This window comes from Canicola haemoglobinophilus (genome assembly GCF_002015075.1).
In the GTDB taxonomy this organism is placed as follows: domain Bacteria; phylum Pseudomonadota; class Gammaproteobacteria; order Enterobacterales; family Pasteurellaceae; genus Canicola; species Canicola haemoglobinophilus.
This window is the reverse complement of record NZ_MUXZ01000010.1, coordinates 1-57,029: the sequence shown is the minus strand read 5'-3', so window position 1 is coordinate 57,029 and position 57,029 is coordinate 1. Positions and strand designations below refer to the sequence as shown.

The following is a 57,029-nucleotide window of genomic DNA, read 5'->3' as shown; positions in this document are numbered from 1 at the left end:
GATCGCTTACTTTTTAATTATGATGATTTTTGGCAAGAAAATGGGGCATCTTTAAATGCTCAAGGCTATTGGCAATTGCCTTTAGAAATTGAACGTAAGCCATTAGAAGATATTCAAAGTAAAAAGCGTTCTATGTATCGTAAACGTTATGAAATGCTTGATACAACAGCACAAAAAATAAGAACATTTTTTATAAAAGAAAATCTGAATAAATAGACCGCTCTATTTGGTATTCAAGTTTTAAATGGCATATAATTGCCGCTGATTTTAATTTATTTTTATTGAAAGGTATGACTGTGACAACTGAACTTATTGCAAGAGTTATTGAATCAAAAGAAATTATGACCCTTCTTCCTCATCGTTATCCATTTTTATTAGTGGATCGTGTAACTGACTATGAAGAAGGAAAATGGTTAACTGCAATTAAAAATGTTAGTGTAAATGAACCTTGTTTTACTGGGCATTTTCCTGAACAACCGATTTTACCTGGTGTGTTAATTTTAGAGGCCTTAGCTCAGGCAATGGGAATTTTAGCGTTCAAAACCCATGAGTTAAATAATGAAGAATTATTTTATTTTGCTGGAATTGATGAGGCTCGTTTTAAGCGCCCTATTTTACCGGGAGATCAAATGATGTTAAAAGTGGAAGTCATTAAAGAGCGTCGTGGTATTACTGCTTTTACTGGCGTGGCGAGTGTTAATGGCGAAGTAGCTTGTGAAGCTAAATTAATGTGTGCCCGTAGATAATTAAGGAGCAAAAATGATTCATCCGAGTGCAAAAATTCATCCTTCCTCTATTATCGAAGAAGGCGCTAAAATTGGCGAAAATGTTGTGATTGGACCTTTCTGTATCGTGGGTAGTGATGTAGAAATTGGCAAGGGCACTATTTTAAATTCTCATGTTGTGGTAAAAGGTGTGACCACCATTGGCGAAGATAACCAAATTTTCCAATTTGCTAGTATTGGCGAAGTGAACCAAGACCTTAAGTATCAAGGCGAGCCAACTAAAACTATTATTGGTCATCGTAATCGTATTCGTGAAAGTGTGACTATTCATCGTGGTACTGTGCAAGGTGGTGGCGTAACTCGTGTTGGCGATGATAACTTGTTTATGATCAATGCCCATATTGCCCATGATTGTCGAGTAGGAAATCGTTGTATTTTAGCGAATAATGCGACCTTAGCAGGACATGTGGAATTAGATGATTTTGTCATTGTTGGCGGAATGTCAGCTATCCATCAATTTGTAATTATCGGCGCTCATGTGATGTTGGGTGGCGGTTCTATGGTAAGCCAAGATGTACCTCCTTATGTTATAGCGCAAGGCAATCATGCTCGTCCTTTCGGAGTTAACATTGAAGGTTTAAAACGTCGTGGTTTTGATAAGCCGACATTGCATGCAATTCGTAATGTGTATAAATTAATTTATCGTAGTGGCAAAACCCTGGATGAAGTCCTTCCGGAAATTGAAAACTATGCACAAACCGAAGGTGCGATTAGTTTCTTCCTTGATTTCTTCAAACGCTCAACTCGTGGCATTATCCGTTAATGCATAGCTTACATACTGAAATAAAATAGGAATGAACCGCACTTTTCTATAAGTGCGGTTATTTTTTATGGTGTTTTTATGATAGAGAAAAAAAATCTAACGATTGGCATTGTAGCTGGCGAAGTTTCTGGTGATATTCTTGGCGCAGGACTTATTCGAGCGTTAAAAATGCAATATCCACAGGCTCGTTTTATTGGGATTGCGGGTAAAAATATGTTAGCTGAAGGTTGTGAAACCTTGGTTGATATGGAAGAAATTGCGGTAATGGGGCTTGCCGAAATCGTTAAACATTTACCCCGTTTGCTCAAAATTCGCAGCCAAACAGTGCAACATTTATTAGAGATTCAACCTGATATTTTTATTGGTATTGATGCCCCTGAATTTAATTTATATGTAGAAGAAAAACTGAAGGCACAAGGGATTAAAACCATTCATTATGTGAGCCCTTCGGTATGGGCTTGGCGACAAAATCGCATTCATAAAATTGCTCGAGCAACGGATTTAGTGTTAGCTTTTCTTCCTTTTGAAAAAGCCTTTTATGATCGCTTTAATGTGCCTTGTCGTTTTGTTGGGCATACCATGGCGGATGCCATTGATTTACAACCTGATCGCCTAACAGCTTGCCAACAGCTTAATTTAGATCCCCAAAATCGTTATGTTGCTATTTTAGCGGGCAGTCGAAGTTCTGAAGTGGAATTTCTAACTGAACCATTTTTGCAAACTGCAGAATTAATTAAACAGAATTTCCCTGACGTGCAATTTTTAGTACCCTTGGTAAATGAAAAACGGCGTAAACAATTTGAGCAAATTAAGGCAAAAATTGCACCGCACTTAGACCTTATTTTTTTACAAGGACAAGCTCGCCAAGCAATGATTGTAGCAGAGGCTACGTTACTTGCTTCAGGTACAGCTGCTTTAGAATGTATGTTATGTAAGTCGCCGATGGTGGTAGGTTATAAAATGAAACCTTTTACTTATTTTCTGGCGAAACGCTTGGTGAAAACCAAATATATTTCTCTCCCCAATCTATTAGCAGATGAGATGTTAGTGCCTGAAATGATCCAAGAGGATTGCAGTCCTGAAAAATTAGCAGAAAAATTGTCTGTTTATTTGCAACAAACGGAAAGTGCGGTGCAAAATCGACAAGATTTAATTCAGCGATTTACCCAATTACATCAATTAATTCGCTGTGATGCTGACAAACAAGCGGCACAAGCCGTGATTGATTTATTAAATAATGAGGCATAAATGATGAGTGAGTTTGTTTATCCAAATGTCGAGCTTATTGCGGGTGTTGATGAAGTAGGGCGTGGTCCTTTAGTGGGGGCCGTTGTCACCGCAGCGGTAATTTTAGATCCTAACAATCCCATTGAAGGTTTGGCGGACAGCAAAAAATTATCGGAAAAAAAACGTTTATTATTAGCCGAAGAAATTAAACAAAAGGCTCTGGCTTGGGCGTTAGGTCGTGCGGAACCTGAAGAAATTGATGAGTTAAATATTTTGCATGCTACTATGTTAGCCATGCAAAGAGCGGTCGAAAATCTGAAAATTCAACCGCACTTTGTGTTAGTTGATGGTAACCGAATTCCGCAGTTACCTATGCCAGCACAGGCGGTGGTTAAAGGCGATAGCTTAGTAGCGGAAATTAGTGCAGCTTCAATTTTAGCCAAAGTTGCCAGAGATCAAGAAATGGCGGAGTTGGATAAGCTTTATCCACAATATGCCTTCGCTCAACACAAAGGTTATCCAACGAAATTGCATTTAGAAAAGTTAGCCGAATTTGGTGTTTTGCCTCAGCACCGCCGTAGTTTTGCACCTGTACGTAAACTTTGTCATGAAATCTAAGGAGAAAAAATGAGCATTTATAGCTTAAAACCTAAATTTCAGAATTTATTAAGACCAACGGTCATCAAGCTTGAAGCCAAAGGTATTACGGCAAACCAAGTGACTTTAGCTGCTTGTGGTGTTTCAGTTTTATTAGGTATCTTTCTCACCGCACTTGCTCAGGTAAATTGGCTATTTATCCTTATTCCGATTTGGTTATTTTTACGCATGGCTCTTAATGCTATCGATGGTATGTTGGCAAGGGAGTTTAACCAGAAATCAGCTTTGGGCGGCTATTTGAATGAAGTGACTGATGTGGTATCTGATGCCGCTTTATATTTGCCTTTCGCTTTAGTTTTACCTTTTGATAGCTTACAAATTGGTTTGATTATTTGGTTAGCCGCATTAACGGAACTTTGTGGTGTATTAGGGCAAGTTCAGGCTACAACACGCCGTTATGATGGTCCTATGGGAAAAAGTGATAGAGCCTTTTTATTTGGTGTTTTAGGCTTGTATTATTGTTTTAATCCTGAGTTACCTTCTTGGCTATATTGGGCTGCTTGGTTATTGATTTTATTATTAGTTTTGACCTGTGTTCAGCGTGTTCGTAAAGGCTTACATGAAATCAAGGCTGAACAGGATAATCAAAAAACTGAGCCAAAACAGACCGCACTTGATACTGAATGTGATAAAACCGAATTTGAAAAAGAGGAAGCCTAATATGCTGGCTAAATTAATCGACTTTTTATTATGTCGTTTTACTTCTTTTATTACCGGAGTTCGCCCGCAAAAAAGAATTGAACAACAGCAAGCCAATCAACACCGTTTATATTATGCCAATCATAATAGCCATGGAGATTTTATTTTATTATGGGTTTCTTTGCCTTATGAAGTGCGTAAAAATACGCGTCCCGTTGCTGGTGCAGATTATTGGAATAAAGGTAAAATTCGCCGTTTCTTAGCTCATAAAGTGTTCAATATGCTGTTAATTGAGCGAGGAGGCGATAATCCACAAAAAGTCACTGAGCAACTTAGCGAAGCCTTAAAACAGAGTTCATTGATTATTTTTCCAGAAGGAACTCGCAAAACCAATGATGATTTGCCATTACAGCCGTTTAAGAGCGGTTTATTTTATTTGGCTCAGCAAAATCCTCAGCTAGAATTAGTGCCAATTTGGATTACCAATATGCACAATGTTCTGCCAAAAGGCTTTATCCTACCAATTCCTCTGTTATGTGAGCTTTATATTGGCGATACTTTGATCTATCAAGCTGATGAAGATAAAGCGGCATTTTTAGCGCGTGCAGAGCAAGCCTTATTAGCATTAAATCCAAAATCTCAGGAGGCGTAATATGGAAATTTGGCAACTCTTTTGGGGACTTATATTTACCTTAGTTATCGCTTCAAGTATTGGTTATGGGCTGAAATGGAAAGTAGGTTTTAGCACGCCACATAGTGTTATTGATAATCTGAATGCTCGTATTAATGCTTGGTGGGTGATGATTTTAATCATTTTCGCTGCGGCATTTATAGGCTTTTATGGCATATTAGCTTTATTTTTTGTGATCTCTTTTATGGCATTGCGTGAATTTTTATCGTTAATTTATATCCGCCGAGGAGATCATCTAGCATTAGCAGCCTGTTTTTATCTGATCCTACCAATTCAATATTATTTTATTGCTATAGATTGGTTTAGTATGTTCAGTATTTTCATTCCAGTATATGCTTTTTTATTTTTACCAATTCTATCCGCACTTTTAGGCGATACGGCAAAATTTTTAGATCGCTCCACTAAAGTGCAATGGGCAATTATGATTTCGGTGTTCTGTATTTCACATATTCCGGCTGTACTTACCTTAGATATTGCGGGCTTTGAAGGAAAAAATTTACTCTTAATGATTTTCCTTATCTTAATTGTACAGGCAAGCGATGTGTTGCAATATGTTTGGGGTAAACTGCTCGGCAAACATAAAATAGCCCCTAGTTTATCTCCATCAAAAACCGTAGAAGGATTTGTTGGTGGCGTATTTAGTGCAAGTGTCCTCGGTGGATTATTATTTTGGCTTACGCCATTTAGTCCTGTGCAAGCTATTTTAATTAGCTTGGTTATTTGTCTCATGGGCTTTTTAGGTGGATTAGTGATGTCGGCGATTAAACGCAGTATGGGGGTAAAAGATTGGGGAAATATGATCAGTGGTCATGGCGGAATGTTAGATCGTATGGATAGCCTTTGTTTTGCTGCGCCGATTTTCTTTCATCTAGTTCGCTATTATTGGGTTTAACTTTATTGAATAATGAGTATGAATGATCTAATCACTTTATCTTGGCAATCTCCATTGCTATGGACATTAGCACTGCTTGTGAGTGCAATTATTTTGTTTATCCAAAATAAATTGCGGATGGACATCATAGCCCTGCTCGTGATGTTGGCTTTTAGTTTGAGTGGTATTCTCACTACGCAAGAAATTTTTGCTGGATTTAGCGATCCCAATATTATTTTAATTGCCTTGCTTTTCATTGTTGGCGAGGGATTGGTTCGCACCGGCGTTGCCTATCAAGTAAGCGAATGGTTAATGAAAGTGGCTAACAATAGTGAAACCAAAGTGATGATTTTACTCATGTTAGCCGTGGCTGGCTTAGGCGCTTTTATGAGTTCTACCGGCGTAGTGGCTATTTTTATTCCTGTTGTGTTGGCGATTTGTCAGCAAATGCAAATATCGCCCAAAGCACTAATGATGCCCTTAAGTATTGCCGGCTTAATTAGTGGCATGATGACGTTGATCGCAACAGCACCAAACCTTGTGGTGAATGCTGAATTAGTACGTACTGGTGCGGGGCGATTTAGCTTCTTTTCCTTCACTCCCATAGGCTTGATGATTTTAGGCTTAGGCATTGTTTATATGTTGATCGCTCGCCGTTGGTTATCAAGTGCGGTCAAAAATGAGGACGAAATTGTTAACCGCCATTCTATTCAAGATTTGATAGACAGCTATCATTTACATGAACGCATTAAGCGTTTTGTGGTGCTAGCGGATTCGGATTTTATTGGCAAAAATGTTGAAGATTTACATTTACGTTCTGATGCTGGTTTAAACATTCTTGCGATTGAACGTTGGAAAAGATTTCGCCCTGTTTTTATGGCTGCATCTTTGGGTAAACTCGAAATTCGACAAAAAGATATTTTGATGATTGATATTTCCAATCCTGAATTGGATTTAGCAGAGTTTTGCCAACAACATAATCTAGGTCCTGCAGAAATTAGAAATGCCAACTTTAATGAGCAAACAAAATCTATTGGTATGGCAGAAATTACCCCTATTCCAGATGCTTCGGCAATCGGTAAAAGTGCGGTGGAATTGCGTTTTAGATCTCATTATGGCTTAAATATTATCGGCATCAAGCGAGGTGAAGAACTATTACAAGGAAATTTAGCCGAAGAAACTTTAAAGCTGGGGGATTTATTACTGGTTGTAGGCGATTGGAAATTGATTCAACAACTCAGAGATAAAACCAAGTCCTTTTTTATTTTAAATTATCCTACTGAAGTGGAAAAAGCCGTTCCTGCCCGCAGTCAGTCTTGGCATGCTATTTTTTCCATTGCTCTAATGGTGGGTTTGATGGTTTCGGGCATTGTGCCTAATGTGATAGCCGCCCTAATTGCCTGTTTATTATTAGGAAAATTCCGTTGTGTTGATGCCAAAAGTGCTTATGCTTCAATTCATTGGTCAAGTCTAATTTTGATTATTGGCATGATGCCTTTTTCTATTGCTTTACAAAAAACGGGCGGTGTCGATTTAATCGTAGATTTTATGATCCAAACAGTAGGCAAAATGGGTAAACATTGGATGCTAATTAGCTTATTTATGCTATGTGCGGTGGTAGGATTATTTATTTCTAATACGGCAACCGCTATTCTAATGGCACCTATTGCTATTAGTATGGCACAGCATCTCCAGCTCTCTCCAGTGCCTTTTGCTATGACAGTGGCTATAGCCTCCTCGGCTGCTTTTATGACCCCGATTTCTAGCCCTGTTAATACCATGGTGCTAGGCCCTGGCGGATACCGTTTTGCTGACTTTGTTAAAATTGGTGTTCCTTTCACTATTTTAGTGATGTTGGCAACAGTCTTTGCTGTGCCTTGGCTCTTTCCATTTTAGTGTTAAACAAAAATAAGGAATATTATGACCGCTCTTTTCGATAAAAAATTAAAAATTGGCTTAGTTTCTGTTTCAGATCGTGCATCACAAGGTATTTATCAGGATCAAGGCATTCCTGAGTTACAAAAATGGTTGGAAAATGCCTTGGTTGATGAATTTGAATTAGAAACTCGCTTAATTCCAGATGAACAATCACAAATTGAACGAACTTTGATTGAATTAGTGGATGATTGTCATTGCCATTTGGTGTTAACCACAGGTGGAACGGGGCCAGCTAAACGAGATGTAACCCCTGATGCAACCTTGGCGATTGCAGATCGTGAAATGCCCGGTTTTGGCGAGCAAATGCGTCAAGTGAGTTTACATTTTGTACCTACCGCCATTTTATCTCGTCAAGTAGGCGTTATTCGCAAAAATAGCCTTATTTTGAATTTACCAGGGCAGCCTAAGGCAATTAAAGAAACCTTAGAAGGCGTTAAAGATGAAAATGGTCAGGTTTTGGTAAAAGGGATTTTCAGTGCAGTTCCTTATTGCTTGCAATTGATTGATGGAATTTATATTGATACAAATCCGAGTGTCATTGAAAGTTTTAGACCGAAATCTGCTAGACGCACTTCATAGTTGAATTATTGAATAAACAAAAGTGCGGTGCTTTTTTACTTTGTTTTAAGGAAATCAAAATGAAAAAAATTGAAGCTATTATTAAACCTTTTAAATTAGATGATGTGCGTGAAAGTTTGTCTGATATTGGCATTATGGGGATGACTGTAACCGAAGTACGTGGTTTTGGACGCCAAAAAGGACACACCGAACTTTATCGAGGTGCGGAATATATGGTGGATTTTCTACCTAAAGTCAAAATGGAAATTATTGTGCCAGATGAAATTGTTGAGCAATGTATTGAAACTATTATTGAGACCGCACAGACTGGTAAAATCGGCGATGGTAAAATCTTTGTGTATGATGTAGAGCGAGTGATCCGTATTCGTACTGGCGAAGAAAATGAGGAAGCGCTTTAATGTCAGAAAAAAATTCATCGCTAATTCGCATGTTAGTTGCTTGTGCGGCTATTGTCGTTATTTTAGGCGGAATTAAGTTGGCGAGCGAAGTTGTAGTGCCATTTTTGTTATCTTTATTTATTGCGATTATTTGCTCACCTGTAGTCAATTTTATGACAAAACGTAAGGTACCTCATTGGTTAGCTATTACTTTGCTTTTTGTTTTGATTTTAGTGTTATTTTCTTTCTTAGCAGGATTAATTAACAGCACAGTTCGGGAATTTACCCAATCTATCCCTCAATATAAGATTTTATTATCACAAAGGTTAAATGATCTGTTGGCGTTTGCACACCGTTTTAACCTCCCTATATCCATTCCTACGGACAGTATAAATGATGATTTTGATCCTAGCGTTATAATGAATTTTGTGAGCCGTCTTTTATTGAGTTTTTCAGGGGTTGTGACGAATATTTTTGTGCTGATTTTAGTTGTGAGTTTTATGCTTGCCGAAGCACCAACGATGAAACAAAAACTTACGAGATTAATCGTGATTGAAAGTTCTGTAACGCAGAAAAATTATATTGAACGTATTTTGCAAGGTGTTATTGGCTATTTAGGTGTTAAAACGATTACTAGCTTGATCACTGGTATAAGCATTTACTTTGTTTTGTCTATTCTTAATATTCAGTATGCAATTTTATGGGCAACATTAGTCTTTTTACTGAACTACATTCCTAATATTGGCTCAATCATTGCGGCTATTCCTATTATTGTACAAAGTTTTTTATTAAATGGTTTTATCACTGGATTTGCGGTCAGTATCGCAGTAATTTTGATAAATACTGTTGTGGGCAATGTTTTAGAGCCTAAGATGATGGGAAGAAGATTAGGACTTTCAACATTAATTGTCTTCTTATCACTTTTGTTTTGGGGATGGCTATTAGGAACCGTGGGGATGTTACTTTCTGTTCCTTTAACAATGGTCTTGAAAATCGTCCTAGAGGCGAGCCCGAACACCATAAAATATGCTGAGTTATTAGGGGATGTAAGCGATATTCAACATTCTAAAGAGTAATTTCATGTTGTGGCAGTGCTAGCTTAAGAAATGGCAAGTTTGGCGTCTAATAATTGCAGAGTAAGTTAGTACTGCGCTCATAGCAAATCATACAAGTTAATAGCATAAGTTTTTATTTAAGTAATTGAAAATGTGGAAAAAAGCACTTTTAAAATTAATCTTTTTCTTGTGGCATAAAAATAGCAGATAATATTGCTGGAACAACGAAAGCCCACAGCAAAGAATAACCCCAAGATAGTTCTAATATAACATAACAACCTATCCCGATTGATAGCATTAAAAACACCATAAAATTTTCAACGATTTGTTTTATATCTGGATTTGCTTGTAAAAATTGTCTGAAAGTACGAATAGAATGTTGAGCAAATAACCCTCTTTGATATAACTCTAAAAGGCTTCTTATAACAGCAAGAAGTATTACAATGGCGCCAGCAAATAATCCAATAATGCAAGAGAGAGCTAAAATTCCTATACCGGCAATAAACATTATTCCCAAAACAATAAAAATTAAATCAATCATTATTCCCTCCTTTTGATGAAAAAATATATTCTTTTCTTATTCTCTATATCAATATGGGGTTGTTTTTACTATATGTAATTGAGAGTCATCTAACAATCTACGAACGTCAAGCAGGGCAATGCGACTAAAGGTGTTACAGAAACTGCAAATACAAGCATATTTACCCCCTTAGTTGATAATTAAAACATAACAAACCAACACCGCACTTTCAATGACTTTTGGAAAAGTGTGGTCCAAAAAAGGAAGAATTAAAGCACAGAGCATGTTCAAAAAAATTAGCCAAGCCAAACACATGAAACTCCGTTACCAAAAAGAAGGCATTGAACTCGGCTTTAGTGGCAATACCGCCTATATCGCCAATATTCATCAGTACGGCTTAAAAACAAGAGTAGAACGGAATAAAGAACATAAAGTGCAATACGCCCAGCATGAACTACTGGGCTTTATAGAACAAGATAGGGATTTGTGATTAAAGCGTTGATGATGGCTAGAAACAGAAATAGTAAATAAGTGCAATAAGAATAGCCGCACCCAAACCCCATTCAAGACTAAATTGATAATCAAGCTGTTCACTAGCGTGATAACGCCCAGATTTCTTTTGAATAACCATTAAAACAGTATCAAAAAGTAACATTAAAGGGTTTAATGCAAAAGTGAATAATACACAACATATCCCAACAAGAATTGAGAGCAAAATAAGAGAAACAAGCGAAGAACTTAGAAAATAACTTATAGATAAGTTTTCCCAGCTCATATTTAGTGAAATGATAAATAAAGTAATGACAGTAAATAGAGCGCTAATTTGTACAAAATGATTAATCCAGAAAGATGTAAAATTTTCAGACTTTAATTCATCGTGTCGCATAAAAAACTCCAATATTGATCTTTGTGTAGATGACAACCTAAATTACAAAATAAGCAATTATCATATTAGATCACAATGGGTTATATATAGTTATTTATCAGATAAGTTTTATGTTGGCACGCCCTATTGGATTCGAACCAATGACCTACGGCTTAGAAGGCCGTTGCTCTATCCAGCTGAGCTAAGGGCGCATTTCAAATGGATACAAAGATTTAAATAGAATGGTCGGCGAGATAGGATTTGAACCTACGACCCACTGGTCCCAAACCAGTTGCGCTACCAAGCTGCGCTACTCGCCGATGGGGTTGCATTATAGTTTTCTTTTATAAACAGTCAATTACTTTTTTATATTTTTTATTCGATTGATTAAATTTATCTCAAATCGACTTACATTTCTTGTATTTTTTTGACAAAATAGCAAACGTTTTCGTGTTCAATAACTCAGGTGATTATTACAGATCAGTTGAGCATCAATATAAGGAAAGAATTAATGTCTGCACAAATTATTTCAGGTACTGAATTATCTAAACAAATTAAATCTAATGTAGCTGAAAAAATTCAACATTATGTTCAACAAGGTAAAAGAGCACCTGGATTAGCGGTTATTTTAGTAGGCGCAGATCCTGCATCTCAAGTTTATGTCGGTAGTAAACATAGAAGTTGTGAGGAACTTGGGATTTATTCAAAATCTTATGATTTACCCACAGAAACTAGTGAGCAAGAATTATTAACCTTAATTGATCAACTTAATCAAGATCCGCAAATTGATGGCATTTTGGTTCAGCTGCCTTTACCGGAACAAATTAATACAACAAAAGTTATTGAACGTATTTCGCCAACAAAAGATGTAGATGGTTTTCACCCATATAATGTTGGACGCTTGTGTCAACGAATTCCAACGTTACGTGCTTGCACACCTTTTGGCGTGATGAAATTGCTCGAAGCTACAGGCGTTGATTTATATGGGCAACATGCAGTAATTGTGGGAGCTTCAAATATTGTTGGGCGTCCAATGGCATTGGAGTTGTTGTTGGCTGGTTGTACAGTAACTGTTACTCATCGCTTTACCAAAGATTTGGAAAGTCATGTTCGCCAAGCTGATATTCTGGTGGTTGCTGTAGGGAAACCACAAATGATCCCTGGTGAATGGATTAAAGAAGGCGCAATTGTGATTGATGTTGGCATTAACCGAGTAGATGGCAAATTAATCGGCGATGTGCAATATGATAAAGCAAGCGAAAAAGCTGGTTTTATTACGCCTGTTCCTGGCGGCGTTGGTCCAATGACGGTGGCTATGTTGATGTTTAATACCTTGGCAGCTTACGAAAGTCATTGTTAATACTAAGGATTTTTTCTTTTCAAGTGCGGTCAGTTTTAGGCTATTTTTTAGTAAATAACTTTTGATCCACATCATCATTCTTTTATATTTTATTTTATCTGTCGAGGTTATTTCACATAAAATGCCCGGCAGATTATTTATTTATCACAAATGGAGATTTGTATGAAAAACATGTTATTGCTCAGTGGATCAAAGTACAAAGATACTGATTATCTTGTTCATTGCCAAGGCTGGCTAAAAGCGTTCTTACAAGCATATGAAGGGAAGAAAATTGCCTTTTTACCTTATGCTGGTGTAAGACAAACCTATGATCAATATGAAGCAAAAGTACAAAAGGCATTATCCTGTCTTAATATGGAAATTATTTCCGTACATCGTGATAAACAACATTCTAAAATTATTGAACAAGCGGATGTTATTGCTATCGGTGGCGGTAATACATTTTGTTTGTTGAAAGCCATGTATGAAAACGATGTATTAGAAATTATTCGTGAAAAAGTGAATGCTGGTACAGCTTACTTTGGCTGGAGCGCTGGTGCAAACGTAGCTGGTGCTTCTATTATGACAACTAACGATATGCCTATTACTTATCCGCCTTCTTTCAATGCACTCAATTTATTTCCTCATCAAATTAACCCGCACTTTATCTCTGGTAAAATGCAAGGCCATAATGGCGAAAGCCGAGAAGAGCGTTTAGCTGAGTTTTTGATTGTAAATCCGCAAGCGCATGTTTATGCCTTGCCAGAAGGAACTGCATTGCATATTGAAGGCGAGCAAGCTACCACTTTAGGCGAAAGCAATATCTTACGTTTTAAAGAAAATATGCAACAGGACGTTATCCCAACAAATTCCACTTTTATTTATTAGGAGTATTACATGCTTGAATTAAAAGCTGTTATTGCCATTATCGGTATTATTGCAACGATTTATTTATTGATTAAAAAGTATGAAACTCGCACTGTGTTAATCGGTGTTGGTTTATTAATGTCCGTATTGACTTTAAATCCAATGGGGGCTTTAGATGCCTTTGCTAAGTCCATGACTTCTGGTGGATTGATTATGGCAATCTGTTCTAGTATGGGTTTTGCTTATGTAATGAAATATACCGAGTGTGATACGCACTTAGTCCATATTTTAACTAAGCCATTGAGCGGTTTAAAATTCCTTCTTATTCCAATTGCAACTATTATTACTTTCTTCATCAATATTGCTATTCCTTCTGCGGCTGGTTGCGCTGCAGCAGTAGGGGCAACATTGATCCCAGTATTACGTTCAGCAGGTGTTCGTCCAGCAATGGCAGGTGCGGCAATTTTAGCGGGAACATTCGGCTCAATGATGAGCCCTGGTTCATCACATACCGCAATGATTAGCGAAATGACTGGTTTAAGTATTGCAGAAGTTAACCTTTCTCATGCGCCTTATACTATTGCGGCAGGTGCTATTGGTGCCGCTGTTTTAACTATTCTTGCTATCCTGTTTAAAGATTATGGTGCTGTGCACAGAGAAAGTTATTTAGCAGAAAAACAAGACGCTGAAAATCATTTTAAAAGCGTGAACCCACTTTATGCGTTAGCGCCACTGGTTCCTTTAGTGATCTTAGTGATTGGAGGTACTTCTTTACAACAAACACCAGGTTTAGAATGGACAAAAATGGGCGTACCACAAGCGATGTTAATTGGTGCTATTTATGGCTTGCTAGTTACACGCACTTCTCCAGCAAAAATTACCAACGAATTCTTTAATGGAATGGGTAATTCTTATGCTAATGTTCTAGGAATTATCATTGCAGCTGGTGTTTTTGTGGCTGGATTAAAATCAACAGGTGCAATTGATGCCGCTATTGCCTTTTTGAAATCTTCCAATGAATTTGTACGTTGGGGCGCAACAGTAGGTCCATTCTTAATGGGAATGATCACAGGATCTGGCGACGCCGCAGCAATTGCCTTTAATACAGCAGTAACGCCACATGCCGTAGAACTTGGTTATACTCAACTTAATCTTGGGATGGGAGCGGCTATTGCTGGTGCAATTGGGAGAACAGCTTCGCCTATTGCAGGCGTAACCATTGTATGTGCTGGTATTGCCATGGTTAGCCCGGTTGAAATGATTAAGAGAACTGCACCGGGAATGATCTTAGCAACATTATACCTAGCTTTATTTATGCTTTAATAATTGAACCGCACTTTTAAGTGCGGTTGTTTTTGCGATAATTTTGGAGAAAATTTGTATGACAGTATCACTAGAAAAATTAGTTCAATGGCGCAGAGAATTTCATCGCTTTCCAGAAATTGGCTGGGCAGAATTTTGGACAACAAGTCGAATTGCGGATTATCTTGATGAAATGGGATTTGAGCTCTATTTTGGCAACGATATTATTAATCAAGCATTTGTGCGTGGACGACAAAAAGCCGTTGTAGAACAAGGCTACCAAAATGCTTTAGCGAATAATGCCAATCCTAAATGGCTGGATAAAATGGACGGGTATACTGGCTGTGTTGCAGTACTCGATACAGGAAAACCGGGCAAAACTGTGGCGTTACGTTTCGATATTGACTGTGTCAATGTAACCGAAACAAATGAGCATAAACATATTCCACAAGCAGAAGGTTTTCGCTCTCAAAATGATGGTTTTATGCACGCTTGTGGGCATGATGGGCATATTGCTATTGGTTTAGGCACCGCACTTTGGCTGAGTGAAAACAAGGATAAACTAACAGGTAAGATCAAATTGGTTTTCCAGCCAGCAGAAGAGGGAGTTCGTGGTGCGATTGCCATTGCAAGTAGTGGTATTATTGATGATGCAGATTATTTTGCTTCCTCACATTTAAGTTTCTGTGCAACTTCTGGTTCTATTATTAGTGATTTAAAAAATTTCCTTTCAACCACCAAAATTGATATTCGTTATTATGGTAAGCCAGCTCATGCAGGGGCACATCCGCATTTAGGGCGTAATGCACTTTTAGCAGGTGCTCATGCAGTGACACAGTTGCAATCAATTGCACGCCATGGCGATGGTATGACAAGAATTAATGTAGGCGTATTAAAAGCGGGCGAAGGCCGTAATGTTATTCCTGCTAATGCAACCATTCAGCTTGAAGTGCGGGGCGAAAATAAAGAAATTAATAATTATATGGTGGAACAAGTGATGCAAATTGCTGAGGGCGTTGCTATCAGTTATGGGCTTGATTATGAAACGGAAATCATGGGCGAAGCCGTTGATATGAATAATGATCCTGAATTAGTTCTGCTTGTAGAGGAGATTGCAAAACAACAGCCTCAAGTACAAAATGTTATTCCTAGTTATGCTTTTAATGCGAGTGAAGATGCCACAATTTTGGGGCGACAAATTCAAGATAAAGGCGGTAAAGCCATTTACTTTATTATTGGTGCAGATCGTACTGCTGGGCATCATCAAGCGGAATTTGATTTTGATGAAAAACAACTGGAAACAGGCGTGAATATTTACACTGAATTGGTGAAACGTTTGTTAACTGAATAAAAATTGATAGCCTCTGAATAAGAGGCTATATTTTTGTTATTTTACCGCTACCATTGAACCAAAATTAAAGCATTGGAACCAAAGTTCTACTTGTGAAAAACCCACAGATTTCAACCGCTCTTTATGGATTTCTATGCTATCTATTCTCATCACATTCTCAAGTGCGGTGCGTTTTTGGCTCACTTCTAATTCACTATAACCATTGGCACGCTTGAATTGATGATGTAAATCGATCAGCAAATCATCTACTTTTTTATCTTCAAAACGGAATTTTTCTGATAAAACCAACACACCATTTGGATTAAGTCCTTGATAGATTTTTTCTAATAAGCGCTGACGATCTTGCGGAGGAACGAATTGTAAGGTGAAATTTAAAATCACCATGGAGGCATTTTCAATTTTAATATGACGAATATCATCACATAAAATCTTCACGGGAATATCGCTGTGGTAAGCATTAATATGCTGGCGACAACGTTCTACCATAGGTTGTGAATTATCCACACCAATAATTTTGACATTAGGTTGTTTGATATGGCGGCGCACAGATAAAGTAGCGGCGCCACGAGAACAGCCAAGATCATAAACTTGCGAATTTGCCGTGACAAAACGCTCCGCTAGCATGCCAATTGCGGTAATAATATTGGAATATCCAGGAACAGAGCGTTGTATCATATCAGGGAACACTTCCGCTACATTTTCATCAAAAGTGAAATCGCCTAGTTTTTCAATAGGCGCAGCAAAAATCCGATCTTTATTCATTGTTTTATTCTTCATTTAAAAAAGCGCAAAAAAAAGTGCGGTTATTTTAGAAGAAGTTTAAGGCACACTCAAATAAATTCCCGCTACTCGTTCAATATAAGGGAAGTTTCCGCTATAATTCGCCAGTTAATTTCAACAGTTTTTAGATATAAAGGAAGTTATTATGATGCGTTCTCATTATTGTGGTGCATTAAACCGTAGCCATATTGGACAACAAGTCACATTAAGCGGTTGGGTGCATAAACGTCGCGATTTAGGCGGTTTAATTTTTATTGATATGCGTGATCGTGAAGGTATTGTACAAGTTTGTTTTGATCCAAAATATCAAGAAGCATTGACGGCTGCTGGAGCGTTGCGCAACGAGTTTTGTATCAAAATTGAAGGGGAAGTGATAGCTCGCCCAGATAATCAAATTAATAAAAATATGGCAACTGGCGAAGTCGAAGTTGTGGCAAAAACTTTATCAGTCTACAACGTTTCAGATGTACTCCCTTTAGACTTTAACCAAAATAATACGGAAGAACAGCGTTTAAAATATCGTTATCTTGACTTACGCCGTCCTGAAATGGCACAACGCTTAAAAACGCGTGCGAAAATTACTAGTTTTGTGCGTCGTTATATGGACGAAAATGGTTTCTTGGATATTGAAACCCCAATGCTAACCAAAGCGACACCAGAGGGTGCGCGTGATTATTTAGTACCAAGTCGTGTACACAAGGGCAAATTCTATGCGTTACCACAATCACCACAACTATTTAAACAGTTATTGATGATGTCTGGTTTTGACCGTTATTATCAAATTGTAAAATGTTTCCGTGATGAAGATTTACGTGCAGACCGTCAACCTGAATTTACACAAATCGATGTGGAAACCTCATTTATGACTGCGCCAGAAGTGCGTGAAATCATGGAAAAAATGGTTCATGGCTTATGGTTAGATACCATTGGTGTTGATTTAGGCAAATTCCCAACAATGACTTGGCAAGAAGCAATGGAGCGTTTTGGTTCAGACAAACCAGATTTACGCAATCCATTAGAAATGCAAAGTATTTCTGATTTAGTACGCAATGTCGAATTTAGTGTATTTAAAGAGCCAGCCAATGATCCAGCGGGACGAGTAGCGGTTATTCGCGTGCCAAATGGTGCAACTATTACCCGCAAACAAATTGATGAATATACACAGTTTGTGGGCATTTATGGAGCGAAAGGCTTAGCTTGGATGAAAGTGAATGATCTAAATGCTGGCTTAGAAGGTATCCAAAGCCCTATTGCAAAATTCTTAGATGAAAGCACAGTTAAAGCAATTTTAGACCGCACTTCAGCACAAACTGGCGATATTTTATTCTTTGGTGCGGGCAAATGGCAGACTACCACAGATGCGCTCGGGGCATTACGTTTGAAATTAGGTCGTGATTTAGGTTTAACTCGTTTAGATGAATGGCAACCTCTTTGGGTAATTGATTTCCCTATGTTTGAGCGTGATGAAGAAGGCAACCTTGCGGCAATGCACCATCCATTTACTTCGCCAAAAGAATTTACGCCAGAACAATTAGAGGCAGATCCAACAAGTGCGGTAGCAAATGCTTATGATATGGTCATTAATGGCTATGAAGTTGGCGGTGGTTCTGTGCGTATTTTTGATCCAAAAATGCAACAAACCGTATTCCGTATTTTAGGTATTGATGAAGAACAACAACGTGAGAAATTTGGTTTCTTACTTGATGCATTAAAATTCGGCACACCGCCACACGCTGGCTTAGCATTCGGTTTAGACCGTTTAACTATGTTGTTAACTGGCACTGATAATATTCGTGATGTAATTGCCTTCCCGAAAACCACAGCGGCTGCTTGTTTAATGACGGATGCCCCAAGTGTTGCTAATCCAAAAGCATTAGAGGAATTAGCGATTAAGACAGCAGTTGAAGCTGAATAATCTATATCATTGTAGGGGGAATAATTATTCTCCCTTTTTATTGCTAAGGGCGAAATATATTTCGCCCCTACAAGACCAAGATTAAATCCCGAGAAATTTCTATTAAATCAATGAACTACAAAAATCCCTATTCTGTCTTAATTGTTATTTATGCAGAAAATACAGGCAATGTTTTAATGCTCCAGCGGCAAGATGAAGCGGGTTTTTGGCAATCTGTTACTGGGACGATTGAGTTAGGAGAAACGCCAAGACAAGCGGCAATAAGAGAAGTCAAAGAAGAAGTTGGGATTGATATTGTTGCTGAAAACTTACCGCTCTTTGATTGCCAGAAACAGATAGAATTTGAAATCTTTCCACATTTTCGGTATAAATATGCGCCTGATGTGACTCACTGTATTGAACACTGGTTTTTGTTGCCTTTAGCAGAAGAAAGAGCGGTGGATTTAACGGAACATTTTGCTTATCGATGGCTTTCAGTACAGAATGCAATTAAATTAACTAAATCGCCTAATAATGCGGAGGCGATTAATGAATATAAAAATACAATCATAAAAGGAAAATAAAATGGCAGGACATAGTAAGTGGGCCAATATTAAACACCGTAAAGCAGCACAAGATGCACAACGCGGTAAAATTTTTACAAAATTAATTCGTGAATTAGTAACCGCAGCAAAATTAGGTGGCGGCGATGTTGGCTCAAATCCTCGTTTGCGTGCAGCTGTAGATAAAGCTTTATCTAACAATATGACCCGTGATACTATCAACCGCGCTATCGAGCGTGGTGTCGGTGGTGGTGATGACACCAATATGGAAACCCGAATTTACGAAGGTTATGGTCCGGGTGGAACTGCTGTGATGGTTGAGTGTCTAAGCGACAACGCTAACCGTACAATCTCTCAAGTACGACCAAGCTTTACCAAGTGCGGTGGTAATTTAGGGACAGAAGGCTCGGTTGGGTATTTATTTAGCAAAAAAGGCTTAATTTTAATTGAATCTGCTGATGAAGATGCATTAACAGAGGCCGCTATTGAGTCTGGTGCGGATGATATTCAACCACAAGAAGATGGTAGCTTTGAAATCTATACAGCATGGGAAGATTTAGGTTCAGTAAAAGACGGCATTGAAGCCGCTGGATTTAAAGTAGCTAATGCTGAAGTGACAATGATACCTTCTACAACAGTAGATTTAGATGCAGAAACAGCACCTAAATTATTAAGATTGATCGATATGCTAGAAGATTGCGATGATGTACAAAACGTTTATCATAATGGCGAGATCAGTGATGAAATTGCAGCTTTACTTTAAAAGCTCGCTTTATTTTTAACATAAGGAAACTCTATGAAATTAGTAAAAATGCTCCCTGCAGTTGCAGCAACTTTAATTATTGCAGCTTGTTCAAATGCAGATGCTAACAGTGCCAATGCGACAAAAGCAGCATCAGATGCAATGAAAGTAGCACAATCTACTCCAGCTTTTGAGACAGCAGCATACTTTTGTGATGTAAGTGGTAAGAAAAATAAAGTTGTTTCAGCAACTTACGCATTTGTAGATGGTAAAATTGATACTGCAACAATTACAATTAACCGTAAAGTTGTTGGTCAAGAAATGAAATTAGATCCAAGCTATCAAGATGGCACTAAATTTGTTGAAGGTAACAAAGTATGGTCATTAGAAAGTGGCTTTACTCAAGCAACGGCTTCTAAAGTTGTTCCAATTATGTTCACAGATAACAACCGAATTCTTGCAAGAAACTGTAAAATTGCAAAATAATTTTTAATTTTAAACAAATGGATCTCAAATGAGGTCCATTTATTTTTTTGGAAAATAAAATGTCCATTATTTTAGGAATAGATCCGGGATCTCGTGTAACTGGTTATGGCGTCATCCGTCAAATAGGGCGTAAATTAGAGTATTTAGGCAGTGGCGTTATTCGCACTTCAATAGATGATTTGCCAACTCGCTTAAAACGAATTTATGCCGGTGTCACAGAAATTATTACCCAATTTCACCCTGATGAATTTGCAATCGAACAAGTGTTTATGGCAAAAAATCCTGATTCAGCTTTAAAACTGGGGCAAGCAAGAGGAACTGCTATAGTTGCCGCGGTTAATCAAAATTTACCCATATTTGAATATTCAGCGAGAACGATTAAACAAACAGTAGTGGGAACAGGGGCCGCAGAAAAAGCACAAGTACAAGAAATGGTTGCTCGACTATTGCAATTATCGGATAAGCCACAAGCCGATGCTGCCGACGCCCTAGCTATTGCTATTACCCATGCAAATTCAATTCATCATTCATTACAGATCGCAAATTCAGCTACAATAAAAACGCCTGAAAATATTATCGCACTTTTACGCACTAAATACAGTAGAGGAAGATTTAGATTAAAAGGTTAGAAAGGTTGTGAATGGCGGTGAGAGGGAAATTTTAACCGGCTTATAACTGATTGATTTTAATATAAAAAATATCTTGTTCAGTTTTAAAAGGTAACATAAAAGGGAACATACCTTATAAAAAGGCGCCTTTTTTGTTTGTCATCAGCCTTTGATTATTGATCTATTTTGAGTGATTGGGAATATTCAGAACATAAAAAAACAAGGTTTTATCCTTTCCCTTTGCTTGATAAATTCCAATGCTAACAACGCAACCGAGCCAACAAACACTTTTTTATTCACTTATTCACTTTTTCTTTTTTTTGAATGTAATTAATTGATTTTAAAAGAAAAAAATAAGAGTGAATAAAATAAATTGATTAAAAATTATTCACCTTTTTGCTATTTTTATCACTTATTCACTTTTTAACTTCTTATTCACTCTTTAAAATTCTTTATATATCATGTAGTTAAGTTAAAAAAAGTGAATAGGTGAATAAGTGAATAGAGTTTATTGTCAAGGTTCTGAATAGTGAAAAAAGCGCATAAAAAAAGCCGGTATATGTCCGGCTTTACTGGATTTCTAGGCGTTTCGCCATTTGTTAACAGTGTCATGTTTATTCTTGAATTTTGCGTTTGTGTAGTTATAACCTCCGCCTAATTGTCGGGTTGTGAATGGTTTTTCGCCTATGGTTTTAAATGCTTGGATAACCTCTTTTTTAAAATCTATTGGCTTTAAAATAAATTTACCATCTCGCCCTGTTATATAACAGTAGTATAAATAGCACCAGTAAAAGCGCTCAAAGATTAAAGGGCTTTCATAAGCTGGAACGCCTCGGCTACTGCCTAAAATCAAACAATCATTTGAGGGTTGAGTCATTAATTCAAATTCTTGAATAAATTCTAGAATATGATCGTTTTCTGTTTTCATTTTTAACGCCTCCGCACTTGCTTTTTGTTGCTTTAATGCTTGCTTTGCGTCCTCGGGGTCTTTAAATTCATCATATAGCTTTCTAATAATCCCCCCTAACTCCGCTTGAATTTTTTCGGTGAGCTTGTCATCTCTTGCGCTGTCGTCTATTGCCTTGTAAAAAGGGAATACAATGCGGCGGCGCTCCATTCCGCCCCCGTCATTTTTATAAATTGGCAAGGTATTAGAACATATAGCAATAATAGCGTTTATCCTTGCGCTGAATGTTTTTTTGCCTTTCGGGTTTACGAGAATTTCATCGCCCCCAGAAATTGCTTTTAAAACAGAACTATCGCCAATATATCGCCCTTGGTCGGGTGCATATAGAAAAGTTTTATTTAATAGCATGTCTCGGGTCTTGCTGTCTCTTTGCAAGGTTTCTAAGTCAATCGCTACATGGTTAGCATCGCCTGAAAGCATTTTCGCCACGTTTAAAAAAGTCGATTTACCGCTACCCGGTTCGCCTATAAATTCAAGCGTTAATTGCCAATCACTGCGGTTATTTAAAATCATATATAAAGCGGCTAAAAGCGCTTTTTTCCGCTCTATGCTGTCATTGCTAATAAAATCAAGCCATTTATCAAAGTGCGGTGTCGGTGTCTGCGTTTCTAAATAATCGCAAGGGTTGACCGCTGTAAGGTAATATTCTTTTTTATGCGGTAAAAAAGCCAATGTGCGCTTATTCAAAACGCCATTTTTAAAGGCTAAAAATTGATAATCCATCGCTGTTTTTATTTCATCATCAAATAACGGTAAATCAACGGTTAAACATTTGATCATATTGTTTATAGTTTCAACGCTGCCATAATTCGCATTATATTCCGCAAAAAATGCTTTAATTTCTCGCTGTAGTGCGTTTTCATCCTTAACTTGCCATATTTGCCCATTGTAAAAATAAATAAGCCCTTGAGTTTGATTATAGGCTAACGGTTTCTTCAGCCATTTCAAAAAATAGCCGGCTTTATCGCTTGGGGTTGCTTTTTTGAGTGTGTCCGCATCTAGTTCGATAAGCTCGGGTTCTCCCTCGCTTTCCTGTGAATATTCTTCTCTCAACCGCTCAATATAAGCGCTTAAATCCTCTAAATGTTGCCCTAATAAATCTCTAAGGCTAAAGGCGTTTACTTGCGTATATTTCGCTAAATTCATGCAAATATTGCGCAATAGCTCTTCATTTTCTCTAATGGTGATGCCGTTATTATTGCTTTTAACCTTAAAAAGTCCGCTAGTATCAACTAAACTTGCGCATCTATGTTCATTCGGTAAAAGCGCCAACTTATCCAATTCTTTATAATTCCGTTCATCAATAATAATCGGTAATTCTTTGTATCTGTTCGGGTTCTCTCCGTCGATATTGTCGGCTAATAATATCCAGCCCGCCCCCTGCCCGTTGGTCTTTTCGTCTTTCGGGTTTTTGCGGTAAAAACTCCAAGGATTATCGCCAATTAAAATCAAAATTTCTTGCGCTGGGTGGATATTTTGCTTAATGATTTTATTTAGGTTAGGCGCATTTTTTAGCCTTTTATTCTGTCCGTTCATCATATTAGACCTTTAAAAATTGAGTTATCCGCCCTTAATTTCGGGCGGTATGATTAGATTAAGTTAGCAACTTTTTTCATATCTGGGGCGTAATAGGTATTTTGTAAAATTTTCAGATCTCGATGTCCTGAAATTTTGGCAAGTGTCATCACGTCCACTTTCTCCGCTAGTCTGGTTAATGCCTCCCGCCTTGTATCGTGGAAATGCAGATCTTTTAATAACAAGCGGTTTTTTAATTTCCTGAATAGTGCATCAAGGGTTGATGTTGAAATTTGAAAAACGCTTTCCCCATCGGCTTTTTGCGCCATTAATTCAAGGATTTTTAACGCTGTAGCGGATAAAGGAACATCACGCGCCCAGCCGTTCTTTGTTTGCGGTAAGTGGGCTATTTTGTCTTCCATGTGTACATGCTCCCACGTTAGCCCCACAATCTCGCCCGCGCGCATTGCGGTTTCTATGGCAAATAACAAGATTGCGCCTACCGTTGCGGTAGCGGTTTGCGGTGGTTCTTCCCATGAAAAGCCAGAATTAGAAACAAGCGCATCAATTTCCTTCTGTGAGTAGCGTCTTGTTCTTGGTTTCGGTGCGGCTGGTTTTTTAACTCGTTTGAGTGGGTTATCTTTTAATAAGCACCATTCAACAATCGCCACATTGAAAATATTCGCAAGGGTTGCCCATTCTCTTAAAACTGTCGCATTTGAAACGGTTTTTAAGCGATCATCACGCCATTGTTTAAAATCATCGGGTTTTATATCTTTAAGCGATATTTCTGCAACAGGGTTATTTAAAAAGCGCTTTAAAACTTGGGTTTCTTTCTTTGCTCCTCGTTTCGTTGGGGTAACTTCTCTTATATAGCGCTCAACGACTTGAGAAAGTGGAATATCCGCGATTTCTTTATAAATACCGCATTCTATTTCTGCCTCTAATCCATGCGCCCACATCACTGCCTTCGCCTTGGTTTTGAATGATTTTGATTTTATAAGACCTTGTCTGCGCACAATAGCACGCCATTTATCGCCCCTTTTTTGATAAGTTGCCATTAGTTCCCCCTCGCTTTTTTTCTCGCTTGTTTAGCGGCTTTCTTTGCTTTTTTTCTCGCTTGTTTTTTCGCTTGTTCTCTGCTTTTTTGCTCTTGCTCCATGTATTTTTTAGCTAGTTTTCTAAAGTCTTCATTTAAAGCGATTTTATTAAAAAGCGTTTCATCTGAGGCAAAAAGCTCTACAACTGTCCCGCTTGGTAAGGTGATGCGACTAGTAATCATTGTTCGCCCCCTTGCGCCTGAATAAATGAAAATAGCTTAGAAAATTCATCTTCTAGCTTTTCTTGATAAATTGCATGAATGCCGTTTAAATCGCTTATTACATTGATGTTTTTGATATTTTCATAAGCGATAAGCATTGCCGCATTCAAACTTAACAAGGCTTGAAACTCGTTTAATTTATCTTCTAATTTGTGCCATTCGCTCGGGTTTGGGTAAAAAGGTTTTATTAGTTCAAAAGTTGGGTTATTCATTGCTCTGTCCTCTCTGTGCTCTTCTTGCTTGTTGCTCTTGTCTTTCGGTTAATTCTTCTACTATGCGCATCATTAAGCTATTAATTGCGCCTAATGCGCTTGTTTCTGTATCTTCAAGCGTTAAAGAAACAACATGCACTAAGTCCGCTATTTGTCTTAATTCCATAATTAAAGCGTCAAACTCATTCCAATCTAACAAAGGTTCTTTATTCATCGTCTGAGCCCTCGCCATATTTCGCTTTCATTTGTGCGATTTCATTAGCTTGCACAATGATAGAAAGACAGGAATAAGCCATATTTAGCCATATTTCAGCGTTTTCAAAATCGCCCTTTTTTGCATGTTTTTTAGCTGTCGCTAAATCTTGACTAATGATTTTTAATGCGCTTTGTACTCTTTCGATTTCGTTTGATAGGTTAAGCATAAACGCCCCCTAAAGTGCGGTAATGATTTGGGTTAATGCGTGCGTAACAGATAGCACGGGTAAGATTTAGGCGGTTGCGTGCTTGTTGCTCGCTGTCGGCTAAAATAGTGAGGTGTAGGCGGTTTTTGCCTAATAAAATGAATTTATAAAGCATTTTTGCGGTGTCCTTTTGATATTTTCTAAGGCTTTCCGCTAGACTTGTCACGGTCGGGCGGTAAAGCGTAAAGGGGTGACAAACTGCCTCAAAAGGAAAGCAGCCAACGCCTAGACGTTGCCCTTTACGCTCTACCATTGAGAATAGATCTATTGCTAGATTTATTTTAGGTGTGCGTAAATTACGAATAAAAAAACACGCTTGAGGCGTGCGATTATTCGCCTTTTGAATTTTCAGCTTGTCACGGCTGACATCTGTTTTTTTCAGACGCAAGGAAATATTAGAAAATTGCCCGCACTTTGTAAAGGTTTTTGATATTGAAAGATTTTCATGAAAATAATTGTTTTTCATGAATTTTATTTGATTTTTAAGTGAAAAATCAGTATTATTTTTCTTGGTCATAGTTGTGACTCTTTGAAATTTTTGGATATTAGGCTTGTCATTCTCTCTATTGGGCAAGCCTTTTTTATTGGGTTAATTTAGCGCCTGTTGATATTCCGCTAAGGCTTTTAAAATATCGGGTAATAGATAACTTATCCCTGTAATAAATAATAAGATCATTAATCCCCATAAAAAGCGGTTTACCTTGTCGGATTTGTCTATAAGTTCTAGCATTTTGATTAGCTCCTTGTTGATAATATTCATCTCTTTAATTCTTTACTTTAAATAATGCGATGTATCGCGCGGCTCTGGTTCTCCTTTGAATAAATCGGGCTGTTTCCCCTCTTTAAGTTGTTGCACCCTTTCCGCATTGCTTAAAGGGCGCTTGCCGTCCTCGTTTATTTGCTCTTTTTCGGTTTTGCTCCAGTTAGAAACCTCGGGACAATCCACAAAAACGGCTCTTTTTACATTGACTAATTGACCCACAAAATCAGCGCTAAGCGTTCCGCAATTATTACAATAAATATCTGCTTGAACGGTTAAAATGCTCGGGCGCTCGCTGTTTCTGATTGAACATCTACCGCCACAAAAAGGGCATTTAATTGTTAATCCTGCCATTAGTTAAGCTCCTGTAATTGATTTATATAAGCGTGAATATCTGCTGCTTTATAGCGGTTTAACCGCCCCACTTTGATCGGCTTTGGAAAGTTGCCGGCTTGTACTGCCTCATAAATATAAGCTCTAGAGACATCTAGCATTTTGCAGATAGTTTTTGTTGAATAAAAAAGTGGTGTTGCGTCTTTTTTCTCCATGATTTCCCCTTGTTGATGTGTCAAATAATGCTTGCTTGTGTTGTCTTGTGATGTTTGTCGGGGGGATTATGAAGGCGAGGTAATGTGATTTATATGAAAAAAACCTTTTTTTCTATGAAAAAAGGTTTTTTTTCAAATAAGTGAAAATACGTTATTCCGTTTTGTATTTGTCTATTATCTGTACTGGTTCTTTGCTTCTGGTTCTCTGATTTCCTATACCTGCTTCTTTTAAATAATTGTCTATGGTTCTTGTGTCTATTTGTTCATACTCTTCAAAATAATATTTTTCTAAATGGTTATAAATTGAATTTACAAGTTTATTTCTTGAATGAATTGGCTTAGCTTCAAAAGTAGCTTTAGCAATATTTAATATAATGCTTTTAAGCTCTTTTTCTTGTCTACCATGTGTTTTTTTAAATGCGTTTCTTATAAATATTTTTTCATGATTGTTTTGTGATGAGTTATTCAAAAATCTATTTATGTCATTTTCAAAAATGCAAATATTTTCTAGATTTATATGAAATTCTTTATCAAGTTTTATTGCTAAATTAATGCCGAATGAATCTTTAAACTCGCTAGGGGATATTAATGATAAATTACTATAAAATGGAATGCCATTATTTATTATTTCCCTCATTGATTCAGGGGTGTAAATGAAATAAGGCGGAAAAATTCTCAATAAAGCTTCTACATTTAGATTATTATTATCTTCAATGTTTTTATTATTTATTCTATCAAAAATACAAAGCTCAAATTTATTAAAATCTCTTAGATTCACATCCTTAGAAGAAAAATAATAAGTTATTTCTATATCTTTAGGATTAAATATTAAATCACTTATAGTTATTCTATATTTACTTTTGATAAATCTCGTTGAAAAATCTAATTTCCCAATAGCCCAATAATGCAATAAATCTTCTATATCTAATTCCTCTCCAGTGCGTTTTTTTATTTCTCTAATTGCTTTTTCTAGGCTATACCACTTTCTAGGCGGTAAGTTGATTTTGGTCATTTGTTGCTCCTTGAAATTTATATTAGATATAAAAAAGCGGGGTTTCCCCCGCCTTTTATTGTTATTTAAGTATGATTTTTTATTCTTCAATATTGATATTCTCAATCAGTGCGCATGATTGATAATCTTCGATAATAAAATCTACACACATCGAATTATATAATTCTAATCTGTCTAGGCTTGGATTTTCCGTTTTAAAGGTTCGCACCGTGCCACGCTGTAAATAAAACGAGATATTATCAAAACGTGTAATCAAGATTGAATTTGCTGGAAAATATGGAATATTTACCGCTCTTAATCCGCCTAGTAGCTGGTTCAATACTGTTATTTTTTCGGCTTGGTTTTGCGTTAAATCACTATATTTTATTTCAATACGGCTATCAAGCAAAACATCACGCCCACAAATAGCAATTAGATCCCCGCGCGCTTTGATTGGATTTGGGATTTTTTCTAAGCCGGCTTTGATAAGGGCATTAATGCTTTTATATTGGCGATCTGCTCCCACTGTTGCGCCTGTTATCACTTGCGCTTTTGCATGATTTGCAATTTTTCCGATCCAACCTTCCGCCGCATCTTGTGCTAGTGGGTTAGCTGTTGGATCTGAGGTTTCCGCACGCTTGCGCCCATTAAAGCCAGCTAAAAGCAAACTAGATATAATTTCATTATCTAACAATTCTTCATAAATTAGCGCAAAATCTTTGTCAATTGTGCCAGCTAATGCATCTAATTTTGAATAAGGAATATAGCCATCAACATTAATCTGTTTGCAATGATATTGTTTAGTAGGCTGTAAATGGCTTGCGTTTGGTTCTCTGCCTTTTTTGTCTGTGTCTGTTGTGCTAGCTATTGGCAATTTTAAGCCTATAGTTTCGCCTGTTGGGTTTGTTGCTTTAATGATATTAATAAGATTAAAAAATTCATTTAATCTCATTCTTCTTAATAAATCATTCTCTGATTGTTCATTTAAAGTCAAAACTGAATTAAAATTAACATTTAGATCTTCATCATGATTTAAATTTTCATCATGGTTTAGATTTTTAGAAAATATTTTCTTGTAGTAGTTATCTAGATGTTCTTGTGTGAATTTTTGCATGTTTTTACCCTTGATTTAGATTTTTAATTAATTTATTAAAGCCTTTTAATTCGCCTGAATGTGCTTGTTCGATGCTTTCGCGGTGTTTTGTCATGATGCTTTTAACTTCATCACTATTTACAACTTTATGGATATTAAATTCATTATCAGATAATTGAGATATGATAATAACCTTTTTAATTTCATATAATAAATAAGATAGTGTTTTTTCTTTTCTATCTTCATTATCTGAAACTCCATTCCATAATTTTTTTTCATTAAGATTTAAATTTGAAAAATAAATTAATGATGCAATTTCTGAAAGTTTATTTTTATTTTCTTTTGTGAATTCTACTATTAATTCTTTTGCTTTTAGATTAAAAATACCGCCTTTAATATTTCTTAATTTTTGAGCAGAATAAAAAACGGTTTCTTTCTGGGTGTAGATTATATCCGCTATATCTTCAATAAAGGCTTGATAATATTCAATTTCTGCTATAGTTTCTGATGATGATAATCTTGCTTTTTTATAATCTTCTAATTGAAGTTTTTTTCCGCTTGATAAAATTTTCTGCGGTTGTTCTTTTGCTTTTTCTAGCTCTGTTTTAAGGGCTAGAACAATATTTTCAGCCTTTTTCTTTTGCGCCTTTAAATCTTCTAGCTTTTTAACTTCTTGTAGATAAACGGTCTTTTCTTTCTGAAAGTCTGCGTTTAATTGCTCTATTGTTTGTTTTTCTGTCATGGTGTTAACCTCTGTTTAGTCTGATTTTTTCGGCTATCCAGTCATTAATTTCACTTTCTAGCCATACAACACGATTTAAAGAAATATTGATGTTTTCTGGGAATAGCCCTTTTTTCATCTGTTCATAAATCGCTGTTTTTTTTAGTCCTGTTCTATGCTCTACTTCGTCTATGTTTATAAAGCGCTCTTTGTTGGTTTGCTCCGTCACATTTAAGCCCCCTTTTTCTTTCCGTATGCGTTCTATATGCTCCGTTGCGGTTCGGGTGTAGATTATAAAAAGCGCGTTTTTTTGTCATTTTGTGAGGGGTGTTAAGTAGGATTTAACAAAAATAATGTAATTTAAGGCGTTTTTTTAAAGATTGAGATAATAGGGCTTTAAAAGGTTAATAATTAAGCGCTTTCAAAGATTGAATTTATCTGCGTTATTTTGCGTTTTGTTGCGTTGTATTGCGTAATAAAAACGACTATTAAAACGTTAAAGGGCTCCAGTATTGGCAAGGAGTGGGGCGGTTGCTATTTTTGCGTTAAAACATACCCTTTTAATGCGCGGGCGAGGCGGGGGTTTGCTTGCGATTGTTAAGCGCAAAAAATAATAAAAAAAAGCCTGTTTTGCTTGATTTTTCATTTAGTTAGATATTGCAATTTGATATAATAATAGACAACAAGAAAAGGCGGATATTCTCCGCCTTGCGATAAGTTTAAATCTTTTTGCATTGCTCTACATAATCGCCCCATTTTTGCATGGCGCTACGACGTGCATCAAGATAGTTAGAACGATTATAAACGCGGCTTACTTCGTTCCCTGTTGTATGCGCTAGACAAGCCTCAGCAACAAAATGATCAATGCCAACATCAGTCATATAAGTTCTTGCTGTTGATCTGATACCGTGAGAAGTAAACTTCCCCTTATAGCTGCCGTTGTCTATGCGTTTAATCGCAACATTAGCCGATCCGCTGCTATAGTGTTTATTATGGTCTAGTCGGCTTGGGAACAAATAAGAAGAGTGCAAACTATATTTTTTTAACTCCTCTAATAATGCCAAGGCTTGAGAAGATAAAGGGACTATATGCGGCTTTTTGCGGTCTTTTAATCCTTTCATTTTATGCGCTGGAATATGCCAAGTTTTATTAATAAAATCTATCTCATGCCATTCTGCTTGAACTGCCTCCGCGGGTCTCACCATGGTTAAAAGTTGCCATTCTATAAGATACTTTGTTAAAGGGTTTAAATGCGCTTTAACTAACAAAGATAAAAAGGCGGATAACTCAGAATAATGAATAGCCGGCTGATGCGTTGCAACTGGTTTTCTAAATTCGCCTTTCATGCTTGATAAAGGGTTGTAGTTTAAATATCCAAGAATAACCGCACGCTCTAAAATACTCACAAAATAGCGCGAAACTTTTCTTATAGTGTCGGGGCGTATCTCATAAGCTGGGGTAAATTGCTTGATAACTTCGCTCAGTTTAATATCTTTAATAGGAACATCACCAAAAGTAGGAAAAAGCCATAATTCCAAACGCTGCCATAAATCCTTAAAAGTTGCGGGCAATACCTCGGATTTTTTCTTATCTTTCCATATATTCGCCATTTCTCGCACTGTAATAGCGTTTTTTCTTTCTTGTTCCGCTTGCTCTGCAGCATATTCAAAAGGATCTATATTGTCTTCCAATAATTCAAGATAGCTTATAGTTTTCTCTCTTGCCTTAGCTAAAGATACTGCCGGATATTTACCAATATTCTTTTTTATGCGCTTTTTAGTGGTTGGGTGGGTGTATATGAATTGCCATATTTTAGACTTGCTAGAAACGAAAATATAAAGGTTATTTCCATCGCCTAAAGTGTAGGATTTTTCACTAAATTTCAGTTTTTTGAGTTGGGTATCTGTTAAAGGTTTTATAAATTTAGCCATTGTTAAGCATCTCTTTGAAATGATTAAAAAAATAGCTTTGTTGTTACCTTTTTTTCTTCAAAAATTTGAAGGGAACATAAAAGGGAACATCAAGCGATTACAATGACAAACTTTTTTTTACAAGGCGAACAGTTAAAAACTTCTAAAATATTGATTTTTAACTATTTTTTTGACAAGACAAACATTATTTTACAGTTTCATGGCGGTGAGAGGGGGATTCGAACCCCCGATGCAGTTTCCCACATACACGCTTTCCAGGCGTGCTCCTTCAACCACTCGGACATCTCACCATTCAAGTTCGGGCGAGAATATAAAGATTTATTCTAACTCCGTCAAGTGTTTTTTATTTTTCTTGCGCTAAAACAAATTATTAGAATAAATTTCAGCTACAATATTGTCTTTTCTGTCATCTTGTCGGGATTTATATGTTGAAAAAGTGGTTTTTAACGAAAAATATTTTTCTTGCTGTTCGTCCTTTTAGTGCGTTGCAAGATAGTTTTAAGGTAGGTTACGGTAAGTCGCATTTAATCAGAGATATTATTGCAGGTCTTACTGTCGGGGTTATTGCCATTCCTTTGTCAATGGCATTGGCTATTGCCAGTGGCGTGCCTCCTCAACATGGGCTATATACAGCAATTGTTGCAGGGATTATCATTGCATTAGCTGGCGGTTCTCGTTTTAATATTTCTGGGCCTACGGCTGCTTTTGTAGTGATTTTATATCCAGTCACTCAACAGTTCGGGCTAAGTGGCTTATTAATGGCAACTTTATTGTCAGGCGTTATTTTGGTGTTAATGGCGCTTTTTCGACTAGGACGTTTGATTGAATATATCCCACTCTCTGTTACCCTTGGGTTTACTTGTGGTATTGGTATTGTTATTGCAACCTTACAAATCAAAGACTTTCTCGGTTTGGATATTGCTACAATGCCTGCTCATTATCTTGGCAAAGTACAAGCAATTTTTACCGCACTTTCAACGATTAATTGGGCTGATACCGCTGTAGGGGCAGTTACTTTGATCTTACTTACTCAATGGCATAAGTTTCGTTTAGCGATACCAGGTCATTTGCCTGCTGTGATTGTTGGCACATTATTATCAATTACGCTTATTCATTTCGGTTTTGATGTAGCGACAATTGGCTCTTCTTTTGCTTACACTTTATCAGATGGAACCACAGGTTATGGAATTCCAAATGTGTTGCCTGAATTTATCTTGCCTTGGAATATTCCCAATGCAAATGGGGAAGTTATTACTTGGGATTTCAATACGTTACAAGCCTTATTACCTGCAGCATTTTCTATGGCAGTGTTAGGCGCAATCGAATCTCTACTTTGCGCAGTGATTTTGGATAATATGACCAGCACTAAGCACCATTCTAATAATGAGCTATTAGCGCAAGGACTGGGAAATATTGCTTCACCATTCTTAGGTGGGATTACGGCGACAGCGGCTATTGCTCGCTCGGCTGCAAATGTAAAATCAGGGGCGGTTTCGCCTATTTCCAGTGTTGTTCATGCCTTATTAGTTTTATTCTCTCTGCTATTTTTTGCAAAAGCATTATCTTATTTACCGCTTTCCTCTATGGCGGCTTTATTGCTCGTAGTGGCTTGGAATATGGCGAATGTAGGGCAAATTGTACAATTGATCCGCCGTTCTGGTCCGAATGAAATTGCGGTATTGCTAACTTGTTTGGTGCTTACTGTTATTTTTGACATGGTTATCGCTATTACAGTTGGCGTACTTTTAGCCAGTTTATTGTTTATTCGTACTATTGCAGAAATGACCAAATCTTTTGAGATTGCACAGCCTGAAGATTTATCTGATACGGTAGTTTATCGTATTAGTGGACCGCTCTTTTTTGCTGCCGCAGATAATTTATTTGCGGATTTACATGAGAAAACTACGCATACTGGACGGGATATTAAACATATTGTATTGCAATGTGATGCAGTAACTGTACTTGATGCTGGGGGAATTCATGCATTAACCCGTTTTGTTCAGCATATGTTGCCTGAACAAGAATTACATATGTGTAATATGCAATTTCAGCCTTTAAGAACCATTGTAAAATCGAAGAAAGCGAAGGAAATAAATAAAATTCATTTCAGTACAAATTTGGATGTGGTTTATCGAAAAATTAGAGGGCTAGCAAAAGTGTAAAGAATAAGGGCGAGTTGTGAATAACTCGCCCTATAAGCATATATAGATATTAGCGTCTAAACATATTTCCTAATCCACCTAAACCGCCCATCATACCTTGCATTCCACGCATCATTTTTGCCATACCACCTTTACGCATTTTCTTCATCATGCGTTGCATTTCATCAAATTGTTTCAATAGCTTATTCACATCTTGTACTTGTGTGCCTGAACCTAAAGCAATTCGGCGGCGGCGTGAGCCTTTGATAATGTCTGGATTTGCACGTTCTTTTAAGGTCATTGAGTTAATGATAGCTTCCATTTTATTGAACATTTTGTCATCAACTTGATTTTTGACATGATCGGGAAGATTTTTAGCGCCCGGTAGTTTTTCTAGCATGGACATCATACCACCCATTTTTTTCATTTCGATAAGCTGTTCACGAAAATCCTCGAGAGTGAAACTGTCGCCCTTCTTGAATTTTTGTGCCATTTTTTCTGCTTTTTCTTGATCTACCGAACGTTGTAAGTCTTCGATCAAAGAAAGCACATCACCCATTCCTAAAATACGAGAGGCAACGCGATCTGGGTGGAAAGGTTCTAGTGCGTCTGTTTTCTCTCCAACACCAAGGAATTTAATTGGTTTACCCGTAATTTGACGAATGGAAAGTGCGGCACCACCACGAGCGTCACCATCAACTTTGGTTAAAATTACCCCTGTAAGTGGTAAGGCTTCGTTAAAGGCTTTTGCGGTATTTGCAGCATCTTGCCCCGTCATTGCATCCACAGTAAACAGGGTTTCGATTGGATTAAGTGCGGTATGAATTTGTTGAATTTCTTCCATCATTTCGCCGTCAACATGTAAACGGCCCGCTGTATCCACAATTAAGACATCATAGAATTTGAGTTTCGCATCAGCCAATGCTTCACGTGCAATTTCAACAGGTTTTTGTGAAACATCAGAAGGATAAAAATCAACACCAATAGATTGTGCTAAGGTTTCCAATTGTTTAATCGCAGCAGGGCGATAAACGTCAGCTGAAACAACCATGATTTTCTTTTTATGGCGCTCTTTCAAGAATTTTGCCAACTTACCTACAGAGGTCGTTTTACCAGCACCCTGTAAGCCTGCCATTAAAATCACGGCGGGAGGTTGAGTGGCTAAATTGAGTTCCTCATTTGCCACGCCCATGGCTTTTTCTAATTCGCCTTGAACAATTTTAAGAAATTCTTGACCTGGCGTAAGACTTTTATTGACTTCTTCACCAATCGCGCGTTCTTTAACTTGATTAATAAATTCACGCACAACTGGCAAGGCAACATCCGCCTCTAATAGCGCCATTCTGACTTCACGTAACGTATCTTTAATATTATCTTCAGTTAAGCGACCTTTACCCGTAATATTACGCAAGGTTTTTGATAGGCGATCCGATAAATTTTCAAACATTTTTAATCCTACATTCTCTGAAAAAAATTGGCTCAATTATACTGAAATCTGATGGATTTTCATCATTTGCAAGAAATTTATAGGGATTTTATTCCGTATAGCTAGAATAAGAATGATCATTTGTACAAATTCAGGTATGATCTTGTACCTTATTGCTCGCTAAGTGAGCTTTGAACGATAGAATGTTTTTATGTTTGTCATGAACGAAATTGTAATGACACTTAGGAATAAAACGAAAGGATTATATTTTGGATAACATCCCCCTTAGTACCTTATTTATTACATTAATTATCTTACTTATTCTCTCTGCTTATTTTTCTGGTTCTGAAACTGGATTACTTTCAGTAAATCGTTATCGTATGCGCTTTCTTGCAGAAAAAGGGCATAAAGGCGCACAAAAGACAGAAAAATTGCTCAAAAAAACAGATGTTTTACTTAGCCTAATTCTTATTTGTAATAATTTAGTCAATATATCTGCATCCGCAATCGCAACACTGATTGGTATGCGTTTATATGGCGATATGGGCGTGGCTATTGCAACAGGTTTGCTTACTTTTGTTATGCTCATCTTTGCTGAAATTTTCCCTAAAACTATTGCCGCACTTTATCCTGAAAAAGTCGCTTTTCTTTCCAGTCATATTATTAGCGTATTACTAAAAATCTTTAGCCCATTAGTTTTTATTATGAACTTGTTTATTCGTGGGCTAATGAAATTGTTTCGCTTAAAAAATGAGGCAAAAGCACATTCTCTTAGTCCAGAGGAATTACGTGCAATAGTTAACCAATCTGGTCAATATATTCCTTCTGCGCACCAAGAAATGCTACTTTCTATCCTTGATTTAGAAAAAGTAACCGTTGATGACATTATGGTGCCACGCAATGATATTGCTGGGATTGATATTGATGACGATTGGAAAGCGATCATGCGTCAACTTAATCACGCTGCACATAGCCGAGTTGTATTTTATAAGGGGAGCATTGATGAAAATGTTCTTGGCATTTTACGTATTCGAGAAGCTTATCGCTTAATGTTAGATAAAAATGAGTTTAGTAAAGAAACTTTAATTCGTGCGGTCGATGAGGCTTATTTTATTCCCGAAGGAACGGAGTTAAATGCACAGTTACTTAACTTCCGCAATAATAAAGAGCGTATCGGTTTAGTGGTTGATGAGTATGGTGACATTAAAGGATTGGTTACTTTAGAGGATATTTTAGAGGAAATCGTTGGAGAATTTACTACGTCAACCGCTCCTTCTATTGATGAAGAAGTGACGCAACAATCTGATGGCTCGATTATTATCGAGGGATCTGCGAATTTACGGGATTTAAATAAGTTATTTAATTGGAATTTAGATACCGAAGATGCCCGCACTTTTAATGGACTGATTTTAGAGCATTTAGAAGAAATTCCTGATGAAGGGAAAGAATGTGAAATCAATGGCTTAAAAATTACTGTATTAGAAGTAGCAGATAATATGATCAAACAGGTTAAAGTTGAAAAGGTTTAGATGAGTTAAAAAGCGGATCATGAAGATCCGTTTTTTATTTGTAAAAGCAAAGAATTGAGCTTTAATTTTCTCCTAAATATTATTCATTAGCTTGCCCTATAACCCGATCTATTTCGGCTAAATCTGTGATTTCTGACCGCACTTTTTCCATAGCGCTTTCACGCAAATGACGATAATCTGTTTGATAGCGAATCTGATTATCTATCAAGTGCGGTTGTAAAAATTGATAAACTCCAATCCGACCTTGATAACCTTGATGACAAGTACAGTTTTCATGTTCTGTATGTTGGCATTTTTTTCGCACTAACCGCTGAGCTATCACGAGCAATAAACTATTGTCGATTTCATGTTGTTTTATGCCCAATTGCAGTAAGCGAGAAATGGCAGAAGGCGCATCATTTGTGTGTAAAGTAGAAAGAACCAAATGTCCTGTTTGTGCCGCTCTTAATGCGATTGTGGCACTTTCATTATCACGAATTTCTCCCAGCATAATCACATCAGGATCTTGACGAAGAAAGGTGCGCAATAATCGGCTAAAATCCAAGCCAATTTGTGGATTTATTTGGCATTGGATAATCCCTTTTAACTCTATTTCTATGGGATCTTCCGCAGTCATAATATGTTTATGTTCATCATTTAAGAACTGAAGTGCGGTGTAAAGTGAGATACTTTTTCCACTTCCCGTTGGTCCTGTCACTAAAATAAGTCCTTGCGGCTGAGATAGGGCTTGTTGGAAAAGTTTTTGTTGCATTGTTGTCATGCCCAGTTCGGAAAAACTCAACTGTACAGGTTTATTTTGTTGTAAACGCAATACCGCTTTTTCTCCCATATTGGTTGGAAGTGTTGAGAGGCGAAAATCCAATAAGTCGGAAAAAGTAGTTTTGAAATGAAATCGTCCATCTTGAGGTAAGCGAGTTTCACTAATATCTAATTTTGCCAATAATTTTAAGCGTGAAATAATGCGATGACTAAGAGAAAGAGGAATAGGGGATTGGCATTGTAAAATACCATCTATTCTGAAACGTATCTGCACACAGTTACTTTGGGGTTCAATATGAATGTCGGAAGTATTTTGCTTTAAGGCATTTTCAAAAATTTGATCTAATAATTGAATAACAGGCTCATCTGATTTTTGTGCTATTTCTACTTCATGTTCTTGTGCATATTGATTGATAAGAGGTTCTTCAACCAATATGTTCTTTTTATTTTGTTGCGGCGATAAATTTTGTAATAACCGCTTAAGTAATTGATTATCAAGCAAAACAGGTTCTACAATTTTTCCATATAAAAAAGCAAATGTTTCGCAGGCATTAATATTATTTAGGCTATCAATGCCTAGCCACAAAGTTTGTTCATTTTCTTGTAAGGGAATAGCGAAATAACGTAGAAGAAGTTGATGTTGTTGCTGATTTTTTTGCCATAAGTGCGGTGTGATTTCATAGGTATTTCCAGCAATGCTGAACACTATTGGTGAGATTTTTTCGGATTGAGAAATTGCCATATTTTGATACTTATATTGATGAATAATGTATTGAATTTTGTTGTAATCCGAAAAAATGGAGAAATACTACCGCACTTTTTTGCGAGCTAAGTCGCAAAAATAACGCTTATAGCATTAAATATCTGTATTTTTATTGTAGAAAAGTTTTTTGTAAAAAGATTGTAAAGTAGCTTGCTGTTTTTAGATTATTTCGTTAAGGTTGCGCCCCTAATTTATTTCTATATTTAAGGAGAAAACATGGGATTATTTGATTTTGTTGGAGATATTGGTAGAAAATTATTCTCTAAAACTGAAGAGGCCTCTGAAGCTGTAACTAACCATATTGCTGAAGATAACCCTGGCGTTGAGAATTTAGCTGTTAGCGTTGAAGATGGTGTAGCTCATTTTACTGGTAATGCCGTTTCTGCTGAAGCATTAGAAAAAGCAGTTTTAATGGCTGGTAACGTGATGGGGATTGATCGTGTTGAAGTAAGCAACGTATCTATTGCAAATGGTGAAACTCTAGCAAGTGATGATGAGTTTTATATTATCCAAAAAGGCGATACTTTATGGAAAATTGCTGAAAAAACTTATGGTAACGGAACAAAATATACTTCTATTGTTGAAGCTAACAAAGAAGTAATTAAAGATGCTGATAAGATCTTCCCAGGGCAAAAAATTCGTCTACCAAAAGTTTTATAATGTCTAAAAATATCTAACATAGAAACCTTATTTTCGGATAAGGTTTTTATTTTTAGACTAAAAATTGTTCAAATGCAGATTTTTATTTGCCATTTCCTCGACTGTTTGCTTTTGTATCGCTATAATTCATCGTCTTTTAACTTAAATTTTATTTACTAACGTGTTCGGTGCGCGTTTCCGCCGAGTGCAAATTCTTTTTGAGGTAACATAATGTCATTTAATATTGAAACAACTCAAGGTCTTGAGCGTCGTGTAAACATCACCGTTCCTTCTGAAACTGTTGAGCAAGCTGTGCGTGAAGAATTAAAACGTGTTGCTAAAAATGCTCGTGTTGATGGTTTCCGTAAAGGTAAAGTACCAGCGCAAATTATTGAAAAACGCTTTGGTGCATCTGTTCGTCAAGATGTATTAGGCGATTTATTACAAAAACATTTCTTTAATGTTATGTTTGAAAATAAAGTAAATTTAGCTGGTCGCCCAACATTTACCGTAGAACAATTTGAAGCTGGTAAAGAATTGAAATTTACAGCAACTTTTGAAGTTTACCCAGAAGTTCAACTACAAGGTTTAGATCAAATTAAAGTAGAAAAACCAGTTGTTGAAATTTCAGATGCTGATATTGATAAAATGCTTGATGTATTGCGTAAACAACAAGCAACTTGGGCAGAAACTCAAGATGCTGCTAAAGCAGATGATCGTGTTTCAATTGATTTCGTTGGTTCAGTTGATGGCGAAGAATTTGAAGGCGGCAAAGCATCAGATTTCGTTTTAGCTATGGGACAAGGTCGTATGATCCCTGGTTTTGAAGAAGGTATCGTAGGTCATAAAGCTGGCGAACAGTTTGAAATTGATGTGACTTTCCCAGAAACTTACCATGCTGAAAACTTAAAAGGTAAAGCAGCTAAATTTGCAATTACTTTGAAGAAAGTTGAAGTAATGCAGTTACCTGAATTAACAGATGAATTTGTTGCAAAATTTGGTCCAAACACAAAAACTGTAGCAGATTTACGTAGTGAAATTGCAAAAAATATGCAACGTGAATTGAAAAATGCCTTAGTTTCTCGTGTTAAAACACAAGTAATTGATGGTTTATTAGCGCAAAACCCAATTGACGTTCCAGCAGCTGCAGTTGAACAAGAAATCGAAGTATTACGTAACCAAGCTGCACAACGTTTTGGCGGTAATGCTCAACAAGCAGCACAATTACCACGTGAATTATTTGAAGAACAAGCTAAACGCCGTGTTCAAGTTGGTTTATTATTCTCAGAAGTGATTGCTTCTAATGAATTAAAAGCAGATGAAGAACGTGTAAATGCAATGATTGCAGATATTGCTTCAGCTTATGAGCAACCAGCAGAAGTTGTTGAATATTATAGTCAAAACAAAGAGTTAATGAATAATATTCGTAATGTTGTGTTAGAAGAACAAGCAGTTGATGCGGTATTAGCGAAAGCACAGGTAACTGAGAAAGCATCTTCATTTGATGAAGTGATGAATCCACAAGCATAATTTATCGCCTTTTATGGTTTTAAGTGCGGTTGTTTTTAAAAGAATAACCGCACTTTTGTTATTTACGTTTTTTAGCAGAGGTATATATGAGCGTCATTCCTATGGTCGTAGAACAAACATCAAGAGGTGAGCGATCTTATGATATTTATTCACGTTTATTAAAAGAGCGTGTGATTTTTTTAAGTGGAGAAGTTGAAGATCGTATGGCAAATCTTATTGTTGCTCAACTTCTCTTTTTAGAGGCTGAAGATCCTGCCAAAGATATTAATATTTATATTAATTCTCCCGGTGGTTCTGTAACGGCGGGAATGGCAATTTATGACACTATGCAATTTATTAAGCCTGATGTGAGAACTCTTTGTATTGGACAGGCTTGTTCTATGGGGGCGTTTTTATTAGCAGGTGGAACGGCAGGTAAAAGAGCGGTATTACCTCATGCTAGAGTGATGATTCATCAACCTTTGGGCGGATTTAGAGGACAAGCTTCTGATATTCAAATTCATGCACAAGAAATTTTGAAAATTAAGCAGACTTTAAATGAACGTTTAGCATTCCATACGGGGCAATCTCTTGAGCAAATTGAAAAAGATACAGATCGTGATAATTTTATGTCTGCTGAACAAGCAAAATTATATGGTTTAGTTGATGAAGTATTAATTAAGCGATAGAGATCAGCTAGAGATGGATAACGAGATGACAAAAGAAAAAGAATTACATTGTTCTTTTTGTGGTAAAGAGCAAAAAGACGTAGATAAGCTAATTGCTGGCACTTCGGGCTACATTTGTAATGAATGTATTGAACTGTGCCATGATATGCTTGCTAATGCCGATGACATTGAAGACATAGATGAGGAATTTCAAGCGGAAGAGCCTAAATTGCCTACGCCACATGAAATTCGTGCACATTTAGATGATTATGTAATTGGTCAAGATTATGCCAAAAAAGTATTGGCTGTTGCTGTTTATAACCACTATAAGCGTTTACGCAGTGAAAATAATGCCTCTGATGTAGAGTTGGGCAAAAGTAATATTTTGTTAATTGGACCAACAGGTAGCGGAAAAACTTTACTGGCGCAAACCTTAGCACGTATGTTGAATGTTCCTTTTGCCATGGCAGATGCAACCACTTTAACCGAGGCTGGTTATGTGGGTGAAGATGTGGAAAACGTATTGCAAAAATTATTACAAAATTGTGATTACGACATCGAGAGAGCGCAACAAGGCATTATCTATATTGATGAAATTGATAAGATTACACGCAAGTCAGAAAATCCTTCAATTACTCGTGATGTTTCTGGTGAAGGCGTACAACAAGCCTTATTAAAATTAGTAGAAGGAACTGTTGCCTCTATTCCTCCACAAGGTGGACGTAAGCATCCTCAGCAAGAAATGCTACGTTTAGATACTTCCAAGATTTTATTTATTTGCGGTGGTGCTTTTGCTGGATTAGATAAAATTGTGGAAAAAAGAACTAATACGGGCGGAAAGGGCATTGGTTTTGGTGCTGATGTTCGTGTTGAGGAAGAGAAAGTCAGTTTAACGGAATTGTTTAAACAAGTTGAACCTGATGATTTAATGAAGTTTGGTTTAATTCCAGAATTTATTGGACGTTTACCTGTGATTGCACCGTTAAGCGAATTAGATGAAGATGCTTTAGTGCAAATTTTAACTGAGCCAAAAAATGCCTTAACTAAACAATATCAAGTGCTGTTTGGTTTAGAAAATGTGGAATTAGAATTCACGCAAGAAGCTTTAGTTGCCATGGCGAAAAAGGCTTTAGCTCGTAAAACAGGGGCTCGAGGTTTACGTTCAATTGTTGAGGGGTTATTGCTTGATACAATGTACGATCTTCCTTCTATTGAGAACTTGCAAAAAGTTGTGGTAGAAGAAGAAACTGTGACAGAAAATAAAGCACCAGTATTAACATTTAATAACTAATCAACGCATCTAGTACTGAAAGTGCGGTAGTTTTTACCGCACTTTTTTGTTTTTGAGCTTGATCTTTAATAAAGTACCCCCATATCCCACGCATTCAGCCTATTTTTAAGAAAGAGAGATAAATATATGAACGCAAAACGAACTAAGTCAGCGCTTATCCCAGTTCTACCATTGCGTGATGTGGTAGTTTTTCCTTATATGGTAATGCCATTATTCGTTGGTCGTCCTAAATCTATTCGTAGCTTAGAGCTAGCAATGGAAAATAATAAACAACTATTGTTAGTTTCGCAGAAACAATCTGATATTGAAGAACCTAAAGTTGAAGATCTTTATGAGGTTGGCACCTTAGTCAACATTATTCAGCTTTTAAAATTACCAGATGGTACTGTAAAAGTTCTCGTTGAAGGACAACAACGGACTAAAATCCTTAATTTACAAGATAATGGCGAGTTATTTTTAGCTAATTCAGAGCTAATTGATACTCAATGGGGTGATGAGAAAGAATTAGAAGTGCTAAAAAAAGCCACTTTAGCTGAGTTTGAGAAATATGCAGGTTTAAACAAAAAAATCCAAGCTGATATTATTTCTGCATTACAACGCATCAATGATCCTGAGCGCTTGAGTGATACTATGGCAGCGCACTTGCCTGTTCCTGTGCGTCAAAAACAGAATTTGCTTGAAATAGCAAGTATTATCGAACGCTTTGAAAATCTGTTAGGTTTAATGGTCAATGAAGCGGATATGCTGCAAGTTGAAAAGCGTGTTCGTGGACGAGTAAAAAAACAGATGGAAAAAAATCAACGTGATTACTATCTGAATGAACAAATTAAAGCGTTGCAAAAAGAACTTGGCGATGGCGAGAATTCTGTTGATGAAGTTGAGCAATTACGTCAAAAAGTTGAAGATGCCAAAATGCCACTTGAGGCGAGAGAGAAAGTACTTGCTGAATTACAAAAATTGAAAATGATGTCGCCAATGTCTTCTGAAGCAACCGTTGTACGTAGCTACATTGATTGGATGATTCAAGTGCCTTGGCACAAGCGTACTAAAGTGAAAAAAGATCTGGTAAAGGCACAGGAAATTTTAGATTCAGATCATTATGGTTTAGAGCGTGTCAAAGAACGTATTTTAGAATATTTAGCCGTGCAAACACGCTTAAATCAATTAAAAGGACCTATTTTATGCTTAGTGGGGCCTCCTGGTGTGGGGAAAACTTCTTTAGGACAATCCATTGCTAATGCAACAGGGCGTAAATATGTGCGTATGGCATTAGGTGGTGTTCGTGATGAAGCTGAAATTCGTGGGCATCGTAAAACCTATATTGGTTCTTTGCCGGGAAAACTTATTCAAAAAATGGCAAAAGTGGGGGTAAAAAATCCATTATTTTTGCTAGATGAAATTGACAAAATGGCAATGGATTATCGTGGTGATCCTGCATCTGCATTATTAGAAGTTTTAGATCCCGAACAAAATTCACATTTCAATGATCACTATCTAGAAGTAGATTATGATTTATCTGATGTGATGTTTGTGGCAACCTCAAATTCAATGAATATTCCAGGGCCATTATTAGATCGTATGGAAGTTATTCGCCTTTCTGGTTATACCGAAGACGAAAAACTTAACATTGCAACTCGTCATTTATTGAATAAGCAAATTGAGCGTAACGGATTAAAAGCAAATGAGTTAACTGTCAGTGAGGGTGCTATTCTCGATATTATTCGTTATTACACTCGTGAAGCTGGCGTGCGTTCTTTAGAACGTGAAATTTCTAAAATTTGTCGTAAAGCGGTAAAAAATCTGTTGTTAAACAAAACGTTGAAATCTATTCAAGTGAATTCTGATAATTTGCAAGAATATCTTGGTGTTAGACGTTTTGAGTTTGGTCGAGCTGATACACAAAATCGCATTGGTGAAGTTACTGGCTTAGCTTGGACTGAGGTTGGTGGAGATTTATTAACAATTGAAACCGCATCTGTTATTGGTAAAGGAAAGCTGACTTATACAGGTTCTTTAGGCGATGTAATGAAAGAGAGTATTCAGGCTGCTATGACTGTGGTAAGAGCGAGAGCTGAAAAGCTAGGCATTGCTAGCGATTTCCATGAAAAGCGTGATATTCATATTCATGTACCAGATGGTGCAACACCAAAAGATGGACCAAGTGCGGGTATTGCAATGTGCACTGCCTTAGTTTCTTGTTTAACAGGAAATCCTGTGAAAGCTGAGGTTGCCATGACGGGGGAAATTAGTTTACGTGGAAAAGTACTGCCAATTGGTGGTTTAAAAGAGAAATTATTAGCCGCTCATAGAGGTGGTATCACAACAGCAATTATTCCGAAGGAAAATGTGAAGGATCTTGAGGAAATTCCTGACAATGTGAAAAATAATTTAACTATTCATGCTGTGGAAACTATTGACGAAGTTTTAACTATTGCATTAGAAAACTCACCTGAAGGAGTGGATTTTGTAAAACTAGATCCAGTCAATAAAGTGAAAGTTGCTCGTAAGCGTAGTTCTCGAGCTAAAGAGCTCAATTAATAGACATAAGGTGCGGTATACAACGCACCTTATTTTTCTATTTTAATCGTGCTTATCTAATCACTTTCGATTATAATTTCACGCATTTCTTTTTAATCTAACATTTATAGGATTACTTCAATGTTAATGGAAAAATTGAGCAATGCCTCTAACAGCCTTGTTTCTAAAATTATTTTTGGTTTAATCGGGGTTTCTTTTGTGCTAAGTGGTGTTGCTGGCTATATGTTCGTTCGTACAGATACGTCAGCTGCCAAAGTAAACGGCGAAGAAATTTCTCAACAAGTTTTTTTACAACAATACAATAATGAATATCAACGCTTAAGCGAGGAATTAGGGGCGCAGTTTGCAGCTGTTGCGGACTCCCCTGAGTTTACTAATCAATTGAGAAATGAAGTTCTTAATCGTTTAATCAATCAAGAATTATTACGCCAATATACAAAAGAGCTTAAGTTAGGCATTAGTGATAAACGAGTAGAGTTGGCTATTGTAAGTTCGCCTATGTTCCAAAATGAAGGTAAATTTGATAACAAAATTTATCAACAAATGTTAACTGCAAATGGGATTAGTGCTGATACTTATGCTACTTATGTGCGTGAAGGACTTGTTTTAGAACAGTTGCAACGTGGTATTGCCAATAGTGATTTTCAGGTTCCTACACAGCTCGATGAATTAGCGAAAAATTTCTTTCAACGCCGTGATGTTCGTTTAGCGACGTTATCCTTAAACGAAGAACTTCAAAAACAAACAGTTACAACACAGGAAATTGAGCAATATTATCAAGATAATAAATCAAATTTTGCTGTACCTGAAATGGTCAAAGTGCAATATATTGATTTAACTCGTGCGGCAGCAGAGAAGAATGTGAAAGTTTCTGATGTGGAAATTGCGCAATATTATCAAGACAATAAAGCGCAATATATGACGCAACGTTTAGCGCATATTCAATTAGCAACAGAACAAGAAGCGCAATCTGTTTATGCTAATTTACAAAAAGGCGAAGATTTTGCTGCTTTAGCTAAATTATATTCAACTGACACACTTTCAGCACAAAATGGTGGAGATTTAGATTGGGTCGTTGCCGGAATGATGCCACCAGCCTTTGAAAGTGCGGTTAATTTATTGAATATTGGTGAATATAGCCAACCAGTGAAAGTCGATGATGCTTATCATATTATTAAAGTATTGGATATGAAAAGCCGCGATTTAAGCGATGTTAAAGAGGAAATTGCAACTAAATTGCGTAATGATTTAGCGACTAGTGCTTTCTACGCTTTAGAAAAACAAATGAATGAAAAGGCCTTTGAACATCCACAATCTCTAGATGAAGCGGCTAAAGTGGCCGGACTTGAAGTGAAAGAAACAGGCTATTTTTCTCGCCAAGATTTACCCGCAGAATTAAATTATGGCAATGTTGTTGCTGCTATCTTTAATTCTGATATTTCACAAGGTGGTGTAAATTCAGAAGCAATTAATATTGGCGATCAGCACTCAGTTCTTGTTCGCGTAGTTGAACATAAACCTGAGGGTATTCGTTCGTTAGAGGAAGCAAAAACTGACATTGAAAACTACTTAAAACGTCAGAAAGCTGAAACTGCATTATTGGATACCGCAAATAAAATTGCGGTTGAGATGAACACTGCTGCTAATGCCAAACTACCTGAAAATATTCAGTTTTCAGCAAAAGAAACTTGGGTTTATGCAGAAAATAAAGATCCAGCTTTAAATAATGTGATTTTCTCAATGCAAAAACCAGAGCAAGGTAAAACAACTTTCTCCGTTGCCAAAAATATGAATGGCGATGTGGTAGTTGTTGAGTTAAGCAAAGTTGAAGATAACCAATTAACTTCTGAGCAACAGCAAGCATTTGAAATGCAAATGATGAGAATGGAACAACTAGGATTAAGTAATACGCTTATCAATGCATTGAGGGAAAAAGCTAATATTGAAATTAATACAAAATTCATCAATGAAGAGCAAGAATAAATTTTCCTTCTTTAAATGATGAAATAATGCCTGAGAATATCGGGCATTATTTTTTTGTTAAACTCTCAGAATTTGCTAGTTTTCGACCGCACTTTATGGTATAAAGTGCGCCGTTATTTTGATTATCAATTTAACAAAATTTATTTATTAACTTACTAAATCACACACGTATCATAAAAAGTAAATCGGGGTGCCAAACGGTCGATTTGCTTGATATGTGGAGGCTAAACCCCAAACAAAAAGGAAAATTATCTTATGGCACAAGTTTCAATGCGCGATATGCTACAAGCTGGCGTTCACTTCGGTCACCAAACTCGTTACTGGAACCCAAAAATGAAACCATTCATTTTCGGACCGCGTAATGGTGTTCATATCATCAACTTAGAAAAAACCGTTCCAATGTTCAACGAAGCATTAGTTGAATTAACTCGTATTGCGAGCAACAACGGTAAAATCTTATTTGTTGGTACAAAACGTGCAGCGTCTGAAGTAGTTAAAGCAACAGCATTAGACTGTCAACAATACTATGTAAATCACCGTTGGTTAGGTGGTATGTTGACTAACTGGAAAACAGTTCGTCAATCAATCAAACGTTTAAAAGATTTAGAAACTCAATCTCAAGACGGTACATTTGATAAATTAACGAAAAAAGAAGCGTTAATGCGTACTCGTGAGATGGAAAAACTTGAATTAAGCCTTGGTGGTATCAAAGATATGGCTGGTCTTCCTGATGCAATTTTTGTTATCGGTGCAGATCACGAACATATCGCAATCAAAGAAGCAAATAACCTAGGTATTCCAGTATTTGCAGTAGTTGATACTAACTCAAGCCCAGATGGCGTAGATTTCGTTATCCCTGGTAACGATGATGCGGCTCGTGCAATTCAATTATACCTTTCTGCAGCAGCGACAGCAGTAAAAGAAGGTCGTAATCAAGAAACTGTAACTGAAGAAAATTTTGCAGCTGCAGAATAATTCAGTAAAGGCGTAAGCCCTTATTAATCAACAGATTAATTCGAACGCAGGGGGCTTTCAAGTTCCCTGCTTTTTTGTATCAATAAAGTGCGGTTTAAAAACCGACACTATTCAAGTGGATAGAGGAATTTAAAATGGCTGAAATTACAGCATCACTAGTAAAAGAACTTCGTGAGCGTACTGGCGCAGGCATGATGGAATGTAAAAAAGCATTAGTTGAAGCAAACGGTGATATTGAGTTAGCTATCGACAACATGCGTAAATCTGGCCAAGCAAAAGCAGCGAAAAAAGCGGGCCGTGTAGCAGCTGAGGGCGTTATTTTGGCTCGTGTTGGTGAAGACTTTGGAGTTTTAGTTGAAATGAACTGTGAAACAGATTTCGTTGCAAAAGACGCAGGTTTCTTAGGTTTAGCTAATGAAGTTGCAGACTATGCAGCAGCAAACAAAGGTATAACAATTGGCTCATTAGCAGCGCAATTTGAAGAAAAACGTGCGGCATTAGTAGCAAAAATTGGTGAAAACATGACTATTCGTCGTGTTGAATACTTAATTGGTAATACTATTGCACAATACTTACATGGTGCAAAAATTGGTGTATTAGTTGCAGGTAAAGGTTCTGAAGAAGAATTAAGAAAAGTAGCAATGCACGTTGCCGCATCTAAACCTGAATTCGTAAATCCAGAAGATGTTTCTGCTGAAGTAGTAGAGCATGAGCGTCAAATCCAAATTGACATCGCGATCAACTCTGGCAAACCAAAAGAAATCGCTGAGAAAATGGTTGAAGGTCGTATGAAGAAATTCACTGGTGAAGTTTCTTTAACTGGTCAATCATTTGTTATGGATCCTTCAGTTTCTGTGGGCGACTACTTAAAATCTGTTAATACTTCAGTTACAAACTTCATTCGTTTAGAAGTAGGCGAAGGTATTGAGAAAGTTGAAGAAGATTTCGCAGCAGAAGTGGCTAAAATCACTGGTGGAAATGCTTAATTCTTGCAAAGAATTTAAGATATAAAATAGAGCGGAACATACCGCTCTATTTTTTGTGTCATTTATTCTCTCGATTAATTTACTTTCACTGAATAAACTTTAAATTTCCCCGTTTTAGCTAAAACTTGATGATGCTCGAAATATTGATCGAGTAGATCGGGATAAGGTAAGAAGGCATTGGCAACAATTCTTAATTCTCCACCTGAATTTAAATACCATTTGGCTTGTTTAATAAGATCTGTGACAGCTTGATAAGCCGTATCTATACCGTCGTGAAAAGGCGGATTTGAAATGATTAAATCGAATTTTCCTTGAATATCAGAAAAAACATCACTAGCAAGAACTTCGCCCTGCAAATTATTTTCTGCTAAAGTGCGTTTTGCCGAGGCTAATGCCATAGCATGAATATCTGTCATAGTAAGTTCAACATTCGGGTTTTGTTGTTTTAGGTAGCTTCCTATTACTCCAGCACCACAGCCTAGATCCAATACTCTTCCTCGAATGGAATTGTGAATTGTTGATAACAGTAGCATGGTGCCTTGATCTAATTCATTTGCACTAAATACACCGGGTAAGCTAAATATTTTCAAGTCATTTAGTGCAGGGTGTTGATAGGTTTTCCAATATTTTTCTAAGTCAAAGTGCGGTTGTTTTTTCAGGCAAAAATGATATAAGCCACAACGTCTAGCACTGTCAATTTTGGCGATTTCACCATAAGGTTCAAGAAGTTTCTCTACTGAACGCACGCCAGCACGATTTTCACCAATAATTAATACTTCCTGACCTATTGGTGCACGATCCAAAAGTTGCATAAGTTGGAAATTAACTTCTTGTTTGTTTTTTGTCCAGTAGAAAACAAATAAATCTGCTTCGGTACGACATTCTACAGAAAAATTAACCGCACTTAGTTGTTTGGCATAATCAAAATACCATGACCAAATCTGAATAGATTTGGCATTTTTTAATTGTTGTGGGAAGTTGTCTTTGATGCCACCAGTAAACAAGATAGATTTATTCTGGAAAAACGTCAGATGACGTTCTAAGACTTGGCTTTCAAGGGAAATCACGTTGTTGATCCTATATAGAAAAGTTTCACTATGCTTTTTGATGAACTCGCATTCTACGTTCTTTATTTTAAAAAGCAATTATTGCTTAACCTCATTTCAGTTACAGTTTAAAATATCTCGTCATTTAGGAAGGTAGCAATGAATAGACGAGATAAACTCTTACAAGAAATGGGGATTTCCCAATGGCAATTACGCCAGCCGAATATTTTTAAAGGCTTGGTCAATGTTCCTGTGGCACAAAATATTCGTTTGATTGTGATTGCTGAGCAAGCCTTGTCAAAAGAACAGCCATTTTTACAAGATGTATTTCGTGGTCTTGAATTTAGCACTGAAGATTGTTTATGCATTGATTTTGACTTTTTGCCTTATCTTCAAGTTGAACATGAAGTGATTTATTGGTTGCTTACAGAAGATCAGCAAAAAATCGACCGCACTTTAGTTGATAAACAAGGCTCTCATTGTTGGAAAACTTGTGAGCTTGAGAAATTAACACAAAGCCCTCATGCAAAACGTCAGTTTTGGCAGCAAATTCAAGGAATATAGCAATGATTTCATGTGTTAATGAACAAGATTTTGCAGAGTTATTTCTGATTGAACAAAAGGCGCATATTGTGCCTTGGTCATTAGGTACGTTAAAAAATAATCAGGGCGAATGCTATCTTAATTTGAAGAAGGTTATTGGTGGTAAGATTGTGGCATTTGCTATTTGCAATCTTGTTTTAGACGAGGCAACTTTATTCAATATTGCAGTTTATCCTGAATATCAAGGACAAGGGCTAGGGAAAGAACTGTTGGTAGAATTAATTAAGCGTTTATCTGAACGAGGTATCCAAACCCTATGGCTAGAGGTTCGAGAAACAAATATGAAGGCAAGGCAGTTATATGAAAATTTGGGGTTTAATGAAGTGGATATTCGCAAAAATTACTATCCGTTGCCTGATGGGAAAAGAGAAAGTGCGGTCGTAATGGCGCTTTATTTATAAAAATTAGCCCGATTTATTGTCGGGCTAACTATTTTTATTTAGCTAAGATATTTTGTAAGGCTTGATAAATCCCTTGAGCTTGGTTACCCGAAAGGGCTTTCCCTTCCTCATCTGAAATCACTAAGCTACTTTGCTGACCTAAAGCACTCAATTGTAAATAATAAATTCCTTTTTCTAAGTCTGGCTGAGTTGTTCCAAAACGTAGCCATTCTTCTTGATCTAAAGGTTTATATTTTAACTCTAATTGTCCTCTTGCTGCTTTTTGAGTTTTAACAGTAAAACCTATTTTCTCTAAGTTATGGGAAAGTTTTAGCCAAGAATGTTCAAATGGTGCATCTAGGCCTAAGGCTAGGTTTCCATTGGTATCAGTAATCAACATACTTTGAATTGCATTAGATGCGGTATTTAATTCCTGCTGTTGTTGGCGATAGTTGTTATTCAGTTCACCAATAAGTTGATTAAGGCGATCAGATGTATAGCGTTGCTTATCCGCTACATTCGGCGTGTAAATAGTCCCATTTCTTTGCATTTGATTAATAAAAATCACTAATGCACTAGAATTATTTACATTGAGATGCTCTATTTGATAACGGATTTGTGTCCCTTTTAAGTCATCATTACGCCCTGTTTCGGTCCAATCGGTAATAATTTTGCCACCCTCATTTGTATAAGGAATCCCTTGCTCTTTTAAGAGACGCTCGATTTGTTGTAAGTTATAAACATGTTGCAAAGTATTTGGATAAATAATAAAAGCTTTTTCACCATCGAATTGTGCGATGGATTGACCAATAGTTGCAAATGGTGTTGAAGGTGGGCGAATATCCACTTTTTCCGTTGATTTAATTTGTACTTGTGGGAGCTGATAAGTTGGATCTTGCTGAGGTAAATTTATTCCCCCACTTTGTAAAACTGAACGAGTTGATACTAAGCTATCAGCTTTTTTTTGATAAGTATCATTAGCTATTTGCTTATCGTCATTATTTGTTGAACAAGCCACAAGAAGAGAGAGCGTTGTTAAGGTTAGTAACCACTTTTTCATAAATTATCCTTCAATAAAAGTATTAAAATATTTACGCCAGCCATTAGACTACAACTTTGTTAAAAAGTTTAGGACCTGCATCCAGACCCTAATGTTTCATAAAAAGATTATAATAATCCTGCAATTTTCAATGCTTCGACAACTTTAGGTTGTGCTTGCTCACTTAAGGTTGTGAGAGGGAGGCGTAAAATTGGTTCAGGGACTAAACCTAGTTTGTAAGCTGCCCATTTGACTGGAATTGGGTTGGATTCCACGAATAAATTTTTGTGTAATGCCATTAATCTGTTGTTAATCACTTCTGCTTCATCAAATTTACCTGCTAAGGCTAATTCACACATTTTTGCCATATCAGCAGCTGCAATATTATTTGTGACAGAAATGACACCTTGTCCGCCTAGTTTCATGCTTTCAAAGCCAGTCGCATCATCTCCACTAAGGAAAATAAAATCTTCTCCTGCTAATTGTTTAATTTTAGCCACGCGACTTACATCTCCAGTTGCCTCTTTAATTCCCACAATATTATTAATTTGGGCTAAACGTCCAACTGTTTCAGGTAGTAAATCACTACCTGTACGCCCAGGCACATTATAAAGAATTTGTGGAATATCGGTACATTCTGCAATCGCTTTAAAATGTTGGTACATTCCTTCTTGAGTTGGTTTGTTGTAGTAAGGCACAACAGATAAGCATCCCGCAACACCACTATCATTTAATAATTTAGTCATAGTAATTGCTTCGCTAGTTGCATTTGCGCCTGTCCCTGCAATAACAGGTATTCTGCCATCAGCAAACTCAACCGTCTTTAAGATCGTTTTTACATTTTCATCAATGCTCAGGGTTGCTGCTTCCCCTGTTGTACCAACAGATACAATGGCATTTGTTCCTGAGGCGATGTGGTATTCAACGAGTTTTTTTAATGCACTAAAATCAACTTCCCCATGATTATCCATCGGGGTAATAAGTGCGGTAATACTTCCGTAAAATAATGGTTTGTTTGTGGTCATAAAAATCTCCTTACTTTTATTGTATTTGCATGATGTTGGCTTGAAAAAGTTCGTTTAGGATCGTTAAAATAATTATAATTTGCAAGTGTTTTTTTATATTTTTTATGTTAAGAAGGTAACCTTATATGAATACATTAAAAGAAGGTGATTTTGCACCGCACTTTAGTTTGTTAAATCAAGATGAGAAGTTAGTTAATCTGGAGAATTTTAAAGGTAAAAAAGTGTTAGTTTATTTTTATCCAAAGGCGCTAACTCCAGGGTGTACAACGCAAGCTTGTGGCTTACGTGATAGCAAAACAGAATTAGAAAGGAAAGGTCTCGTTATTTTAGGGGTTAGCCCAGATGCGCCCAAAAAACTAGCAAACTTTAAAGAAAAAAAAGCGCTGAATTTTGATCTTCTTTCTGATGAACAACATATCGTTGCTGAGCAATTTGGCGTTTGGGGGGAGAAAAAATTTATGGGTAGAGTTTTTGATGGTGTTCATCGCATTAGCTTTTTGATTGATGAAGAAGGAAAAATTGAAAAAGTTTTTGATAAATTTAAAACGACAGATCATCATCAAGTAGTCTTAGATTATTTAAATTAATAAGACTTTCAATAAAAAAGCCAATTGTTCAACTAGGACAATTGGCTTTTTGTTATCAAGGACTAAATTCAAATTATAAATTTATTGCGCAACCATCACCATTGCAGGACGAATTACTCGTCCATTTAATAGATAACCTTTTTGTAAAACAACGGTAATTTGGTTGCTTTCAAAACCCTCTGTTGGTTGCATTGAAATCGCTTGGTGTAATTCTGGGTTAAAGGTTTCACCCACTACGCCAACAGGCTCTACGCCAAAACGTGCAACTGTGGATAAAAGTCCTTTTAGGGTAAGCTCAACACCATCAACTAAGCCTTTCACTGTTTCATCTTCTACATTCGCTGGTGTAGATAATGCACGTTCCAAATTATCTATGGTTTCCAATAGATCTTTAGAAAATTTTTCTAACGCAAATTTATGTGCTTTTTCAACATCTTGTTCAGCACGGCGGCGCATATTATCAATTTCCGCACGAGTGCGTAATAAAATGTCTTGTTCTTTTTTAGCGCTCTCAACAAGCTGTTCTTCTAATTCTTGTACACGAGCAATAGCTTCCTCTAAAGCATCGCCTTCTTGTGCTTCTGCATTTTCTGTTAGCGTTTCTTGTTCGTTTTGCGTTTCAAGTTCAACTTGGGTTTCTTCTTGTTGAATTTTTTCTTGTTCTGACATTACTTTTACTCCATTTTTAGATTTGCGTCATTGTATCAAAAAACCTATAAATTAACACTCGCACTTATTGGCAAGCAGGCGAGAATGTGTGTAATATAATGCCCCATTCATTGAATTCAAGTACTCTTGACAGAAAGACTATGACCGCAACAAATTTTATTGATAGTAAACAATTAATTATTTCGTTTAAGACGATTGCCTTAGTAGGACGCCCTCGTCACGATGTAAATTTACAAATGCACAAAAATCTGTTTTATTGGCTTTCTGAACGTGGTTATCAGGTCTTAGTTGAGCAAGAAATTGGTGAGCGTTTAGCATTACCAACAAATAATCTGGCGAGTTTAGATGATATTGGTCGTTTGGCTCATCTGGCTATTGTGATTGGTGGAGATGGCAATATGCTAGGGCGAGCAAGGGTCTTAGCTAAATATAATATTCCATTAATTGGCATTAACCGTGGTAATTTAGGTTTTTTAACTGATATTGATCCGAAAAATGCTTATGCTCAACTAGAGGCTTGTTTAGAAAGAGGGGAGTTTTTTGTAGAGGAACGTTTTTTACTTGAAGCCAGTATTGAACGAGATGGCGAAATCATTGCTCAAGGCAACGCAATAAATGAGGCTGTTATTCACCCAGCGAAAATTGCTCATATGATCGATTTTCATGTGTATATTAATGATAAATCGGCATTTTCACAGCGCTCCGACGGTTTAATTCTTTCCACACCAACAGGTTCGACCGCTTATTCTTTATCTGCAGGTGGCCCAATTTTAACCCCACAACTTAATGCTATTGCGTTAGTGCCTATGTTTCCACATACTTTATCTTCTCGCCCTCTAGTTATTGATGGAGACAGCAAAATATCGGTGCGTTTTGCAGAATATAATACCTCTCAATTAGAAGTAGGCTGTGACAGCCAAGTAGCTCTCTCTTTTACCCCTGATGATATTGTTCATATCACTAAAAGCCAAAATAAATTACGCTTATTACATTTGAAAAATTACAATTATTACAATGTGTTAAGTACAAAATTAGGTTGGTTTAAAAATTTAGCATAAAAAATTTTTACAAAATCTCTTTACTGTATATAAAAACATATATAAACTTGTTTTTATATACAGTAAGGAGATCATTCTATGTTACTTCAACTTACCATTAATAACTTCGCTATTGTTCATCATCTTGATATTGAATTTGCTAAAGGTATGTCAGTTATCACAGGGGAAACTGGCGCAGGAAAATCTATTGCTATTGATGCCCTTGGGCTTTGTTTAGGACAAAGAACAGAATTATCAATGTTGCGTGATGGGCAAGAAAGAGTAGATGTTTGTGCAACATTTCATATTGAGAAAATTAACCCAGCTTACCAATGGTTACAAGAACAAGAATTACAAGATGCTGATAATCCTGAAGGCTGTATTTTACGCCGAATAATCAATTCTGATGGGCGTTCAAAAGCCTTTATTAATGGTGTTGCGGTATCTGCAGCACAACTGAAAGAAATTGGCCAATATCTAATCCATATTAATGGCCAGCATGCTTCTCAACAGTTACTCAAAACCGAATATCAACTTCAGATTGTCGATCAATTCTGTGGGCATACAGATTTACTGAAAGATATGCAAGAAAGTTACCGAACTTGGCGAGATTTACAGGAAAAAGTAGCGACTTTTCAGCAAAAATGTGCGGAGAATGAGGCAAAAAAACAATTACTACAATATCAAGTAGAAGAGTTAGATCAGTTTAATTTAAAAGAAAATGAGTATTTAGAACTAGAAGAAGAACATACTCGGTTATCAAATAGTGAAGAGTTAATTTCCTTATCTCAATCTGCATTACAGCTGTTGAGTGAAAATGAGAGTGTAAGCATTGATAGCTTGTTGTATAAAACAACACAATATATTAATGAGCTTTGCCAATTGGATCCTAATTATTCTGATGTGCAGACAATGTTGCAGGAGGCGCTTATTCAAATTCAAGAGGCAACTTCTGAAATGCAGCATTTATCTTCCAATATTGAGCAAGATCCACAATTGTTACAAGAGGTGGAGCAACGTATGGGACAAGCTGTACAACTTGCTCGTAAGCATAATGTTAAACCACAGGATTTAGTAGCGCTACATAAAAAACTGAAATCTGAGCTTGCACAACTTGTTGATTTTTCTGAAAGTGAAACTCAGTTGATAGAACAAGAGGAAAAACAAAGGGAATACATGCAAGAAATTGCTACAAAACTTAGCCTTAGCCGTCAACAAGGTGCAATAAAACTAGCAACTCAAGTGACTCAATCTATTAAACAGCTTGCGATGGAAAATGCTGAATTTTCAATTGTTTTTGATGCAGATAAAAAATTATCAAATAAAGGCTATGATCAACTAAGTTTTAATCTTAGCGCAAATTTAGGTCAATCAGCTCAACCTTTAAATAAAGTTGCTTCAGGGGGCGAGCTTTCTCGTATCGCATTAGCGATACAAGTTTTAACTTCTGATAAATCTGCTATTCCAACTTTAATTTTTGATGAGATTGATGTAGGGATTAGTGGCGCTACTGCCAGCGTGGTTGGAAGATTATTGCGACAATTAGGCGAAAAATGCCAAGTTATTTGCGTTACACATTTACCTCAAGTGGCTTGTTGTGGACATAATCATTTTGCAGTGGAAAAACAAGTTATAGATAATAAAACTTCCACAAAAATGACCGCACTTAGAGCAGAACAAAGGGTTGTGGCATTAGCAAAACTTTTAGGAGGGCAAACCATCACAGATATGGCATTAGCAAATGCGCAAGAGATGTTGGATTTGGTTAATGGAGAGCCTCTCCCATAATTTGTGTAAATACCTGTTTCTGGAGATAATACATCTAGACACAGGTATTTTATTATGAACGAAAAACAACTCCACGCCTTGGCAGCGGAATTTGCCAAAACCCTAAAAACCCCAGAAGACCTTAATCAGTTTTCACGAATGCTCAAAAAAATCACGGTAGAAGCGGCGTTAAATGGTGAGCTGACAGACCACCTTGGCTATGAAAAGCATCAGCCCAGAAAAGGCAAAA

The 57,029-nt window shown here is 36.8% G+C and carries 61 protein-coding genes, 3 tRNA genes and 1 pseudogene (1 of these 65 running past the window's edge); 38 read left to right on the top strand and 27 right to left on the bottom strand.

Translation table 11 applies throughout. The features are described 5' to 3' along the window. From B0186_RS04635 to B0186_RS04580, 12 genes are all read left to right on the top strand, one after another. On the top strand, positions 1-216 hold the end of the coding sequence (locus B0186_RS04635) for a VirK/YbjX family protein (protein ID WP_078218229.1). The gene continues 675 nt to the left of window position 1, outside the view; only the last 216 of its 891 coding nucleotides appear in the window; the start codon falls outside the window, past its left edge; the stop codon is at positions 214-216. Between the two features lie 74 nt (positions 217-290). After that, entirely contained in the window at positions 291-746 is a 456-nt protein-coding gene (gene fabZ / locus B0186_RS04630; protein WP_078218228.1) for a 3-hydroxyacyl-ACP dehydratase FabZ, read from the top strand. A gap of 13 nt (positions 747-759) precedes the next feature. After that, positions 760-1,548, top strand: coding sequence for an acyl-ACP--UDP-N-acetylglucosamine O-acyltransferase (gene lpxA, locus B0186_RS04625; protein WP_078218227.1), 789 nt, complete (start codon positions 760-762; stop codon positions 1,546-1,548). Positions 1,549-1,626: 78 nt separating this feature from the next. Continuing rightward, on the top strand, positions 1,627-2,796 hold the full coding sequence (gene lpxB, locus B0186_RS04620; protein ID WP_078218226.1) for a lipid-A-disaccharide synthase: 1,170 nt from the start codon (positions 1,627-1,629) through the stop codon (positions 2,794-2,796). Further along, a complete protein-coding gene (rnhB, locus tag B0186_RS04615) occupies positions 2,797-3,393 on the top strand; it encodes a ribonuclease HII (RefSeq protein ID WP_078218225.1) in 597 nt (198 codons plus the stop codon). Positions 3,394-3,402: 9 nt separating this feature from the next. Next, entirely contained in the window at positions 3,403-4,092 is a 690-nt protein-coding gene (locus B0186_RS04610; protein ID WP_078218224.1) for a CDP-alcohol phosphatidyltransferase family protein, read from the top strand. A gap of 1 nt (position 4,093) precedes the next feature. After that, positions 4,094-4,723, top strand: coding sequence for a lysophospholipid acyltransferase family protein (locus tag B0186_RS04605; RefSeq protein WP_078218223.1), 630 nt, complete (start codon positions 4,094-4,096; stop codon positions 4,721-4,723). 1 nt (position 4,724) lies between these two features. Beyond that, positions 4,725-5,654, top strand: a complete 930-nt coding sequence (locus tag B0186_RS04600; RefSeq protein ID WP_078218222.1) for a phosphatidate cytidylyltransferase — start codon at positions 4,725-4,727, stop codon at positions 5,652-5,654. A 12-nt stretch (positions 5,655-5,666) separates the two neighbouring features. Then, entirely contained in the window at positions 5,667-7,529 is a 1,863-nt protein-coding gene (locus B0186_RS04595; protein WP_078218221.1) for an SLC13 family permease, read from the top strand. A gap of 24 nt (positions 7,530-7,553) precedes the next feature. Further along, positions 7,554-8,150: a molybdopterin adenylyltransferase gene (mog, locus tag B0186_RS04590; RefSeq protein ID WP_078218220.1), complete on the top strand. Its 597-nt coding sequence runs from the start codon at positions 7,554-7,556 to the stop codon at positions 8,148-8,150. Between the two features lie 59 nt (positions 8,151-8,209). After that, a complete protein-coding gene (gene glnB, locus B0186_RS04585; RefSeq protein WP_078218219.1) occupies positions 8,210-8,548 on the top strand; it encodes a nitrogen regulatory protein P-II in 339 nt (112 codons plus the stop codon). Continuing rightward, positions 8,548-9,603: an AI-2E family transporter gene (locus B0186_RS04580; protein ID WP_078218218.1), complete on the top strand. Its 1,056-nt coding sequence runs from the start codon at positions 8,548-8,550 to the stop codon at positions 9,601-9,603. The genes glnB and B0186_RS04580 overlap by 1 nt, the downstream gene beginning before the upstream one ends. 154 nt (positions 9,604-9,757) lie before the next feature. Here B0186_RS04580 and B0186_RS04575 read toward each other — a convergent pair whose 3' ends face one another. Next, positions 9,758-10,123: a hypothetical protein gene (locus tag B0186_RS04575; RefSeq protein WP_078218217.1), complete on the bottom strand. Its 366-nt coding sequence runs from the start codon at positions 10,121-10,123 to the stop codon at positions 9,758-9,760. A 211-nt stretch (positions 10,124-10,334) separates the two neighbouring features. On the opposite strand from B0186_RS04575, the gene B0186_RS04570 reads away from it, so the two are divergent. After that, positions 10,335-10,592, top strand: coding sequence for a phage virion morphogenesis protein (locus tag B0186_RS04570; protein WP_078218216.1), 258 nt, complete (start codon positions 10,335-10,337; stop codon positions 10,590-10,592). 18 nt (positions 10,593-10,610) lie between these two features. On the opposite strand, the gene B0186_RS04565 is transcribed toward B0186_RS04570, so the two are convergent. From B0186_RS04565 to B0186_RS04555, 3 genes are all read right to left on the bottom strand, one after another. Then, entirely contained in the window at positions 10,611-10,988 is a 378-nt protein-coding gene (locus B0186_RS04565; RefSeq protein WP_078218215.1) for a hypothetical protein, read from the bottom strand. A gap of 114 nt (positions 10,989-11,102) precedes the next feature. Then, positions 11,103-11,179 (bottom strand) — tRNA-Arg (locus tag B0186_RS04560). A gap of 31 nt (positions 11,180-11,210) precedes the next feature. Next, positions 11,211-11,287 (bottom strand) — tRNA-Pro (locus tag B0186_RS04555). A 191-nt stretch (positions 11,288-11,478) separates the two neighbouring features. On the opposite strand from B0186_RS04555, the gene folD reads away from it, so the two are divergent. The 4 genes from folD to B0186_RS04535 all read left to right on the top strand — a co-directional run bounded on the left by folD (position 11,479) and on the right by B0186_RS04535 (position 15,826). Next, positions 11,479-12,327, top strand: a complete 849-nt coding sequence (folD, locus tag B0186_RS04550) for a bifunctional methylenetetrahydrofolate dehydrogenase/methenyltetrahydrofolate cyclohydrolase FolD (protein WP_078218214.1) — start codon at positions 11,479-11,481, stop codon at positions 12,325-12,327. A 162-nt stretch (positions 12,328-12,489) separates the two neighbouring features. Further along, positions 12,490-13,194 (top strand): dipeptidase PepE, encoded by a 705-nt coding sequence (gene pepE, locus B0186_RS04545; protein ID WP_078218213.1) that lies wholly within the window; start codon positions 12,490-12,492, stop codon positions 13,192-13,194. Between the two features lie 9 nt (positions 13,195-13,203). Beyond that, on the top strand, positions 13,204-14,496 hold the full coding sequence (dcuC, locus tag B0186_RS04540; protein ID WP_078218212.1) for a C4-dicarboxylate transporter DcuC: 1,293 nt from the start codon (positions 13,204-13,206) through the stop codon (positions 14,494-14,496). Between the two features lie 58 nt (positions 14,497-14,554). Continuing rightward, a complete protein-coding gene (locus B0186_RS04535; RefSeq protein ID WP_078218211.1) occupies positions 14,555-15,826 on the top strand; it encodes a M20 family metallo-hydrolase in 1,272 nt (423 codons plus the stop codon). Positions 15,827-15,862: 36 nt separating this feature from the next. Here the strand turns inward: B0186_RS04535 and cmoA are convergent, their stop codons facing one another. Continuing rightward, positions 15,863-16,588, bottom strand: coding sequence for a carboxy-S-adenosyl-L-methionine synthase CmoA (cmoA, locus tag B0186_RS04530; RefSeq protein WP_078218210.1), 726 nt, complete (start codon positions 16,586-16,588; stop codon positions 15,863-15,865). Between the two features lie 163 nt (positions 16,589-16,751). On the opposite strand from cmoA, the gene aspS reads away from it, so the two are divergent. The 5 genes from aspS (at position 16,752) to ruvC (ending at position 20,920) form a co-directional block, all read left to right on the top strand. Next, positions 16,752-18,521 (top strand): aspartate--tRNA ligase, encoded by a 1,770-nt coding sequence (gene aspS / locus B0186_RS04525; RefSeq protein WP_078218209.1) that lies wholly within the window; start codon positions 16,752-16,754, stop codon positions 18,519-18,521. 110 nt (positions 18,522-18,631) lie between these two features. Beyond that, entirely contained in the window at positions 18,632-19,084 is a 453-nt protein-coding gene (gene nudB, locus B0186_RS04520; RefSeq protein ID WP_078218208.1) for a dihydroneopterin triphosphate diphosphatase, read from the top strand. Between the two features lies 1 nt (position 19,085). Then, complete coding sequence (locus B0186_RS04515; RefSeq protein ID WP_078218207.1) at positions 19,086-19,826, top strand: YebC/PmpR family DNA-binding transcriptional regulator; 741 nt, start codon at positions 19,086-19,088, stop codon at positions 19,824-19,826. A 33-nt stretch (positions 19,827-19,859) separates the two neighbouring features. Beyond that, on the top strand, positions 19,860-20,291 hold the full coding sequence (locus B0186_RS04510; protein ID WP_078218206.1) for a hypothetical protein: 432 nt from the start codon (positions 19,860-19,862) through the stop codon (positions 20,289-20,291). A 59-nt stretch (positions 20,292-20,350) separates the two neighbouring features. Continuing rightward, positions 20,351-20,920 carry a crossover junction endodeoxyribonuclease RuvC gene (gene ruvC / locus B0186_RS04505; protein WP_078218205.1) on the top strand — a complete coding sequence of 190 codons (570 nt, stop codon included), beginning with the start codon at positions 20,351-20,353 and terminating at the stop codon, positions 20,918-20,920. Between the two features lie 559 nt (positions 20,921-21,479). Here ruvC and B0186_RS04500 read toward each other — a convergent pair. From B0186_RS04500 to B0186_RS04430, 16 genes are all read right to left on the bottom strand, one after another. Beyond that, positions 21,480-23,405, bottom strand: coding sequence for a DNA primase family protein (locus tag B0186_RS04500; protein ID WP_235817176.1), 1,926 nt, complete (start codon positions 23,403-23,405; stop codon positions 21,480-21,482). Positions 23,406-23,455: 50 nt separating this feature from the next. Then, positions 23,456-24,442 carry a tyrosine-type recombinase/integrase gene (locus tag B0186_RS04495; RefSeq protein WP_078218203.1) on the bottom strand — a complete coding sequence of 329 codons (987 nt, stop codon included), beginning with the start codon at positions 24,440-24,442 and terminating at the stop codon, positions 23,456-23,458. Continuing rightward, complete coding sequence (locus B0186_RS04490) at positions 24,442-24,663, bottom strand: hypothetical protein (protein WP_078218202.1); 222 nt, start codon at positions 24,661-24,663, stop codon at positions 24,442-24,444. The genes B0186_RS04495 and B0186_RS04490 overlap by 1 nt, the downstream gene beginning before the upstream one ends. Further along, positions 24,660-24,914: a hypothetical protein gene (locus B0186_RS04485; RefSeq protein ID WP_078218201.1), complete on the bottom strand. Its 255-nt coding sequence runs from the start codon at positions 24,912-24,914 to the stop codon at positions 24,660-24,662. The genes B0186_RS04490 and B0186_RS04485 overlap by 4 nt, the downstream gene beginning before the upstream one ends. Beyond that, complete coding sequence (locus B0186_RS04480) at positions 24,907-25,128, bottom strand: hypothetical protein (protein WP_078218200.1); 222 nt, start codon at positions 25,126-25,128, stop codon at positions 24,907-24,909. The genes B0186_RS04485 and B0186_RS04480 overlap by 8 nt, the downstream gene beginning before the upstream one ends. Next, a complete protein-coding gene (locus B0186_RS04475) occupies positions 25,121-25,336 on the bottom strand; it encodes a hypothetical protein (RefSeq protein ID WP_078218199.1) in 216 nt (71 codons plus the stop codon). Before B0186_RS04475 ends, B0186_RS04480 begins: the two co-directional genes overlap by 8 nt. Further along, positions 25,329-25,841 (bottom strand): ash family protein, encoded by a 513-nt coding sequence (locus tag B0186_RS04470; RefSeq protein WP_158077959.1) that lies wholly within the window; start codon positions 25,839-25,841, stop codon positions 25,329-25,331. Before B0186_RS04470 ends, B0186_RS04475 begins: the two co-directional genes overlap by 8 nt. Before the next feature lie 123 nt (positions 25,842-25,964). Beyond that, complete coding sequence (locus B0186_RS11635; protein ID WP_158077958.1) at positions 25,965-26,105, bottom strand: hypothetical protein; 141 nt, start codon at positions 26,103-26,105, stop codon at positions 25,965-25,967. Between the two features lie 42 nt (positions 26,106-26,147). Then, positions 26,148-26,489, bottom strand: coding sequence for a transcriptional regulator (locus tag B0186_RS04465; protein ID WP_078218197.1), 342 nt, complete (start codon positions 26,487-26,489; stop codon positions 26,148-26,150). Continuing rightward, the gene (locus B0186_RS04460) at positions 26,489-26,683 is read right to left on the bottom strand and encodes a helix-turn-helix transcriptional regulator (RefSeq protein ID WP_078218196.1); all 195 of its coding nucleotides are present in this window, start codon (positions 26,681-26,683) and stop codon (positions 26,489-26,491) included. Before B0186_RS04460 ends, B0186_RS04465 begins: the two co-directional genes overlap by 1 nt. 151 nt (positions 26,684-26,834) lie before the next feature. Beyond that, a complete protein-coding gene (locus B0186_RS04455) occupies positions 26,835-27,695 on the bottom strand; it encodes a hypothetical protein (protein WP_078218195.1) in 861 nt (286 codons plus the stop codon). A gap of 79 nt (positions 27,696-27,774) precedes the next feature. Then, complete coding sequence (locus B0186_RS04450; protein WP_078218194.1) at positions 27,775-28,788, bottom strand: P2 family phage major capsid protein; 1,014 nt, start codon at positions 28,786-28,788, stop codon at positions 27,775-27,777. A 4-nt stretch (positions 28,789-28,792) separates the two neighbouring features. Then, positions 28,793-29,509 (bottom strand): hypothetical protein, encoded by a 717-nt coding sequence (locus B0186_RS04445; RefSeq protein ID WP_078218193.1) that lies wholly within the window; start codon positions 29,507-29,509, stop codon positions 28,793-28,795. A 4-nt stretch (positions 29,510-29,513) separates the two neighbouring features. Then, complete coding sequence (locus B0186_RS04440) at positions 29,514-29,717, bottom strand: helix-turn-helix transcriptional regulator (protein WP_078218192.1); 204 nt, start codon at positions 29,715-29,717, stop codon at positions 29,514-29,516. Between the two features lie 490 nt (positions 29,718-30,207). After that, the gene (locus B0186_RS04435; protein WP_078218191.1) at positions 30,208-31,419 is read right to left on the bottom strand and encodes a tyrosine-type recombinase/integrase; all 1,212 of its coding nucleotides are present in this window, start codon (positions 31,417-31,419) and stop codon (positions 30,208-30,210) included. Between the two features lie 200 nt (positions 31,420-31,619). Continuing rightward, positions 31,620-31,709, bottom strand: a tRNA-Ser gene (locus tag B0186_RS04430). A 135-nt stretch (positions 31,710-31,844) separates the two neighbouring features. Between B0186_RS04430 and dauA the strand changes: the two genes are divergently transcribed. Further along, complete coding sequence (gene dauA, locus B0186_RS04425) at positions 31,845-33,581, top strand: C4-dicarboxylic acid transporter DauA (RefSeq protein ID WP_078218190.1); 1,737 nt, start codon at positions 31,845-31,847, stop codon at positions 33,579-33,581. Positions 33,582-33,630: 49 nt separating this feature from the next. Here dauA and ffh read toward each other — a convergent pair whose 3' ends face one another. Beyond that, a complete protein-coding gene (ffh, locus tag B0186_RS04420; protein ID WP_078218189.1) occupies positions 33,631-35,007 on the bottom strand; it encodes a signal recognition particle protein in 1,377 nt (458 codons plus the stop codon). A 248-nt stretch (positions 35,008-35,255) separates the two neighbouring features. Between ffh and B0186_RS04415 the strand changes: the two genes are divergently transcribed. Beyond that, entirely contained in the window at positions 35,256-36,515 is a 1,260-nt protein-coding gene (locus B0186_RS04415; protein ID WP_078218188.1) for an HlyC/CorC family transporter, read from the top strand. Between the two features lie 79 nt (positions 36,516-36,594). On the opposite strand, the gene B0186_RS04410 is transcribed toward B0186_RS04415, so the two are convergent. Next, entirely contained in the window at positions 36,595-38,016 is a 1,422-nt protein-coding gene (locus tag B0186_RS04410) for a GspE/PulE family protein (protein ID WP_078218187.1), read from the bottom strand. A gap of 237 nt (positions 38,017-38,253) precedes the next feature. On the opposite strand from B0186_RS04410, the gene lysM reads away from it, so the two are divergent. The 8 genes from lysM (at position 38,254) to tsf (ending at position 48,626) form a co-directional block, all read left to right on the top strand. Further along, positions 38,254-38,697, top strand: a complete 444-nt coding sequence (gene lysM / locus B0186_RS04405) for a peptidoglycan-binding protein LysM (protein ID WP_078218186.1) — start codon at positions 38,254-38,256, stop codon at positions 38,695-38,697. Positions 38,698-38,907: 210 nt separating this feature from the next. After that, on the top strand, positions 38,908-40,206 hold the full coding sequence (gene tig, locus B0186_RS04400) for a trigger factor (RefSeq protein WP_078218185.1): 1,299 nt from the start codon (positions 38,908-38,910) through the stop codon (positions 40,204-40,206). A gap of 86 nt (positions 40,207-40,292) precedes the next feature. Further along, a complete protein-coding gene (gene clpP / locus B0186_RS04395; RefSeq protein ID WP_078218184.1) occupies positions 40,293-40,874 on the top strand; it encodes an ATP-dependent Clp endopeptidase proteolytic subunit ClpP in 582 nt (193 codons plus the stop codon). 25 nt (positions 40,875-40,899) lie between these two features. After that, positions 40,900-42,144 carry an ATP-dependent protease ATP-binding subunit ClpX gene (clpX, locus tag B0186_RS04390; protein WP_078218183.1) on the top strand — a complete coding sequence of 415 codons (1,245 nt, stop codon included), beginning with the start codon at positions 40,900-40,902 and terminating at the stop codon, positions 42,142-42,144. Between the two features lie 126 nt (positions 42,145-42,270). After that, the gene (gene lon, locus B0186_RS04385; RefSeq protein WP_078218182.1) at positions 42,271-44,682 is read left to right on the top strand and encodes an endopeptidase La; all 2,412 of its coding nucleotides are present in this window, start codon (positions 42,271-42,273) and stop codon (positions 44,680-44,682) included. Positions 44,683-44,802: 120 nt separating this feature from the next. Then, positions 44,803-46,665, top strand: a complete 1,863-nt coding sequence (gene ppiD, locus B0186_RS04380) for a peptidylprolyl isomerase (protein WP_078218181.1) — start codon at positions 44,803-44,805, stop codon at positions 46,663-46,665. 255 nt (positions 46,666-46,920) lie between these two features. After that, positions 46,921-47,640 (top strand): 30S ribosomal protein S2, encoded by a 720-nt coding sequence (gene rpsB, locus B0186_RS04375; RefSeq protein ID WP_078218180.1) that lies wholly within the window; start codon positions 46,921-46,923, stop codon positions 47,638-47,640. Between the two features lie 134 nt (positions 47,641-47,774). Beyond that, a complete protein-coding gene (gene tsf, locus B0186_RS04370; protein WP_078218179.1) occupies positions 47,775-48,626 on the top strand; it encodes a translation elongation factor Ts in 852 nt (283 codons plus the stop codon). A 74-nt stretch (positions 48,627-48,700) separates the two neighbouring features. Here tsf and rsmC read toward each other — a convergent pair whose 3' ends face one another. After that, positions 48,701-49,693, bottom strand: a complete 993-nt coding sequence (gene rsmC / locus B0186_RS04365; RefSeq protein WP_078218178.1) for a 16S rRNA (guanine(1207)-N(2))-methyltransferase RsmC — start codon at positions 49,691-49,693, stop codon at positions 48,701-48,703. Between the two features lie 138 nt (positions 49,694-49,831). Between rsmC and B0186_RS04360 the strand changes: the two genes are divergently transcribed. Next, entirely contained in the window at positions 49,832-50,236 is a 405-nt protein-coding gene (locus tag B0186_RS04360) for a DNA polymerase III subunit psi (RefSeq protein ID WP_078218177.1), read from the top strand. A gap of 2 nt (positions 50,237-50,238) precedes the next feature. Further along, a complete protein-coding gene (gene rimI, locus B0186_RS04355; RefSeq protein ID WP_078218176.1) occupies positions 50,239-50,676 on the top strand; it encodes a ribosomal protein S18-alanine N-acetyltransferase in 438 nt (145 codons plus the stop codon). 34 nt (positions 50,677-50,710) lie between these two features. Here rimI and bamC read toward each other — a convergent pair whose 3' ends face one another. Together bamC and dapA are read right to left on the bottom strand one after the other, a co-directional pair. Next, positions 50,711-51,715: an outer membrane protein assembly factor BamC gene (gene bamC / locus B0186_RS04350; protein ID WP_078218175.1), complete on the bottom strand. Its 1,005-nt coding sequence runs from the start codon at positions 51,713-51,715 to the stop codon at positions 50,711-50,713. Between the two features lie 107 nt (positions 51,716-51,822). After that, complete coding sequence (gene dapA, locus B0186_RS04345) at positions 51,823-52,719, bottom strand: 4-hydroxy-tetrahydrodipicolinate synthase (protein WP_078218174.1); 897 nt, start codon at positions 52,717-52,719, stop codon at positions 51,823-51,825. Between the two features lie 125 nt (positions 52,720-52,844). On the opposite strand from dapA, the gene bcp reads away from it, so the two are divergent. Next, on the top strand, positions 52,845-53,306 hold the full coding sequence (gene bcp / locus B0186_RS04340) for a thioredoxin-dependent thiol peroxidase (protein ID WP_078218173.1): 462 nt from the start codon (positions 52,845-52,847) through the stop codon (positions 53,304-53,306). Positions 53,307-53,387: 81 nt separating this feature from the next. Here bcp and grpE read toward each other — a convergent pair whose 3' ends face one another. Beyond that, positions 53,388-53,975 (bottom strand): nucleotide exchange factor GrpE, encoded by a 588-nt coding sequence (gene grpE / locus B0186_RS04335; RefSeq protein WP_078218172.1) that lies wholly within the window; start codon positions 53,973-53,975, stop codon positions 53,388-53,390. 140 nt (positions 53,976-54,115) lie between these two features. Between grpE and B0186_RS04330 the strand changes: the two genes are divergently transcribed. The 3 genes and pseudogenes from B0186_RS04330 to B0186_RS11495 all read left to right on the top strand — a co-directional run. After that, on the top strand, positions 54,116-55,033 hold the full coding sequence (locus B0186_RS04330; protein ID WP_078218171.1) for an NAD(+) kinase: 918 nt from the start codon (positions 54,116-54,118) through the stop codon (positions 55,031-55,033). Between the two features lie 78 nt (positions 55,034-55,111). Then, positions 55,112-56,800 (top strand): DNA repair protein RecN, encoded by a 1,689-nt coding sequence (gene recN, locus B0186_RS04325; RefSeq protein ID WP_078218170.1) that lies wholly within the window; start codon positions 55,112-55,114, stop codon positions 56,798-56,800. A 54-nt stretch (positions 56,801-56,854) separates the two neighbouring features. After that, positions 56,855-57,029 (top strand): annotated as a pseudogene (locus B0186_RS11495) (IS256 family transposase); the annotation flags it as partial.

Coding starts and splice junctions, on each gene's coding strand:
- fabZ (WP_078218228.1), top strand. CDS start 291: ATGACTGTGACAACTGAACTTATTGCAAGAGTTATTGAATCAAAAGAA.
- lpxA (WP_078218227.1), top strand. CDS start 760: ATGATTCATCCGAGTGCAAAAATTCATCCTTCCTCTATTATCGAAGAA.
- lpxB (WP_078218226.1), top strand. CDS start 1,627: ATGATAGAGAAAAAAAATCTAACGATTGGCATTGTAGCTGGCGAAGTT.
- rnhB (WP_078218225.1), top strand. CDS start 2,797: ATGATGAGTGAGTTTGTTTATCCAAATGTCGAGCTTATTGCGGGTGTT.
- B0186_RS04610 (WP_078218224.1), top strand. CDS start 3,403: ATGAGCATTTATAGCTTAAAACCTAAATTTCAGAATTTATTAAGACCA.
- B0186_RS04605 (WP_078218223.1), top strand. CDS start 4,094: ATGCTGGCTAAATTAATCGACTTTTTATTATGTCGTTTTACTTCTTTT.
- B0186_RS04600 (WP_078218222.1), top strand. CDS start 4,725: ATGGAAATTTGGCAACTCTTTTGGGGACTTATATTTACCTTAGTTATC.
- B0186_RS04595 (WP_078218221.1), top strand. CDS start 5,667: ATGAGTATGAATGATCTAATCACTTTATCTTGGCAATCTCCATTGCTA.
- mog (WP_078218220.1), top strand. CDS start 7,554: ATGACCGCTCTTTTCGATAAAAAATTAAAAATTGGCTTAGTTTCTGTT.
- glnB (WP_078218219.1), top strand. CDS start 8,210: ATGAAAAAAATTGAAGCTATTATTAAACCTTTTAAATTAGATGATGTG.
- B0186_RS04580 (WP_078218218.1), top strand. CDS start 8,548: ATGTCAGAAAAAAATTCATCGCTAATTCGCATGTTAGTTGCTTGTGCG.
- B0186_RS04575 (WP_078218217.1), bottom strand. CDS start 10,123: ATGATTGATTTAATTTTTATTGTTTTGGGAATAATGTTTATTGCCGGT.
- B0186_RS04570 (WP_078218216.1), top strand. CDS start 10,335: ATGACTTTTGGAAAAGTGTGGTCCAAAAAAGGAAGAATTAAAGCACAG.
- B0186_RS04565 (WP_078218215.1), bottom strand. CDS start 10,988: ATGCGACACGATGAATTAAAGTCTGAAAATTTTACATCTTTCTGGATT.
- folD (WP_078218214.1), top strand. CDS start 11,479: ATGTCTGCACAAATTATTTCAGGTACTGAATTATCTAAACAAATTAAA.
- pepE (WP_078218213.1), top strand. CDS start 12,490: ATGAAAAACATGTTATTGCTCAGTGGATCAAAGTACAAAGATACTGAT.
- dcuC (WP_078218212.1), top strand. CDS start 13,204: ATGCTTGAATTAAAAGCTGTTATTGCCATTATCGGTATTATTGCAACG.
- B0186_RS04535 (WP_078218211.1), top strand. CDS start 14,555: ATGACAGTATCACTAGAAAAATTAGTTCAATGGCGCAGAGAATTTCAT.
- cmoA (WP_078218210.1), bottom strand. CDS start 16,588: ATGAATAAAGATCGGATTTTTGCTGCGCCTATTGAAAAACTAGGCGAT.
- aspS (WP_078218209.1), top strand. CDS start 16,752: ATGATGCGTTCTCATTATTGTGGTGCATTAAACCGTAGCCATATTGGA.
- nudB (WP_078218208.1), top strand. CDS start 18,632: ATGAACTACAAAAATCCCTATTCTGTCTTAATTGTTATTTATGCAGAA.
- B0186_RS04515 (WP_078218207.1), top strand. CDS start 19,086: ATGGCAGGACATAGTAAGTGGGCCAATATTAAACACCGTAAAGCAGCA.
- B0186_RS04510 (WP_078218206.1), top strand. CDS start 19,860: ATGAAATTAGTAAAAATGCTCCCTGCAGTTGCAGCAACTTTAATTATT.
- ruvC (WP_078218205.1), top strand. CDS start 20,351: ATGTCCATTATTTTAGGAATAGATCCGGGATCTCGTGTAACTGGTTAT.
- B0186_RS04500 (WP_235817176.1), bottom strand. CDS start 23,405: ATGATGAACGGACAGAATAAAAGGCTAAAAAATGCGCCTAACCTAAAT.
- B0186_RS04495 (WP_078218203.1), bottom strand. CDS start 24,442: ATGGCAACTTATCAAAAAAGGGGCGATAAATGGCGTGCTATTGTGCGC.
- B0186_RS04490 (WP_078218202.1), bottom strand. CDS start 24,663: ATGATTACTAGTCGCATCACCTTACCAAGCGGGACAGTTGTAGAGCTT.
- B0186_RS04485 (WP_078218201.1), bottom strand. CDS start 24,914: ATGAATAACCCAACTTTTGAACTAATAAAACCTTTTTACCCAAACCCG.
- B0186_RS04480 (WP_078218200.1), bottom strand. CDS start 25,128: ATGAATAAAGAACCTTTGTTAGATTGGAATGAGTTTGACGCTTTAATT.
- B0186_RS04475 (WP_078218199.1), bottom strand. CDS start 25,336: ATGCTTAACCTATCAAACGAAATCGAAAGAGTACAAAGCGCATTAAAA.
- B0186_RS04470 (WP_158077959.1), bottom strand. CDS start 25,841: ATGAAAAACAATTATTTTCATGAAAATCTTTCAATATCAAAAACCTTT.
- B0186_RS11635 (WP_158077958.1), bottom strand. CDS start 26,105: ATGCTAGAACTTATAGACAAATCCGACAAGGTAAACCGCTTTTTATGG.
- B0186_RS04465 (WP_078218197.1), bottom strand. CDS start 26,489: ATGGCAGGATTAACAATTAAATGCCCTTTTTGTGGCGGTAGATGTTCA.
- B0186_RS04460 (WP_078218196.1), bottom strand. CDS start 26,683: ATGGAGAAAAAAGACGCAACACCACTTTTTTATTCAACAAAAACTATC.
- B0186_RS04455 (WP_078218195.1), bottom strand. CDS start 27,695: ATGACCAAAATCAACTTACCGCCTAGAAAGTGGTATAGCCTAGAAAAA.
- B0186_RS04450 (WP_078218194.1), bottom strand. CDS start 28,788: ATGCAAAAATTCACACAAGAACATCTAGATAACTACTACAAGAAAATA.
- B0186_RS04445 (WP_078218193.1), bottom strand. CDS start 29,509: ATGACAGAAAAACAAACAATAGAGCAATTAAACGCAGACTTTCAGAAA.
- B0186_RS04435 (WP_078218191.1), bottom strand. CDS start 31,419: ATGGCTAAATTTATAAAACCTTTAACAGATACCCAACTCAAAAAACTG.
- dauA (WP_078218190.1), top strand. CDS start 31,845: ATGTTGAAAAAGTGGTTTTTAACGAAAAATATTTTTCTTGCTGTTCGT.
- ffh (WP_078218189.1), bottom strand. CDS start 35,007: ATGTTTGAAAATTTATCGGATCGCCTATCAAAAACCTTGCGTAATATT.
- B0186_RS04410 (WP_078218187.1), bottom strand. CDS start 38,016: ATGGCAATTTCTCAATCCGAAAAAATCTCACCAATAGTGTTCAGCATT.
- lysM (WP_078218186.1), top strand. CDS start 38,254: ATGGGATTATTTGATTTTGTTGGAGATATTGGTAGAAAATTATTCTCT.
- tig (WP_078218185.1), top strand. CDS start 38,908: ATGTCATTTAATATTGAAACAACTCAAGGTCTTGAGCGTCGTGTAAAC.
- clpP (WP_078218184.1), top strand. CDS start 40,293: ATGAGCGTCATTCCTATGGTCGTAGAACAAACATCAAGAGGTGAGCGA.
- clpX (WP_078218183.1), top strand. CDS start 40,900: ATGACAAAAGAAAAAGAATTACATTGTTCTTTTTGTGGTAAAGAGCAA.
- lon (WP_078218182.1), top strand. CDS start 42,271: ATGAACGCAAAACGAACTAAGTCAGCGCTTATCCCAGTTCTACCATTG.
- ppiD (WP_078218181.1), top strand. CDS start 44,803: ATGTTAATGGAAAAATTGAGCAATGCCTCTAACAGCCTTGTTTCTAAA.
- rpsB (WP_078218180.1), top strand. CDS start 46,921: ATGGCACAAGTTTCAATGCGCGATATGCTACAAGCTGGCGTTCACTTC.
- tsf (WP_078218179.1), top strand. CDS start 47,775: ATGGCTGAAATTACAGCATCACTAGTAAAAGAACTTCGTGAGCGTACT.
- B0186_RS04360 (WP_078218177.1), top strand. CDS start 49,832: ATGAATAGACGAGATAAACTCTTACAAGAAATGGGGATTTCCCAATGG.
- rimI (WP_078218176.1), top strand. CDS start 50,239: ATGATTTCATGTGTTAATGAACAAGATTTTGCAGAGTTATTTCTGATT.
- bamC (WP_078218175.1), bottom strand. CDS start 51,715: ATGAAAAAGTGGTTACTAACCTTAACAACGCTCTCTCTTCTTGTGGCT.
- dapA (WP_078218174.1), bottom strand. CDS start 52,719: ATGACCACAAACAAACCATTATTTTACGGAAGTATTACCGCACTTATT.
- bcp (WP_078218173.1), top strand. CDS start 52,845: ATGAATACATTAAAAGAAGGTGATTTTGCACCGCACTTTAGTTTGTTA.
- grpE (WP_078218172.1), bottom strand. CDS start 53,975: ATGTCAGAACAAGAAAAAATTCAACAAGAAGAAACCCAAGTTGAACTT.
- B0186_RS04330 (WP_078218171.1), top strand. CDS start 54,116: ATGACCGCAACAAATTTTATTGATAGTAAACAATTAATTATTTCGTTT.
- recN (WP_078218170.1), top strand. CDS start 55,112: ATGTTACTTCAACTTACCATTAATAACTTCGCTATTGTTCATCATCTT.